Consider the following 54624-nt stretch of genomic DNA (forward strand, 5'->3'; position numbering starts at 1 on the left):
GGGTCCACGTACCCTTCCAGGATGAATTCCGCGTTTGCGGGCACGTCGAGGTCCACGGTCACGCCCTGCACGACCGGGTAGCGCGCGCCCCGTAGGTACCCTGCAAGAGCGAACTCGTCCAGGCCCGGCACGGGTGGCAGTGGCGCCGTCGCCGCGTACACCAGGGCCGGATCACCGCCGAGCGCCACCGCGACCTCTAGGCGCTGCCCGAGCCGCTTGGCCTTCTCCAGGTGCCGCGCGCCCGTTTTATGCCGCTGCCAGTGCATGCCCGTCTCGCGCGGGCCCATGACCTGCATGCGGTACATGCCCATGTTCCGCTCGCCCGTTTCCGGGTCCTTCGTGATCACGAGCGGCAACGTCACGAACGGCCCGCCGTCCAGCGGCCAGCACTTCAGGATCGGGAGTTTCCCGAGATCCACCTCGTCGCCGCGCCACACGACCTCCTGCACCGGCGCGCGCGACACGCGGCGCGGCGGCAGCGACGCCGCGTCCTTGAGTTTCGGGAGGTTGCTGAGCAGCCCCCCCAGTCCACCCCCGGCTTTCAGGTCCATGAGGTTCCGGACGCGCGCCGCGAGCGCGTCGAGGTCCGGCTCGCCCACCGCGAGGGCCATGCGCTCACGCGTCCCCATCAGCCCGATCACGAGCGGGAAGTCGCTGCCTTTCACGTGCTCGAACAGCACGGCCGGGCCGCCACTCTTCACGAGGCGGTCGGCGATCTCCGTGATTTCCAGGTCGCGGTCCACGGGCACGCTCACGCGCACCAGCTCCCCGCGCGCCTCAAGCTGCGCCATAAACGATTGCAGATCCGGGAAGGCCATACCTGCAGTGTCGGGCACGCGCCCGCACGAAATCCAGGGCGGAGCGTCCCCGAACGCGACATACGCCCGGGGGTACGTCCCGGTCCACGCGGGAGCTACATCCCGGTGCAGGTTCGCCGGTTGGGCGGGTCATCGCACGCTGCAGGCATGACCGAACCAACCCTTTCTGCGCATGAGCAGCCGCCCGTGGTGACCCCGGACGCCCCGGCATGGACGTGGCAGACCTTCACACCCGCGCGGGCGCTGCCGGTGCTGGGCGGCGCGGCGGCGCTCGGCGTGCTCGCGCACGCCCTGGTGCGGGGGGGTGGGCCGCTCGGGGTGAACTTCACGCTGCTCGTGTGGGCCGTGCTGGGCACAGCCTTGCTGCTCACGCGGCGCGCCCCGCGCAGCCGCGCCGCGGTGACGCTGCTGGGGGTGGCCGCGGCGTTCGCCGCGTGCGTCGCGTGGCGGGACATGCTGGCGCTCACGGTCCTGAATGTCCTGGCGACGCTGCTGGCGGGCGCGGTAGGCCTGAGGTACCTGCGCGCGCCCGGCCAGGTCTGGACGATGCCGCCGTTCGCGCCCCTGATCGCCGCGGCCCTGCTGTGGACGCACACGCTCGTGCAGGGAGCCGGCCTGCCGGCCCGCACGAACTGGCGGGCCCTGGCCCACCCGGGCCGGGCGCGCGCGTGGGGGCCGCTGCTGCGCGGCGCGCTGCTGGCCCTCCCGCTGCTGCTGGTGTTCGGGGCGTTGCTGGGCAACGCGGACGCGGCGTTCGGAACGCTGCTGGGGCGCCTGCTGCGCTGGAATCTCGGGGCCTTCACGCGCGACGCCCTCGCGTGGGTGGTGTGGGTCTGGGCCTTGACGGGCGTGTTGTACGTGGCGGCACTCGCCCGCACCCCCACCCGCCCTGACCCGGCGACCATGCCGATCGCGCGCCTGGGGGCGACCGAGGTGGGCATCGTGCTCGGGAGCCTCGCGGCGCTGTTCGCAGCGTTCATGGTGGTGCAGGGCGCGTACCTGTTTGGCGGCCCAGCACAGGTGACGGCCCTGACGGGCCTGACGTACGCGGAGTACGCGCGGCGCGGGTTTTTCGAGCTGCTGACGGTAACACTGCTGGGCGTGCCGCTGCTGCTGGCCCTGAGGGGCGCGCTGGGCGCCGACCTCCGGGACCACGGTTGGCCGCGCGCGCTGACGCTGCTCGTGACCGGGCTGCTGGCCGCGCTGCTGGCGTCCGCCTGGACCCGTATGGGGCTGTACGTGCAGGTGTACGGCCTGAGTGAGCTGCGCGTTCTGGCGGGAACGGCGATGGTGTGGGTGGCGGCCCTGCTGGGCCTGCTCGGGTGGAGCGTGGCGCGCGCGCGAACAGAGACCTTCACGGCCCGCGCGGTGTTGGCCGGCTTCGTCGTGCTGCTGGGGCTGAATGGGCTGAACCCGGGCCTGCGGATCGCGCGGGACCTCGGGACGCGCGCGACCATCCTTCCGGCAGCGCGGGCCGTTCAGCTGACCGCGCAGAACCTCGGCGCGGACGCGGCGCCGTACGTCCTGCCGAACCTGATGACGCTGGCGGACGGTCAGTCCGATGTGGCGGCGGCCCTGCGGGAGAGCGTACGTGGCAGCGCCGTGAAGGACTGGCGGTCGTGGAACGCGGCGCGGGCGCACGCCGGACGCCTGGGGGCGCCCTGAGCCCGCCGGGCGGTGTACGCGCCATATGGGGAGGAAGGCGCCCCGTTGATCGGGGCGCCTTCCCGTCAGCTTCAGCCGAGCATCAGGCTGTGCAGTTCTTCCAGCAGGGCTTCGCCCTCGGCCACGGTGCGGGCGACGATCATGATGGTGTCCTGCCCGGCGAGGGTGCCGACGATGTCGTCACGGCGGAGTTTGTCGAGGAAGAAGGCGACGCCGTTCGCGTGGCCTTCGGCGGTTTTGACGACGAGGAGGTTCTCGCCGCGGTCGATGTCGGTGACGAAGGTGCGGAAGAGCCGCGCGAGTTCGTCCATGACGTCGGTTTCGGTGGTGACCTGCGCGAGGGAGTAGCGGTGCTTGCTTTTGCCGATGGGGAGGCGCACGAGGCGCAGTTCGTTGATGTCTCGGCTGACGGTGGCCTGGGTGACACGGACGCCTTCGGCATTGAGGCGTTCGACGAGTTCGGATTGGGTGGAGATGCTTTCGCGCGCGATGATCTCCTGAATGCGCTTCTGACGCTGCTCTTTGCTGAACACAGTACGAATAATTATACGTATAAAGCGAATTTATACAAGCGCGGTCTGCGCGCAGGCCTCACAGGCTACCTGCACCCGCGCCCACACGCAAGAGCCCACCGCCCCAACCGCCACCGAGCCCTTAACCACCCCGAACCGCGAGCGCCGCGTCCAGCAACCGCGACGCCACCTCCCGCTTGCTCACCCGCGGCCACGCCTCGAACGACCCGTCCGCACGCACCAACGTCACCTCATTGTCATCGCCACCAAACGCCGTCCCGACCTTCGTCGGGTAATTCAGCAGGATGAAATCCGCATTCTTGCGCCGCGCCTTCTCCGCCGCACGCGCCACCCCCGCGTCCGTCTCCATCGCGAAACCCACCAGCACCCGCTCGCCCTTCTCCGCGCCCAGCGCCGCCAAAATGTCCGGATTGGGCGTGAACGTCACCGTCACGTCCCCCGGCGTCTTCGGGCGCTTCTCGGTCGCCGGATCCGCCGCGCGGTAATCCGCCACCGCCGCTGTCATCACAACCACGTTCGCGTCCCGCGCGGCCTCCAGCATCGCCGCATGCATCTCCAGCGCGCTCTCCACCCGCACCGTCCGCACGCCCGGCAGGTCCGCCAGACCCACCGGCCCCGTCACCAGCGTCACGTCCGCGCCGCGCGCCCGCGCCACCTCCGCCACCGCGAACCCCATCTTCCCACTCGACGGGTTGCTGATATACCGCACCGGATCCAGGTACTCGCGCGTCGGCCCCGCCGACACCGCCACCCGCACCCCCGCGAGATCCTGCGGCGGCGAGCTGAGCAGCCCCCGCGCCGCCGCCGCGATCTCCTCGGGCTCAGCCATGCGGCCCAGCCCCTCCCCCTCCCCACTCGACCCGAACGCGCCCTCCACCGGCCCGAGGAACCCGTGCCCCCACCGGCGCAGCACCGCCACGTTCGCCTGCGTGGCCGGATGGCGCCACATGCGTTCGTTCATGGCCGGCACCCACAACACCGGCGCGCGCACACTCAAGAGCGTCGCGCTCGCCAGGTCGTCCGCGCGGCCATGCGCGTGCCGACTCAGCAGGTCCGCGCTCGCCCCCACGATCACGGCCACGTCGCACCGCGCGAAGCTCAGGTGCTGCGCCGTCGCGTGCGGCGCGAACCACGTCTCATCCGTGGCAACGTCACTGTCCGCTGCGGTCGCCAGCGACAGCGGCGTCACGAACTGCAGCGCCGCGCGCGTCGCGATCACGCGCGTGCGGAATCCCGCCTCGCGCAGGCGACGCACCGCGGACGGGGCCTTCACGGCGGCCATACTGCCCCCCACGATCACCAACGCGACCGCGGCTTCAGAAGAACGGGAAACGCTCACCCGCGCAGTGTAAAGCGCCCGCACGCCCAACGCGCCGCCCCGCACCACGCTTTCCTGAACCCCACCCGACCGGCCAGCGCCCCCCCGGCGCCCCACCATGAAGAACGCCCCCACCTGCAGGTGGGGGCGGCGTGTTCAGGAACGGTCAGTCGCGTTCGCGTTCGCGTTCGGCGTTCAGCTGCGCCTGCAGCTGCGCCTGACGCTGACGCTGATAATCCTGCTGCATGCGGTCCTCGTCAATGAGGCCCTCGCCGACCTGCAGCTTCCCGCCGGCCAGCTCCCGCATGGCCTGCGTCACGAGGTTCCGGGTTTTCACGCGCACCTCGGGCGCCAGGACGCTCGGCGCGCCCGCGCGCAACTGGATGGCGCGTTTCGCCGTCACGACCGACAGGCGGTACTTGCTGTCCGTGAGTGAAAGCAGCTTGTCGATGTCTTTTTCAGCCATAGGGACCCCTTTCGCGCCCACACCCGCACCCGGCCCGGGACGGGGGACGCTCTCAGCCTCACAGCATACACCACCGCCTGCCCCCAGGGTCCCCACCCGGTCACCTTAAGGCTCCACGGCCTCCAGTGCGCGCGCCGCCACCCACAATGCCAGCAGCGTCAGCACCGGCTGCGCCGCCACCGCGAGCGCTGACACGCGCAGCTCGCAGCCTCCAGGGTGCGCGCACAACTCCGACGGGAGGTTCGCGAACGACACGCTCAGCGCCGGCCCCACCCCCGCCGCGATGGCCGTCCACAGGGCCACGCCCGCCCACAACGCTGCGAACACCACGACGCCCGCCACCCCCCGCAAGCGCGACGCGCGCCCCATCGCGCCCGCCGCCAGCGCCACCGCCGGCGGCACCAGCAAGAACGCCCCCACGATGCCCGCCAGCCGCGCCGCGTCGCCCGGCGCGACGCGCACCTCCGCCAGCGGCGCCGCCAACGCCCCGAACGACCACGCCGCCCACAGCAGCGCGCCCGCCATCACCGCTGCCTCCAGCAGCACCCGCACGTACCGCGCGGCGATCACCACCCCGCCCGGCACGCCCAGCGCGCGCCATAGCAGGAACGTCCCCTGCGCGAACTCCGGCCACAACGCCGCCGTGCCGCCCAGAACCCAGTGCAGCAGCGGCACCGCCCCGAGCGCCGCGACAGCCACCCCCCCGGTCAGCGCGTCCGGCGCGTACCGCGCCACCGCGAACGCTCCCAGCAGCAACAGCAGCACCGTGGCCAGCAGCCCCGGCAAGCGCCCCCACACGTCCCGCCCCACCAGCCGCAGGAACCTCACGCGCGCCCACCCAGGTCCAGCAGCGGCGCGTCCGCCCGCCACCCGGGCAGCCCGGACGACACCACCAGCGCGCCCCGCGCCCCCGCGTCCTCCAGCGCGCCGGCCACGCGCTGCGCCAGCGCCACATCCGTCGCGCCGCGGAACGGGTCATCCAGCACGAATAATGTCGCCTCCCGCGCGAGCGTCAACGCCAGGCCCGCCCGCGCCCGCTCCGCCCACGGCAACCGCCCCACCGGCACGCGCGTCCGCACCCCCAGACTTTCCGCCGTCTCCACCAGCCGCGTCACACCCACCCGCGCCCCCCCAGTCGACACCAGGCCGTTCACGACCCGCACCGCGCGGCTCAACGACCACGCCGGGTCCAGCCCCCCCACGCCCGGCAGGAACGCCACGCGCGAACGCGCCCGCACCGCCGGCACAGTCCCCACCAGCACCCGCCCGCGCGCCGGCACGCTCACGCCAGCCAGCGCCCTCACGCACCGCCCCGGCCCCCACCCCCGACACGCGCAGGAGGCCGCCCGGCATCACCTGCACGTCCACCGCGGGCGTCAGCCGCCACGTCCCGATCCGCACGCGCACGCCGCGCGCGCTCAGCACCGCCCCCGACGCGTCCATGCCCGCGATCATCGCACGTTCCGCGCCGCCTTGCCGCCCGCCCCCCTGGGCGCTAGCATGAGCACCGACGCGCCCCGGCACGGGGCAGCACACGCGCGCGCGCGCCCGGGAGGTGGTCCAAGGTGACAATCGAACAGGAACCGCCCAGTCAGCCTTGCCGCACCCCCCCGACTGCCGGCTGACCCACGCGCGCCCGCCGGCCCCACCGCCCCAGGAGGCCGCCATGCCCTACCACCACGCCCCGCGCGAGGCCCGCACATGCTGACGTACTACCGCAGCATCGGCGGGAAACTCCACGTCATCCAGGATTACACCGATGGCTGCTGGATCAACGTCACCGCCCCCACCCCCGAAGAACTCGCCCGCGTCTCCCGCGAAACCGGCCTGGACCTCGACTACCTGCAGTACCCCCTCGACCCGGACGAACGCTCCCGCTTCGAACGCGAGGACGGCCAGCTCCTCATCATCCTGCAGACCAGCTACCGCCTCGCCGACAACAGCGACATCCCCTACGACACCGTCCCGCTCGGCATTCTGCACACCGACCACTGCGTCGTCACCGTCTGCGCCCAGGAGAACCCCGTCATCCGCGACCTCGTGAGCGGCATGGTGCGCTCCATCAGCACCGCCAAGAAGAACCGCCTGACGCTGCAGGTGTTCCTCCGCAACGCGCAACGCTTCCTGATCGACCTGCGCCACATCAACAAACAGGTGGACCGCACCGAGGACAAGCTGGAAAGCAGCACCCGCAACAAGGAACTGCTGGAACTCCTGAAACTCGAGAAGAGCCTCGTGTACTTCATGACGGCCCTCAAAGCGAACGAACTGATGATGGAACGCGTGAAACGCGACCGCATCTTCGAGATGTACGACGAGGACCAGGAACTCCTCGACGACGTGCTGATCGAGAACCTGCAGGCCATCGAAATGACCGACATCGCCAGCAGCATTCTCACGAGCATGAGCGGCACGTTCGCCAGCGTCATCAGCAACAACGTCAATCAGGTCGTGAAGCTCCTCACCACCACCACGATCCTGGTGGCCATCCCCACCTTGATCACCGGCGTGTTCGGCATGAACGTCCCCATCCCCGGGCAGGACCACCCGTGGAGCTTCGCACTGGCGCTCGGCATTGCGTTCAGCGCGAGCGGCATTCTGGCGTTCCTGTTCTACCGCCTGCGCTGGTTCTGAAGCGCCCACCTGGGGTGTGGCACGTCATTTCCGGGCGTGCCGCAGGGGGCACGCCCAAAAGCGGGGCTGCACCCTGCCCATCAGGACTTCCCTGGAGCAATGTACCCAGGGGCGCGGGTGCCGCGCTGCTCCGTTAACAGGCCGCGGGCGCGCCCGCGACCTTCAGGGCGCCATCACCACCAGCCGCGACGCTTGAAGTAGAGCGCGAGGGCCGCGCCAATCAGCACGAACATCGCCCACGCGAAGGCGTACCCATAGCGCCAGTGCAGTTCCGGCATGAATTCGAAGTTCATGCCCCACACGCCCGCGAGGAACGTCAGCGGCAGGAACACGGTGCTGACGGCTGCGAGGGTCCGCATGACCTCGTTCATGCGTTGGCTCTGCACGCCGGAGTAGATGTTCAGCAGGCCCGTCAGGGCGTCACGGCCGCCTTCCATGCGGCTCGCGACGCGGTTCATGGTGTCCTGCACGTCCCGGAAGCGCACGAGGTCCGCGTCGGGAACGCGGGCGTGGCGGGCCAGCAGGACGCTCGCGTCGCGCGCTTCGTACGCGACGCGGCGCGCGTGCGCGAGACTGCGTTTCAGGTCGAAGACGTCCTGGGCGATGTCCGCGCGGCGTTTCGATCGGGAGAACACGCGCTCCTCGATGACGTCGAAGCGGCTCTCAAGCTCGTCGAGAAACGCGGTGAACGAGTCGGCACCGTGGTCGAGGATCTCGAAGGTGATCTCACCGGGCGTGTTGACGCTTTCGCGGCCGACCATGCGCCAGATCTGGTCGAGGTACGGGAGGCGTTCGCGGCTGAAGGTCAGCAGGGCGTCCGGGTACATGAAGAGGCTGACGCGTTCCGTGAATTCGTCGAGTTCGCGTGGCCGCGCGAGGGACCGGAAGGTGATGAAGTCGCCTTCCGGGTACTGTTCGTAGCGGCTCCACTGGCCGGCCTGTTGCGCGTCCTCGAGGGCGAGGGGGTGCATGGGGAACGTGGCGCGCAGCGCGTCGAGTTCCTCGGGGGTGACGTTGCTGGCGTCCACCCATACGTGCTCGCGCTCGCCTCGCCAGGGGAACTCGCGGCCGTCGAGGGTGGTGGCGCGAATCATGCGCCCTAGCATAGCGGCGGGCGTGGCCGGGCGGGGTGGCGGGTGGCGTATCCTGGGCGGCATGTGGGCGGGGGTTGCGGTCGGGGGGGCGCTGGGCGCGCTGGCGCGGTACGCGCTGACGCTGTGGGCCGCGCGTGTGTGGTCGGCGTTTCCGCTGGGGACGCTGGGCATTAACGTGGTGGGGTCGTTCCTGCTGGGCGTGACGGTGGCGCTCGCGGCGCGCGCGGCGGTGCCGGACGCGTGGCGCGTGGTGTTCGGCACGGGGTTCCTGGGGGCGTTCACGACGTTCAGCACGTTCAGCGTGGATTCGGTGCGCCTGGCGCAGGCTGGGGAGTGGCGCGCGTTCGCGGGGTACCTGGGTGGGCATGTGCTGCTGGGGCTGCTGGCCGCGGCGGCGGGGTTGCTGATCGGGTCGGGGCGGGCCGTGTGAGCCGCAAGCGTCGTGCGGAGGACCGCGCGCCCACGCAGTTTCTGGAGTTGTCGGAGCTGCTGGGGTACGTGGCGCAGGTGCTGCACCAGGGCGTGCCAGGGGGCGTGTGGGTGCGGGCGGAGATCGCGCAGCTGACGGACCGGCGGCACCTGTACCTGGATCTCGTGCAGGCCGACGAGGATGGGCGGGAGCTGGCGAAGGCGCGCGGGACGGTGTGGGCGCGGGAGCGGTTCGCGCTGGAGGGGAAGTTCCGGCGGGCGACGGGCGCGGGCCTGACGGCGGGGTTGCGGGTGCTGCTGATGGTGACGGTGGAGTTCCATGAGCAGTACGGGTTCAGCCTGAATGTCGTGGACGTCGCGCCGGAGTTCACGGTGGGCGACATGGCGCAGCAGCTCGCGCGGTTGCGCGTGGCGCTGGAGGCGGAGGGGCTGTACGGGTTGAACCGGGCGTTGCCGCTGCCGGAGGATTTCACGCGGGTGCTGGTGCTGAGCCCGGCGGGCGCGGCGGGCCTGGGGGACTTCACGCGCGAAGCGGACCGGTTGTCGCGGGCGGGCGTCGTGAACTTCACGTACCTGAGCGCGACGTTCCAGGGACGGGAGGCGTCGGCGAGCCTCACAGCGGCACTCGCGGAGGCGCGGCGGTTGCATGCCGAGGAGGCGTTTGACGCGCTGGTGATCATCCGGGGTGGCGGGGCGAGCACGGACCTCGCGTGGCTCAATGATCTGGCGGTCGCGCGGGCGGTCGCGGCGTTTCCCGCGCCGGTCGTGACGGGATTGGGGCACGCGCGGGACGACACGATTCTGGATGAGGTGGCGCGCGTGCGGTGCGACACGCCCAGCAAGGCGGCGCAGTTCATCACGCGGGTGGTCGTGGAGGCGGCCGGGGCGGCGGAGGCTGCGTACGCGCAGGTGCGCGGGGCGGCGCGGGCCGCCGTGCACGAGGCGAAGCTGTCGGTGTCGGCGTTGAGGGTCCGGGTATTGGGAGCGGCGCGCGCGCGGGTGGAGGCGGACGCGGCGGGCGCGGACGCGCACATGCGGGCGGTGCTGGGCCTGACGCCCGAGCGGACGCTGGCGCGCGGGTACGCGCTCGTGCGGGACGCGGCGGGGCGCGTCGTGCGGGACGCGGCGGGCGCGCGCGCGGGCGCGTTGACGCTCACCTTCCAGGACGGCGAGGTGCGCGTGCGCGTGGACGACGCGCCCTGAGCCGAGCCTTGGTTCGCTCGGGGCGTTACAGTCACGGGGGCGGGGGCGTGCTGGCATGAGGGCCACCCGGCCCCCCGCCTGCATGCGTGTGGGCGGCGCCGTGAGGAGGCCCCATGACGAACCCACCCCCCGGTCGACCGTTCGAGGACCCTGACGAGCAGGAGCGGCGCGCCGTGACCCGCCGGGCGTTTCTGCGCGGCGCGGCGCTGTTCACGGGCACGGCCGCGGCCCTCGGTGGCGGCCTGGAACTGTTGACGCGCCGGCCGGGGGCCGCGCCCGCGCCGAGCGCAGCCCCGCCGCTGGTGGCCGCGCCGCGTGCGCTGGGGCCGTACGATACGGCGGAGCCGCTCACGCCGTACGCGCAGGCCACGACGTACAACAACTACTACGAGTTCGGGCTGGGCAAGGCCGACCCGGCCCGCCTCGCGGGGGGCCTGCGCACGCAACCCTGGACGGTGCTGATCGACGGGGAGGTCCGCGCGCCCCTGCAGGTGGACCTGGACAGGCTGCGGTCATGGTTCACGCCGGAGGACCGCATCTACCGCATGCGCTGCGTCGAGGGGTGGTCCATGGTGATGCCGTGGCAGGGGTTTCCGCTCGCAGCGCTGCTGCGTCGTGCGGAGCCCACGGGTCACGCGCGGTACGTGCAGTTCACGGCGCTGCATGATCCGCAGCAGTTCCCGGGGCAGCGGGGGGACGTTCTGGCGTGGCCGTACGTGGAGGGCCTGCGGCTGGATGAGGCGCTGCATCCGCTGACGCTCCTCGCGGTCGGCTTGAACGGGCGGGCGCTGCCGAATCAGAATGGGGCCCCGTTGCGGCTGGTGGTGCCGTGGAAGTACGGGTTCAAGAGCATCAAGGCGGTGGTGCGCATCACCCTGACGCGGACGCAGCCGCCGACAACGTGGAGTCTGGCGGCGCCGCAGGAGTACGGCTTTTACGCGAACGTGAACCCGGCGGTGCCGCACCCGCGCTGGAGTCAGGCGACGGAGCAGCGCATCGGGGAGTGGGGGCGGCAGCCGACGCTGCCGTTCAACGGGTACGCGCGGGAGGTCGCGGACCTGTACCGCGGTATGGACCTGCGGGTGTTCTTTTGAGCGGGCGGCGGGCACCTGCCCGGTGGGCGGGGCTGGAGCCGGGCGTGGTGGTGGGGGGGCTGGTCCCGCTGGTGGGGTTGCTGCTCGACGCGCGCACAGGCGCGCTGGGCGCGAACCCGGTGCAGCGGGCGCTGCTGCAGACGGGCCTGCTGGCGTTGGCGCTGCTGCTGTTGTCGCTGGCGTGCACGCCGCTGCGGACGCTGAGCGGGTGGACGTGGCCAGCGCGGGTCCGCCGGGCGTTGGGACTGCTGGCGTTCGCGTACGCGGCGCTGCATTTCCTGATCTACCTGTTCGACCATGGGCTGACGCCCGGGGTAGTGCTGGAGGACGTGCTGGAGCGACCGTTCATCACAGTGGGGTTCGTGGCGCTGGTGCTGCTGATCCCGCTGGCGGTCACGAGCACGCCACGCATGGTGCGGCGGCTGGGGTTCGTGCGCTGGCAGCGCCTGCACCGCGCGGTGTATGCCGCGGCGGCGCTGGGCGCGCTGCATTACTGGTGGGGGGTGAAGAAGGACCACACGGGTCCGCTGGTGGCGGCGCTGGCGCTGGCGGCGCTGCTGGTCGCGCGGTGGGTGCGCGCGCCGCGCCGTCGGTCCTGAGTGAGGGCAGCGGGCGGGGGCCGGGATTGCCTCCCGGCCCCCGCCCGCTGCGGGCACGCGCTTACTTCAGGAGGTCCTGCAGGGTGGTGGTCACGACGGCGCCGTCCCGGACGTAGCGGACGGTCACCTGGTCGCCGGGCGTCAGGTCGGCGTCGGGGCCGTCCTGCAAACTGCCCCAGGCGCTCGCGGCGCGTGCACCGTCCAGATCCACGAGGCCGCGCACCTGACCTTCGATGCGCGCGAACGGGTTCTGGGCCGTCAGGGTGTCGCCGCTCAGGACGATGTTCTTGAGGCCGCGGACGTCCAGGCTGACTTGCGCGTTGTGCTTGGGCAGGGTCACGTCCGCGTTGACGCTGACCGCGCTGGGCGTGAACGTGAGGGTGTTGGGGTCGCAGCGGTTGGTGGTGGTGCCGTTCAGGGCGACGTTCAGTTTCGCGCGGGCGTTGTGTTGCGTGCCGCGCAGGCTGGCGTCCACGGCGAAGGTGACGCCGCTGTTCGCCCAGGCGTACTGGACGTTGAGGCGCGCGGCGGGCTCGCTTTCGCGGCCGGCCCAGGCGTTGAGCGTGAGGGCGTCCGGGCCGGTGCTGCTGAGGCACGCGCCGGGCGCGAGCGTGAAGTCGGCGTGCGCGAGGCGCTGGAGGTCGCGCCCGGTGCCGCGCGTGACGTTCAGGCGGGCGCGTGTGGGCAGTTCCACGCTGTAGGTGCCCTGCTCGCCGATCAGGGTGAGGCTGGTGGTGGGCGCGCCGCTCACGCGCCACTCGATGGTGGCGGTCGTGCCGGTGCTGTCGTCGATGTACACGAGGCCGTCGGTGGGGGTGGCGGTGCGGGTGATCTGGCCGTTTGCGGCGCGGCGGGTGGTGCCGGTGGGCAGGGGCACGTTTGGCGTGACGCTCACGCTGGTGGCGTGGGTGGGGGTGCGTCCGGCAGCGAGCGCAGCGGCGAGGGTGCGGCCGAGCGCCTGGGGATTCAGGCTCTGCGGCTGGCTCGGGAAGGCGCTGCCGGTCAGGCTGAAGGCGGCGAAGGCCGCGAGGGTGTCAGCGTCGAGGTTCGCGGGGCTGAGGACCGCGAGGAGGTCGGCGTTGACGTCGGCGGTGATGGCGGGGGCGTTGCGGGTATCGACGGCGCTGGTGGCGATGGGCGCGGCAGGCTCCGTGAAGTTGCCGGTGGTGGGGGGCGGGGTGGTGCCCGTGGGGGTCGTGCAGGCGGCCAGCAGGGCGGGGAGCAGCAGGCCAGGTGCGGTCCGTTTGAAGGTCATGGTTTGATTAAAGCGTTGCGCATCCGGTGCTCACAAGTCAGTTCCCACCTGCACTCAGCGAAGATGAGCAGCGCACGTGGTTGAAGCGGGGTGTGACTAGTGCCGCAGCCGCCGTGATGGGCGGCGGTTCTGTGCGGGAGTCACTGCTCTACACTGCGGGCATGAGTGAGTACCGGGAAGCGTACGCCACGCTGGCGCGGGTGGCGCGGGCCCTGGAGGACGGCGAAGCCGACCTGGACCGGGTGCTGCCGCTGGTGGAGGAGGCGCGCGCCGCATACGGCGTGGTCCGCGCGCGCATCGAGGCGGTCCGCGCGGCCCTCGGCGACGACTGGGAGGACGAGGAGGGCAGCGCGGCGGAAGCAGACGACCTGGACGACGAGGACGACTAGGGCTGGCGTGCGCCGGGCTGGGCGGGTATATTGAGGGGTCACTGGTCCGCGTGGTGTGCGGACTTGCGGAGGTCGAGTCAGGAACGCCCCTTGTGGGCAGCGTGTACCGCGAGGACACGCGAGTCGAGAACGGTACAACATCACGTGCGCGGCGCCCTCGAGTGGGCGTCAGGGTGGTGTTTGGTCCGTTCCGAGCTGGTGACGGGCCGCCTTCGCCGTTGGGCTTGAGAGACGCTTAAGCCCGTGATACAGTGGTGCGCTGATGACCCGCCTCGGCGGGACTGTGCCGCGAGCGCACGCCGGGCTCACGCCCGTGCGCGAGGCAGGGAGGAAAAAGCATGTTTGCGATCATTACGAGCGGTGGGAAACAGTACCGCGTGCAGGAAGGCGACGTCATCCGCGTCGAGAGCCTCAAGGGCCAGGCGGGCGACAAAGTCGAACTCAAGCCCCTGCTGGTGGGCGGCGACCAGACGCTGACCGGCGACGACGCCGCGAAGTTCACGGTCAACGCGGAAGTTGTCGAACACGGCAAGTTCAAGAAGATCTACGTCCGCAAGTACAAGAGCGGCATCCAGTACCGCCGCCGCACCGGTCACCGCCAGCAGTTCACGGCGATCAAGATCACCGGCATTCAAGGGTAAGGTGAATTGAAATGGCTCACAAGAAGGGCGTAGGCTCCTCGAAGAACGGTCGCGACAGCAACCCCAAGTACCTCGGCGTGAAGAAGTTCGGCGGTGAGCGCGTGCTCGCCGGGAACATCCTGGTGCGCCAGCGCGGCACGAAGTTCAAGGCCGGCGCGAACGTCGGCATGGGCCGCGACCACACCCTGTTCGCCCTGACGGACGGCGTCGTGGTGTTCGCGAACAAAGGCAGCAAGGGCCGCTTCATCAGCGTGCAGCTGCCGGTCGAAGCCGCCGCTGACTGATTTCAGCGTCGTCGTGCCAGCCTCGTCGCCCTGGGGTGCGCCCCGCGCGAGGCTGGTTTTTTCATGTCCCCGCGGGCGGGGACGAAGGAGGCGTCATGGCATTTCGTGACGTGCTGGACATTGAAGTGATCGCCGGGAACGGCGGGGACGGAAGCATGAGCTTCCACCGCGCCAAGTACATGGAGAAGGGCGGCCCGGACGGCGGGCACGGCGGACGCGGCGGCAGCATCGTGCTGCGCGCCATCGAAGGCGTCGAAAGCCTGGAGCGCCTCGTCGGCAAACGCAAGTTCAAGGCCGAGAACGGCGCGTACGGCGAGGGTCGCCTGCGTCAGGGTTCCGACGGCGCCGACCTCGTCATCGACGTGCCCGTGGGCACCACCGCGTTCGACGCGGACAGCGGCAAGATCCTCGCCGACCTCGTGCAGGTCGGCCAGACGAAAGTCATTGCCAGCGGCGGCTACGGCGGGCGCGGCAACAGCGTGTTCGCCAGCAGCACCCGCCAGGCGCCGCGATTCGCGGAACTCGGCACGCGCGGCGAACGCCGGCGCGTCCGCCTGGAACTGCGCCTGATCGCGGACGTTGGCCTCGTCGGCTACCCGAACGCCGGGAAGAGCAGTCTGCTCGCGGCGCTCAGCAACGCCAACCCGGCCATCGCGGACTACCCGTTCACGACCCTCTCCCCCATCCTGGGCGTGGTGCAGGAAGACGACCGCGACCGCCGCTTCACGATGGCGGACATCCCCGGCATCATCGAGGGCGCCAGCGAAGGCAAGGGCCTCGGGCTGGAGTTCCTGCGGCACATCAGCCGCACGCGCCTGCTGGTGTACGTGCTCGCCGCGGACCGCGACCCGATCGGGGAACTGCAGCAACTGCAGGCGGAGTTGCGGTCGTACGACCCGTCGCTGCTGGAGAACGCCGCGCTTGTCGCGCTGAACAAACTCGACCTGATTGACGAGGACATCGCCGCGATGATCGAGGAGGAGCTCACGCAGTTCGGCCTGCCGGTGCTGCGCGTGAGCGCCCGTGAACGTCAGCACATCGAGACGCTGCGCGACACCATCTTTGAACTGCTGCCCTCGCGTGACGCCTGGGCGGAACGCAACGCCCTCGCCGAGGACGTCGACGAGGTGCGCATCGAGCCGCTGCAGGTCACGCTCCGCATCGACCCGCCCGAAAAGGGCAGCACCGAGCCGGAACGCGTACTGGTCGTCACGGGCGGCGGGTTCGAGGAGAAGATCGACCGCTTCTCACGTCACCTTGAGGACGCGGCCGAGTATCTGTCCGGCGTGTTCCGCCGTCAGGGCCTGAACACCGCACTGAAGCGTGCTGGCGCGCGCGAAGGTGACACCGTGGAGATCGGCGCGTTCCGCTTCGAGTACTTCGACGACCAATCGTGAAGGTCGTGCGGCGTGCGCCGTTGCGGGCGTATACTGAAGGGGTGTTGCGGTCTGCGGGTCGCGAAGTGAGCATGGTGCACGGCGCGCGAGTCTCTTCTACCCCTGAAGTCCTGCCCGCTCCGGACCTGACCGTATGGCAGGACCGCGTGCGGTTGATGGTCAAACCCCGCCGGTTCGAACACGTGCTGCGCGTCGCGCGGCTCGCGTTCGACATTGCCCTCGCGAACGGCCTCGACGCCGAACGCGCGTACATTGCCGGCATCCTGCACGACATCGCGCGGGACCTGCCGGACGCGGAACTGCTGAAGCTCGCGCCGCCCGAGTGCGACATCGACGCGCGTCATCCGCTCGCGCTGCATGGCCGCGCAGCGCGGACGTTGCTGGAACGCTGGGGTTTCGCGGACGGCACCGTGCTGGAAGCTGTCGAGGACCACACGACCGGCCCGCGTCCGCACAACGGCGTGAGCAAGGCCGTGTACATCGCGGACGTGTCCGAACCGGGCCGCGGCGTCAACGACGACATCCGCGAACTCGCCATGACCGACCTGGACGCCGCACTGCGGCGCGCCATCCACAGCAAGGTCACGTACCTGCAGGGACGCGGCATCGCCGTGCACCCCCGCACGCTGCGCGTGCACGAGGCGCTGCTGTGACGCCGAACCCGCCAAAGCGCGCCATCCCGCGCCCGCCTGCCCAGACGTTCTACGCGGAGCGCACGGTGCCGGCGTGGCGCGCGTGGCAGCTCAGCAGCCTGCTGGTGTGCGCCACGGCGCTCGGCGGGTTCTGGGCGCTGACCGGCACGGGCGGCGAGGCGCGCAGCGTCGCCATGACCACGCCGGGCGCCCCGCCGCACTTCACGCTGCTGGTCGCCGGGCGCGACATCGTGTACTGCTACTACCGCACGCCCTGCAAGGACCAGAACCAGCGCACGGGCCTGTGGCAGCCGCCGAACACCGACACGCTGATGCTGATGAAGGTGGACGGCACGCGCGTGGACGTCCTGTCCATCCCGCGCGACACGAACGTCGGCGAGTTCAACCCCGCGCTGGGCGTGTCCGCGCAGAAGATCAACTCCTTTTACTTCCGTGAGGGCCCCAGCGGGCTCGCGCGCGCCGTCGAAACCGTCACGGGCGAACACGTGGACGCCTACGCCATCGTCCGCACCGACTTCGTGGAGCGCGTCGTGGACGCCCTCGGCGGCCTGGACGTCACCGTGCCGGACGTGCCCAGCTACGGCGATCCCAAACGCCGCGGCATTCACTTCGACGACAACGCCGCGAACCTGCACGTGCACCTCGACCCGGGCGCGCACCACCTGGACGGCCAGGCGGCCGTGGCCTTCCTGCGCATGCGCAAAGGCTTCGGTGACGATTACGGCCGCATGGACCACCAGAAGCAGGCCATCAGCCAGCTCGCCTCGAAACTCAAGACGCCTGCGGGCCTCGCGGCGCTCCCCACCATCCTCGGCGGGCTGCAGGACGGCGTGGAAACCAACGTGGACCCCACGCTGCTGCAGCAGGTGCAGCCGTACCTGAGCAGCTTCAAGCTTGCGTTCGCGACGCTGCCCACCAATGAGATTCCCGGCGTCAGCAACCTCGCCCCGGACCGCGCCGCGCTCGCGCGCATCTGGGGTGTGCCCGCCGACACCAACGTCCAGAACGCCCGCGTGCACCTGGTGGACGCGAGCGGCGCGAACCTGGGCGGGCCGCTCGCCCGGCTGCTGCGCGCCAGCGGCTACACCGTCCGCACCGTCGAAACCGCCCCGCTCAGCCGCGAGAACAGCCAAGTGTTCACGCTCGACGCCGTTGGCGCTGCCGAACGCCTCGCCGACCAGCTGGGCCTGCCCCGCCTGCAGGGCCTGCGCTTTCCCGTGCAGAGCGGCGAGATCGGCGTGTACCTCGGGCAGGACGCGCAGAGCGCCTACCCGGAACTCGCGCGCATCAACGCCATCCAACCCTAACGACACTGGAGCACCCCATGAACGAACCGACCACCCAAGAACTGCAGCAGCTGCGCGTCATCGTGGACGCCGCCCGCGAACGCCGCGCCGAGGACGTCGTCGTCCTGGACCTCACGCAGGTCAGCAGCACCCTCGACTACTTCGTGATCTGCACCGCCACGGCGGGCCTGCAGCTTAACGCCGTGCAGCAGAACATCCGCGATCAGGCCGTCGAGGCGGGCCTGCCGCACCCGACCGTGGAAGGCCCTAGCGAACGCTGGCTGCTGCTCGCCTTCGGCGGGAACATCATCGTGCACGTCATGACCCGCGAAGCCCGCGAGTACTACGACCTCGAAGGGCTCTGGAACGACGCGCGCGTCCTCGACTTCCCTGAAGTGCCGCAGGCCTGACCTGCCCCTCACCGCGCGCCGGCCCCCTGGGGGCCGGCGCGCGGCTTGACGCTGCGCCGGGGGGCGCCCGGCATAATGACCGGGGAACGCCCCCACCGAGGAGATTTCATGTTGCAGATGGTTCGAGGGCAACGCGCCCGCCTTCAAGACCTGCTGACCGGCACGCGCCTGCTCATCGGCGTACGCGTCGCCGGGCCCGCTCGCGAGTACGACGTGACCGTGTTCGGCCTGGACGAGCACAGCCGCATTCAGGATGACCGGTATACCGTCTTCTACAACCAGAAGCGCAGCCCGGAAGGGGCCATCGAGCAGCTCGGGCCCGCCAATGGGGACGCGCAGCGGTTCCTGGTGGACCTCGCGCGTCTGCCGGGGGCGGTGCGGCGCCTGAGCGTCGCGGCCACCACCGATGAGGGCACCTTCGGGCAGGTGTCGAGCGGGCACCTGCGCCTCATGACGCCGGACGGGCAGGAGGTCGCGCGGTACGAGTTCCACGGGGCGGACTTCAGCACGGAACGCGCCGTGACGCTCGGCGAGGTGTACTTCAAGGACGTGTGGCGCGTCGCCGCGACCGGTCAGGGGTTCAGTGGGGGCCTGCGCGCGCTCGTCGAATCGCTGGGCGGGGAAGTGAAGGACGCCCCGCCGACGCCCCCGGTGTCCGCGCCCGTTTCCCCGCCCAGCCCCCCGCCTACTGCGCCCGCTGCACCCGCCCCGCCTGCGTCGAGCGTGAACCTCACGAAGGTCACGCTCGATAAACAGGGTGAACGCGCCAGCATCAACCTGCGTAAGAGCGGCACGCCGCAGCCCATCCACGTGAACCTCAACTGGGACCAGCAGGCCACCCGCAGCGGCCTGTTCGGGATGCGGACCAGCCGCAGCGCCGACCTGGACCTCGGCTGCATGTACGTGCTGAAAGACGGGAACGGCGGGGTGGTGCAGGCGCTCGGGAACCATTTCGGCAGTGAACGCCTCCCGCCGTACATCGTGCTCGACAAGGATGACCGCAGTGGGAGTAGTGCAGACGGCGAGAACCTGTACATCGTCCGCCCGGACCTGATTCAGCAGGTCCTGCTGTTCGCCTTCATTTACGACGGTACGAACGATTTCACGGACGTGAACGGCCGCTTGCAGCTCAAGGACGCGAGTGGGAACGAGGTGGCGGTGCGCCTGAACAACCCGGACGTGCGGCGGACGTTCTGCGCGATCGCCATGCTGGAGAACGTGGGGGGGCGCATCGAGATCACTAAGGAGGAGCGGTACTTCCACGGGCACGCCGAAGCGGACGCCCATTACGGGTTCGGGTTTCGTTGGGCGCCGGGCAGCAAGTGACCTTGACGTCCCCGCATCTCTGAATGAAACCTTAAAGGTTGCCTCACCTCTTTTTTAAAAAGGCATGAGGGACTACTCTAAAGACATTCTGACGGCGCGTGGGGTTCGCCCTCCCCGCTCGCCCATCTTTCCCCGGAGGACCGCCATGCCCATCCGCCTGCCCCACATCGCACTCAGCGCCCTGTCCGCCGCTCTGCTCATCGGTTGCTCTCAGCCCACCAGCGCCCCCACCGCCGCGCGGTACGCGGCGGTCGCCACCGTTCAACTCCAGCCGGGCGACACCCGCGCGAGCCTCCGTGCGCGCCTGCACGGCGACGTGCTCAGCTGGCCCGATTGTCAGCCGGGCCAGGCTGACTGCACCGCTACCGTCGGCCTGAGCGACACCGACGCCCTCACCCCCCAGGGCCAGGGCACACTCCGCGCCCTGGCCGGCACGGGCCTCGGCATCGAACCGAACCGCGACGTATTCAGCGGCGGCGGCACCCTGACGGCCGTGCTCACCAGCGTCACCACCTGGGCGGGCGGCAGCGTCAAGACCTGGAGCGGCGGCAGCGTCAAAACCTGGAGCGGCGGCACCTACACGCCCCTGCCCCAGAACACCGGCCTGTGGGGCACCCTGGGCCTGCAGAGCGCGCAGCAGCAGGCGCCCAAACTGGGCGCGGGCGTGACCGTGGCCGTCATCGACACGGGCCTCGACGTCAACCACCCTGCCTTCGCCGGCGCGCTCAGCGCCCCCGGCACCTGGCGTGACTTCGTGGACGGCGACGCCCTCCCGCAGGAAGAAGGCGTTCTGGGCGTCGGCGCGTACGGGCACGGCACGAACGTCGCCGGCATCGTCCTGCAGGTCGCGCCGCAGGCGACCATCATGCCGCTGCGCGTCCTCGCGCCCGACGGCTCCGGCGACGTGAGCAGCGTCGTGCAGGCCATCGACTGGGCGGTCGCCAAGGGCGCGAACGTCATCAACCTCAGCCTCGGCAGCGACGAGCGCTCCAAAGCCGTTCAGGACGCCATCAACCGCGCGAGCACCCGCAACGTCCTGGTCGTCTGCTCCGCCGGCAACCAGAATGAGCAGCGCCTCACCTACCCCGCCTACGACGCGGCCGGCATCGGCGGCGAACGCACCGTGAGCGTCGGCAGCGTGGACGCGCAGGACCGCAAATCCAGCTTCTCGAACTACAGTGACCGCTTGGAAGTCGTCGCTCCCGGCGAGAACGTGTACGCGCCCGCTCCGGGCAACGCGATGGCCGCGTGGAGCGGCACGTCCATGGCGGCGCCCATGGTGTCCGGCGGGCTCGCCCTCGCCCTCGCCGAAGGCAGCCTGAACCCCAGGGACCTCGCAGCGAACATCATCGACAAAGCGGACGACATCTACAAGCTCAACCCGAGCTACAAGGGCATGCTGGGCCGCAAGGGCCGCCTCGATCTGGCCGCCTTCATTGACGCCGCTCTGCATTAACCCCCCGCCTCAGCCCTGAGGGGGCGCGAAGCGGCGCCCCCGGACCGGACGGAACCTTTGAAGCTGCTGTTGAACCGACACGATCAAGGGGCGGCGCGCGGCTCCAGCCGCGAGGCACCGTGGCAACACCACGCCACGCAGGCGCGTGCCCTGCTGTCCGAAGATGCCCCGCAGGCGCTGGCTCATGCCCGCGCCTGCACTCAACTGGCAGAGCAGCTCGGGGAGCGAGCGTTGCAGGCGCGCAGCGCGCTGCTGCTCGGGCAGGCGCACCTGGCGGGCGCGTCCCTCGCCGAGGCGCTCACGGCCCTGGAGCAGGCCGTGACCCTGGCCAGCCCCGATCAGCCGGCCCTGCAGGCCGAAGCGGAAGCGGAAATGGGCAAGGCGCGCCTGCTGATGGGCGACCTCGAACAGGCGCGCGCCGACCTCGAACGGGCGCGCGGGCGTCTTCCCGTAACCGGCGACGCCGACACCCTGCGGGCCTTCGTGCTCAACCAGCTGGCCGGCGTGCTGTACACCCAGGGGGCCATGACCGAGGCGCTGCATACCCTGGAGCAGGCCCTGCCGCTGTGGGAGCGCCTGGGGGACCTGCGCGGGCTGGCCAACGGGCTGACGAACGTCGGCAACATCAACATCGACCTCGGGGAGTACCACGCGGCCGCCGAGGGGCTCGCGCGGGCGTACCGCATCTATCAGGTGGACCTGCAGGACCTCAACGGCGAAGCGAAAGTCCTGCTGAGCCTCGCGGACATGCACCAGCGGCAGGGCAACGTGGACGAGGCCATCCGCATCAACCAGGACGCCCTGACGGCCACCGAGCACGGCGGCAACCTGCTGCTGCGCGCCACGACGACGCTGAACCTGGGCAGCAACCTCCTGACGGCCGGGCGCCACGCGGAGGCCGCGCCGCACCTGGCCGAGGCGCTCCGCCTGAGCCGCCACATCGGGTACCGCGAGGGGGAACTCTTCACGCTGGACAGCCTCGGTACGCTGCACGAGCAGGAAGGCGACGTGGACGCGGCGCGCACCGCGCACGAAGCGGCGCTGAGCCTCGCGCTGGAGATCGGCCATGCCGCCGGAGAGCTGAACGCCACGCGGCAACTGGGGCGGCTGGACCTCCTGGCCGGGCAGGTGGACACGGCGCGCGCCCACCTGGAGCGCAGCCTGCACCTCGCCGAGGAGATGCAGGCGCCACGCGAGCAGGCCGAAGCGCACCAGCTGCTCGCGGAGGTGCTCGAACGCACGGGCGCGCTCGCGGAGGCCATCACGCACCTGCGGGCGTCCCACCGCATCGAACGGGAGCTGTTCAACGAGGAGCGGGACCGGCAGACGCGGGAACTGACGGTCCGGTTCGACGTGCAGCGCGCGCGGCACGAAGCGGACGTGTACCGCCTGCGCACCGAAGCGGAGCAGCAGGCGCGCGCGACCGCCGAAGCGCTGGTGCAGGAGCGCACAGCGGACCTGGAACGCGCGCAGTACGAGATTGTCACGCGGCTGGCGATGGCGGCGGAGTACCGGGACGACACGACGGGCGAGCACACGTGGCGGGTGGGGCGGGCCGCGGCGAGTATCGCGCGGGCGCTCGGGTGGGCGCCGGAACGCGCGGAGCTGCTGGGCATCGCGGCGCGCCTGCATGACGTCGGCAAGATCGGCATTCCCGACGCGGTGCTGCTGAAACGCGACCGCCTGACGAAAGCGGAATTCGCGCAGATGCAGCTGCATCCCCTGATCGGCGCGCAGATCCTGTCGGGCAGCCAGTCGCCGCTGCTGCAGCTCGCGGAGGAAGTGGCGCTCTCGCACCATGAACGCTGGGACGGCGGCGGGTACCCGCGGGGCCTCGCGGGCGACGAGATTCCACTGTCCGGGCGGATCGTGGCGGTCGCGGACGTCTTTGACGCGTTGATGCAGGTGCGGCCCTACAAGCGGGCATGGAGCGTGGACGAGGCGCTCGCCGAGTTGCAGGCGCAGTCCGGGCAGCACTTCGACCCGGCAGTGGTGGCGGTCGCGTCTGAGGCGCTGCGGACACTGAGCGCAGAAGAGGAGGCGTTCCGCGCGTCCGGGGGCGCGCGCCGCCCGGACATGCCGGGGCGGGCGTGGCCGGCGCCACCCGAGCTGGAGGCCTTGCTGCAGGAGCGGCGCCTGGTGGTCGACGTGGCGCGGCGTGAAGCGGCGGTCGCGGCGGCGCGGGGCGCCGAGGGGCAGGCGGACGCGCTCACGGGGCTCGGGGACCGCGCGGCGTTCGAGCTGGACGCGCACCGGCTGCTGATGGTGGAGGGGCAGGGCGTGCTGGTGTCCCTGGCGCTCGAAGGCCTCAAGGACGTGAACCACCAGCTGGGGCAGGTGCGCGGGGACCTGCTGCTCCGGACGTTCGCGGAGGCCGCCGAGGCGGAGTTCGGGCCGCGTGGGCGCGTGTACCGCGTGGGCGGCGACGCGTTCGCGGTGCTGCTGCCGGGCACCCTGCCTGAAGGTGCGGCGCAGGCGCGGGTGGCGGCGCTCGCGGCGCGCGTGTGCGTGGGGGACTTCGCGCGCGCGCAGGTGAAGGTGGGCGTGGTGCCGTTCCCGGAGGACGCCGCGTCGCCGGAGGCGTTGCTGCATCTGGGGCGCGCGCGGCGCGAGGACACGGCGCGCGCTGCGGAGTAGGGGGTCAGGCGGGGTCGCGGGTCAGATCCCGGATGGCGTGGTACAGCGGCTTCAGGCGACCGTACATGCGGCGGTACACGCGGTGGTACAGGCCGTCGTACAGCTCGGCGGTGTCCGCGCTGGGGGTGAAGGTGCGTCCGGGGCGGGTCATGGCGCGGGCCGCGTCGGTGTGGGTGGCGTGCAGGCCCACGCCGACGGCAGCGTTGATGGCGGCGCCCAGGCCGGACGCCTCGTATACGTGCGGGCGCGCGACCGGCATGCCGAACACGTCCGCGGTGATCTGCAGCGCGCCGTCGCTCTGGGCGCCGCCGCCGGCGACACGCAGCTCCCGGATGGGCGTGCCGGTGCGGCGCTGCAGCTGGTCACGGCCGTCGCGCAGGGCGTAGGCGAGGCCCTCGATGATGGCGCGGTACAGGTGCGCGCGGGTGTGCGCGTCGCCGAAGCCGATGATGGCCCCCTTGGCTTCCGGGCCGGGCTCGCGGATGCCGGGCGTCCAGTACGGCTGGAGCGTGAGGCCGAGGCTGCCGGGCGGGGCCGCGCGGAGCAGGTCGTCGAAGAGGCTTTCGGCGTCCACGCCGCGTTCGTGCGCGAGGCGCCGCTCGGCGTGGCCGAATTCCTGCTTGAACCAGCTGACCATCCAGTAGCCGCGGAACATCTGCACTTCGAGGGTGTACGCGCCGGGCGTGGCGGCGGGGTAGGCGGGCAGGAACGGGCGCGGTTCGCGGTAGCGGGGGCTGGTGACGCTGATGGTGGCGGTGGTGCCGTAACTGAGGCAGCCGGTGCCGGGGTGCGTGCCGCCACTGCCGAGCACCTCGCAGGCCTTGTCGGCGGCGGCGGCGATGACGGGCGTACCGGCGCGCAGGCCCGTGTGGGCGCCGGCAGCGCGCGTGACGGCGCCCAGGACCCCGCCGGGGAGCACGAGGCGCGGGAGGTGCGCGGCGTTGAAGGGCGCGAGGCGCCACTTCCAGTCGTGGGGCGCCGCCCAGGTCTGGCGGCGGTAGTCGAAGGGGAGGTATCCGACCTGCGCGCCGACCGAGTCGGCGTACTCGCCGGTCAGCTGGTGCGTGAGGTACCCGCTGAGCAGCAGGTACTTGTGCGTGCGGGCCCACACGTCCGGCTGGTGGTGCGCGATCCAGTTCGCTTCGGTTTCGGCCTGCAGGGCGCGGATGGTGCCGTGCAGGCCGGCGGCGCGGGCCAGCAGGCCGAAGGGCCCACCGGGCGGGCGGAGCCCTTCGGTGCGGCGCTGGTCGAGCCACAAGATGGCGGGGCGCAGCGGGCGGCCGTCCGCGCCGACGTTCACGACGGTGCCGCGCTGGGCGGTGACGCTGACGGCCGCGACGGCGTCCGGGGCGTGCCCACGCTGCCAGAGGGCGCGGCAGGCCTGCCCGGCGGCGTCCCAGTACACGTCCGGGTGCTGCTCGGCCCAGCCGGGGTGCGCGGCGACGTACGGCGTGAACGGCACGCGGGCTTTGTCGACGAGGGTGCCGTCCGGGGTGAACAGCAGCGCGCGCAGGCTCTGGGTGCCGTTGTCGAGGGCGAGCAGCAGGGGCGTCATGCGCGGGCGTGCTGGGCGCGGGCGAGCGCGAGGCGCCAGTCGGGGACGTCGTTCTCGTCGGGGACGCTGTAGGCGGCCCTGATCAGGGCCTCGTAGGCGCGTTCCTCGGCGTTCCAGCGTTCGCTGCTCCAGCCCAGCGCGTCGCGGGTGACGTCGCGGACGCGGGGGAGCAGCGCGAGGCTGCTGGTGCCGAGCGTGAAGCCGACGCGCGCGCGGCGCAGCAGCAGGTCCGACAGGCCGCGCACGTCCTCGTGGCGGGCGGCGTGGCGCACTTCCGCCCAGAGGGTATGCGTGCCGGGCATGGGGTGCAGGTCGCCGGGCTGGGCGCCGCGCAGCAGCTCGACGGCGTCCGGGCCGTACGTGCCGGCGAGGCGGCGGCGCTGCGCGACACTGAGCGTGCCCGGCAGCGCCGCTTCGTCGACGGGGTCGAAGAAGGGCGTGTCGGGGAGGTGCAGGGGCAGGCCGAGGCGGCGCGTGGCGACGCGCAGGGCAGCGTGCGCGGTGGCGCGGAAGGTCGTGAGCTTCCCGCCGGTGACGCTCAGCAGGCCGCGTTCCTCGCGGATGAGGGTGTCGCGCGCCTCGCGGCTGGGGTCGGCGTGGCCGTGGCCGATGACGGGGCGCACGCCGGCCCACGCGGCGGTCGCGTCGCGCAGGGTGAGGCCGAGCGTGGGGAACGCGTGCGTGACGCCGGCCATCAGGTAGCTGGTTTCCTGCGGGGTGATGCGGGGGTCGTCGGTGAGGGCGGTGAGGTGGTCGAGGTCGGTGGTGCCGACGAGGACGTGACCCTGCCAGGGGGAGACGAAGACATTGCGGCCGTCGAGCGGGTGCTGGAAGGCGATGGCCTGGGAGGCGGGGAAGCGCGTCTGCGGGAACACGAGGTGACTGCCGCGCAGGGGGCGCAGGGCGGGCGGGCAGCCGAGCTCACCGCGCAGGGCGTCGGTGTGCGCGCCGGTGGCGTTGATGACGATGCGGGCGCGCACGAGGTGCTCGTCGCCGGTTTCGGCGTCGCGGACGCTCGCGCCGCGCACTTCGCCGCGGTTCAGGTGGAGTTTGGTGACGGGGGCGTAGTTGAGGGCGAGGGCGCCGTCGCGGGTGGCGTCGCGCAGGACGCGCAGGACGAGGCGGGCGTCGTCGGTGGCGGCGTCGGCGTAGCGGAAGCCGCCGGTGAGGCCGGCGCGGCGCAGGTGCGGGGCGAGCAGCGCGAAGTCCGGCGCGGCGTGGTACTGGTGGCTGCGGCGGCGGGCGAGCAGGTCGTACAGGGTGAGGCCGGCGGCGTACAGGGGGCGGCGCTCCGGGTGGTCGTCGTAGACGGCCATGAGGAAGCCGAGCGGTTCGATCAGGCCGGGCGCTTCGCGCAGCAGGCGTTCGCGTTCGCGGACGCTGTCGAGCGTGACCCTGAATTGCGCGTGCTGGAGGTAGCGGAGGCCGCCGTGGACCATTTTGCTGGAGCGGCTGCTGCTGCCCCAGGCGTAGTCGCGCGCCTCGACGAGCGCGGCGTGCAGGCCCGCGCGGGTGGCTTCGCGCAGCAGGCCCGCGCCGGTGATGCCGCCGCCGACAATCAGAAGGTCAAAGGTCTGACCCCTCAGGGCCGAAAAACGCGCGTCGCGGTCAAGCATGGTCGCCTTCCAGCAGCACACCGGGGTTCATCAGGCCGTCCGGGTCGAAGGTGCGCGTGAGGGCGTGCAGGGCGCTCATGCCGAGCGCGCCCTTCTCGGCGGGGAGGTACGGGGCGTGGTCACGGCCGACGCCGTGCTGGTGGCTGATGGTGGCGCCCTCGCGCACCAGCGCTTCGCTCGCGGCGCCCTTCAGGGCCGACCAGCGGCGCAGGGTCGCGGCGGCGTCCTCAGCCAGGCGGAAGACGTACGTGGTGTAGATGCTGCAGCCGCTCGGGTACACGTGCGACAGGTGCGTGTAGGCGTGCACGCGTTCGCCGTAGGCGTCCAGGCCGCGCCGCAGGGCGTGCTCGACGGCGTTCAGGGTGCGGTCCACGCGGTCCCAGGTGGTGGCCGTTTCGAGGGTGTCGACGGCGTACCCGGCGTCCCAGAGGCTGTTGCGCAGGTACGGGGCGGCGAAGCGGCCTTTGTGCCAGGCGCGCCCGAGTGGCGTGTAGACGCGCACGCCCTGGTGCGCGGCGATGACGCGGGCGGCGGTGTGCGCGGCGTGCTGCACGGTGTCGCGCGGGCCGGTGAGGCCGTACAGGAGCAGGCACTTGTCGCTGCGGACGCCGCGGGTGGCGAGGTACGTTTCGAGCGCGCGGGTGGCGCGTGGGTGCCCGGCGAGCGTGAGGGTGGTGTGCGTTTCCGTGGGGGTGCTGAGGCGCAGCATGCTGAGGGGCGCGCCGGACTGGGCGAGCGCGCGGGTGGCGTCGTGGGCGCTCGCCCAGTCCGGGAAGAAGGCCGCCTCGAACCGTTCGGTGTCGGGCAGGGGGTGCACGCGCACGGTGACGTCCGTGAGAATGCCCAGGCGGCCTTCGCTGCCGAGCACCAGCTGCCGCAGGTCCGGACCTGCGGCGGAGGCGGGGTACGGGGGGAGCGTGAGGGGACCACGCGGGGTGATGAGGGTCCCGCCGGCGAACATCGCCTCGATGCGGCCGTAGCGGAGGCTCTGCTGGCCGCTGGAGCGCGTGGCGACCCAGCCGCCGAGGGTGCTGTACTCAAAGGACTGCGGGAAGTGCCCAAGGGTGTACCCTTGGGCGCGCAGGGCCGCTTCGAGGTCGGGGCCGCGGACGCCCGCGCCGAACGTGGCGAGGCGGCTGGCCTCGTCGAGGGTCAGCAGGGCGCTGAGGCGTTCCAGGCTGATGGTGAGGACGGGCCGCGCGCCCGCAGCGGGGTTGACGTGCCCGGCGACGCTGGTGCCGCCGCCGTACGGGACGACGGTGGCGGCGTGCGTGTGGGCGTACTGCAGCAGGGTCTGTACGTCCTCGGGGCGTTCGGGGTGGGCGACGCCGTCCGGGAAGACCAGGCCCTCGCCGCTGCGCAGGGCGATCAGGTCGGGCAGGCTCTGACCACGCGCGTAGCGGACGCGGGTATCGGCGTCTCGCTGCACGAGGGGGTGCTCGGGCAGGCGGCTGGCGGGGACGCGCGCGGTGACTTCGTGGAGGGTGGCGTCGCGCGGGGGATGGCCGGGGCCGAGCAGCTGGTGCAGGAAGGTGCGGGCGGCGTCGGGGACGGGGGGGTGGGTGGCGTGGTCGCCCCAGCCGTTCCAGCGCTTCATGGGGTGGCCTCGGGAGGGGCGGCGGGGGCGTTCTGGGCGTGCCACAACTGCATGCTGCGGGTCAGGACGTCGCGCATGGCGTGGGCGGCGGCGGGGCCGTCGTGGTCAAGGGCGGCGGCGCGCAGGCGGCCGTACAGTTCGGTGGAGAGGTCGCGCGCTTCGGGCGAGGCGAAGTAGTGGGCGCCGGCGGTGGCGTACACGCCGGCGAAGCCGTTGAGGATCAGTGGGTAGATGACGTTGCCGCTGAGGTGCACGAGGGTTTTGTGCAGGGCCCAGTCGTAGGCGGCGTAGGCGTCGGGGGCGCTGCTGGGCAGGGTGCTGAGCAGGTCGGCGACCCAGTCGGGGGCGCGGCGCACGGCGGCTTCGGTGTAGGCGGGCGCGAGGACGGCGCGGACTTCGAGGAGCTGGGGGATGAGCGCTTCGATCTGGCCGTGCTGGGCGATGCGGCCGAGGATGGCGAGGCCGCCTTCGGTGAGGTAGTCGTTGACGCGGGTGGGTTTGCCGTGCTGGATGCGGAGCCAGCCGTCGCGGGAGAGACGCTGGAGGGCTTCGCGGAGGGTGGGGCGGGTGACGCCGAGCTGGGTGGCGAGGTCGCGTTCGGCGGGGAGGTCGGCGCCGGCGGGGTAGGTGCCGCTGAGGATCAGGTGCAGGAGGTGGGTTTCGGCGTGTTCGGCGGGTTTGATGGGGGGGGTATGCATGGAGCTCCTTGTGCGGAGAACTGGTCAGACCAGTATGGGGGGTGGGGGGGCTGGCGTCAACGCAGGGCGGAGGCCACTGGTCTGATCATTGTGCCGCGTTTGTTCGTTTGACCTGAACTGATTCGATCTCAACCCACCGTGGCTGTGAAGTTTTACACAGAGTTGAAAGAGAATTCCAAGAACTATACGGACGAAGCAAAAAATTTCTCGTCGTCCGTTTCCAAGGCCGCCCCGCCCTGGCAGACCGCCCTCTGCCCGAAAGGACCGCACATGAAACCCCTGCTGCTCAGCTTCACCCTGGCCCTCAGCCTCGCCGCCTGCACCCAGACGACCACCCCCAGCGCCCTGCACGGGCAGGCGACAAGCGCGACAGCGACCTTCAGCACCAGCAGCAGCTGGGACGGCGGCTTCAACGGCGTCATCACGCTCAGCAACCCCACCAGCACGCCCCTTACCACCTGGACCCTGAAGTTCAAATTCAACGGCGCCGCCAGCACCACCAGCGTCTGGGGCGCCGGCGGCAGCGTCACCACTGCCAGCGACGGCACCGTCACCATCACCCCCAACACCTGGGGCGGCAGCACCATCCCCGCGAACGGCAGCGTCACCGTGAACTACGGCGGCAGCGGCACGTACAGCGGCGTGAACACCTGCACCCTCAACGGCGCCCCCTGCAGCGGCGGCACCACCCCCACCCCGGGCGGGGACACCACCGCGCCCACCGTCAGCCTGAGCGCCACCCCCAGCACCCTCACCAGTGCCGGAAACGTGACCCTCACGGCCACCGCCGCAGACAACGTGGGGGTCAGCAAGGTGGAGTTCTACCGCGGGACGACGCTGCTGGCCACCGACACCAGCAGCCCGTACAGCGCCACGGACGCATTCAGCAGCAGCGCCCAGAACGGCAGCTACAGCTACACCGCCAAAGCCTACGACGCCGCCGGCAACACCCGAACCTCCGCCGCCGCCCCCGTCACCGTCAACCTCACCCCCACCACCCCACCCACCAGCGGGGCCCTGCCGAAACACGCCCTGTTCGGGTACTGGCACAACTTCGACAACGGCAGCGGCTACATCCGCATGAAAGACGTCAACCCAGCGTGGGACGTCATCGACCTCGCCTTCGCGGAGAACAGACCCGGCGGCGCCGAAGGCGAGGTGGCGTTCACGCTGTGCACCACGCAAGGCTGCGGCGCGAACGCCGAAAGCGAAGCCGACTTCATCGCCGGCATCCGCGCGCAACAGGCCAAAGGCAAGAAGGTCCTTATCAGCCTCGGCGGCGCGAACGCGCACATCCAGCTCAACACCACCGCCGCGCGCGACAACTTCGTGCGCACCATGGGCGACATCATCGCCCGCTACGGCCTGAACGGCCTCGACATCGACCTCGAAGGGGGCTCCCTCGCCCTGAACCCCGGCGACACCGACCTGAACCACCCCACCACGCCCGCCATCGTGAACCTGATCGCCGCCGTGAAAAGCCTCAAGGCGCGGTTCGGCGCGAACTTCCTGCTCACCATGGCGCCCGAAACGGCGTACGTGCAGGGCGGCCTGTCCAGCTACGGCGGCATCTGGGGCGCGTACCTGCCGCTCATCCACAACCTCCGCGCGGAACTCACGACGCTGCACGTGCAGCACTACAACACCGGCTCGCTGGTCGGCACGGACGGGCGCACGTACACACCCGGCACCGTGGACTTCCACGTCGCCATGACGGACATGCTGCTCACGGGCTTCAACCTGGGCGGCGACCCGAACAAGCGCTTCCCGGGCCTCCGCGCCGATCAGGTCGCCATCGGCCTGCCGTCCGGGACGCGCTCCGCGAGCAGCGGGTACACGGCGCCCGCCGACGTGCAACGCGCCGTGACCTGCCTGACCAGCGGCGCGAACTGCAACACGTACCGCCCGGGCAGCACGTACCCGGCGCTGCGCGGGTTGATGACGTGGTCCATCAACTGGGACCGCGCGGACGGCCTGAACTTCTCCGGCGCACACCGCGCCTTCCTGAACAACCTCCCCTGACCTGACACATGGGCCGTGGGCGGCACCCGGGGTGCCGCCCACGGCCCATGTGTGGAGGGCTCGAACGCCGCGCGGATCCTAAACGGGCGTAGGGGAAACCCGAGGGCTGGACTGAGAGCGGCCTAAGCAGAATTTAATCTGGCATCAGACTGTGTTCATAACCTTGACCTGATCTTAGAAAATCCTGTCCAGGACACGGTTCCCACTGACTTTTCGGGCGGCGCGGCCGAGAATGTAACCACGGCAAATTTTTGCCACAGGGGGAACTTCATGACCGCACACGCACAACCACACCTCACCGTGGTGGAACGCCAGGTCTACCGTGGCCCGAACATCTACGGCTACCGGCCCATGCTGCGTTTCCAACTTGACCTCGGGGCCCTCGAGGCGCACCCCAGCAACACCCTCCCAGGGTTCACGGAGCGCCTCGTCGCGCTGCTCCCCACCCTGCACAACCACGGCTGCTCGTACCGCGAGCCGGGCGGGTTCATCCGCCGCCTCGAAGACGGCACCTGGATCGGCCACATCACCGAGCACGTCGCGCTGGAGCTTCAGACCCTGGCGGGCACCCGCGTCACGTACGGCAAGACGCGCAGCGTGCCCGGCCAGCCCGGCGTGTACAACATCGTGTACCGCTACCTCGAGGAACGCGTCGGGCTGCTCGCGGGCGTCACCGCGCTGCGCCTCGTGAACAGCCTGCTGCCCGAACACCTCCGCGGCCTGAGTAGCCTCACGCGCCTCCTGCCGGACGACGTGACCCTCCCCTACGACCTGGACGCCCCATTCGACCTGGAACGCGAACTGGGCGAGTTGCGCCGCATCGCCAAACGCTACGCGCTCGGGCCGACCACGCGCGCGCTCGTGCAGGAAACCGAACGCCGCGGCATTCCCACCATCCGCCTGGACGACAACAGCCTGGTGCAGCTGGGGTACGGCCGGTACAGCCGCCGCATCCGCGCGAGCATCACCGGGAACACGTCGTACATCGCCACCGAAACGGCCAGTGACAAGGCGCTCACGAAGACGCTGCTGGACCGCGCGGGCCTGCCGGTGCCGCGCGGCGCGGTCGTCCGCACCGCCGAGGAGGCCGTGCGCGCCGCGAAACGCGTCGGCTACCCGGTCGTGACGAAGCCGCTCGACGGGAACCACGGGCGCGGCGTCAGCATGGACCTCATGACGCCCGAGCAGGTGGAAGGCGGCTTTGAGGAGGCGCGGCAGCACAGCCGCAACGTGGTGGTGGAGCAGCAGTACCGCGGCAACGACCACCGCGTCCTCGTCGTGAACGGGCATGTCGTCGCCGTGGCGGAGCGCGTCCCGGCGCACGTGGTGGGGGACGGGACGCGCACGATCCGCGCCCTCGTGGACGCCGTGAACGAGGACCCGCGCCGCGGTGACGGGCACGAGAACGTCATGACGCGCATCAAGATCGACGAGCACGTCCTCCGGCTGCTAGAGCGCGCCGGTCGCACGCCAGACACCGTCCCCGCGGCGGGCGAGACGGTATTCCTGCGCGACACCGCCAACATGTCCACCGGCGGCACCGCCGTCGACCGCACGGACGTCATCCACCCCTACAACCGCACCGTCGCGCGCCGCGCCGCGCAGGTGATCGGTCTGGACGTCGCCGGCATTGACTTCATTACGCCGGACATCAGCAAACCCGTGCACGAAACGGGCGGCGGAATCGTGGAGGTGAACGCCGCGCCGGGCTTCCGCATGCATCTGCAGCCCAGCGAAGGCAAACCCCGCAACGTCGCCGGGCCGGTCCTCGACATGCTGTTCCCCAAAGACACCCCGTGCCGCATTCCGGTGATCGCCATCACCGGCACGAACGGAAAGAGCACCACCTCGCGCATGGTCGCGCACATCCTGAAACACGCCGGGAAGGTCGTGGGCCTCACCACCTCGAACGGCATCTACGTGGACGGTGAACTCATCATGGGCGGCGACACCACCGGCCCGAAAAGCGCGAAGGTCATCCTCAGCGACCCGAACGTCGAGGTGGCCGTGCTCGAAACGGCGCGCGGCGGCATCCTCCGCGAGGGCCTGGGCTTCGACCGGGCGGACGTGGGCGCCGTCCTGAACATCCAGCCGGACCACCTGGGCATGAAGGGCATCGAGACCGTCGAGGACCTCGCGTACGTGAAATCGCTCGTGGTGGAGGTCGTCACGGACACCGGCACCAGCGTCCTGAACGCCGACGATCCCCTCACCGTGAACATGCAGCGCAAGGCGGGCGGCAGCATCACGTTCTTCTCCATGCAGGACAGCAACGCCTGCAGCGAGCACCTGCAGCGCCACATCGACGAAGGCGGCACCGCCGTCGTCCGCGAAGCGACGCTGCTCGGCGACGAACTGGTCCTGTACCGCGCCGGGCACCGCTACCCCGTGATCCGCGCGCGCGAGATTCCCGCGACGCTCGGCGGGTACGCGCGGGTGAACATCGCCAACGCCCTCGCCGCCATCGGCGTCGCTGTCGGCGCCGGCGTGGAGCTGCCGGTGATCCGCGCGGCGCTCGGGAGCTTCAGCACGTCGTTCGAGCAGAGCCCCGGACGCCTGAACCTCTACGAAGGCCACCCGTTCCGCGTGCTCCTCGACTACGCCCACAACCCCGACGGCCTGCGCCCCCTCGCGGAACTCGTGCCGTTCCTGCGGCCCGCCAAGGGCCGCGTGATCGGCGTGTTCGGTGTCGCCGGGGATCGCCGCGACGTGGACATCCGCGAAATGGGCGCCATCCTCGCGGGCATGTTCGACCTGCTGATCCTCCGCGAGGACACCGACCGGCGCGGCCGCGCCCCCGGCGAAGGCGCGGAACTCACCCGCGAGGGCGCCCTCGCCGCCGGCATGAACCCCGAGCAGATCCAGGTGATCCTCCACGAGCCCGACGCCATCGACGCGGCCCTGCGCGCCGGACAGGCCGGGGACCTCGTCGTGATCCTCCCCAACGACGTGGAGGACGCGTGGGCGCAGATTCACGCGTTCGACAGCACGCCCGCCCGCACCGCCGCGCTCGAGGCCGCGCATGACTGACGCGCGCGCCGCCGCACCCCACGCCGAATGGATGATCGTGGTGCACGGCGGCGCGAAGACCATCCAGCCGCACGAGGAGCCCGCGAACCGCGAGGGGTGCCTGCGGGCCCTCGCCGCCGGCCGCGCCGTGCTCGCCGCGAACGGCCGCGCCGTGGACGCCGTGACCGCCGCCATTCAGGTGCTGGAAGCCGAGTCGGCCTTCCACGCCGGGCCGGGCGGCGCGCCCAGCGCGGGCGACGGGGAACTCGGCGCGGCCCTGATGGACGGCGAGACGCTGCAGGTCGGCGCAGTCGCGGCCCTGCGCGGCATGCCGCACCCGATTCTGGTGGCGCGCGCGCTGCTGCCGGAACCGGAGAACCTGCTCGTCGGGGCAGTCGCGGCGCGCTTCGCCGCGCAGCGCGGCGTACCCCTCAGGGACGCGCCCGCCGCGGCCCGCGACGCGGTCGGCTGCGTCGCGCGCGATGCGCGCGGGCACCTCGCGGCGGGCACGTCCACCGGCGGCCCCGACGGGCAGTGCGGGGACTCGCCCGTGCCCGGCGGCGGGTTCCTCGCGGACGACACGCGCGGCGCGGCCGCGCTGTCCGGAAACGGGGCGCGCATTGACCGCGTCACGCTCGCCCGCCGCGCCGTCGCGGGCCTGCGTGAACATCAGCCGGACGGCGCTGTGCACGACGCCCTGCGCACCATGCAGGTGCACGCAGGCGGCGGGGCGGGCATCATCCTGTTGGACCCGGACGGCCGCCTCGGCTGGGGGCACACCAGCAGCCATTTCGCGTGCGCGTGGCAGTCCGCGCGTGACGCGCATCCCACCGTCCACCTGCGACGAGCGGCGCCCCCGGTGGGCGCCGATAAAGGAGATTGAATGCCTACCCGGAAATCAGGCGGGCCGCGTGGCGGCACCCTCATCATCATCGGCGGTCACGAGGACAAGGAAGGCGAGAAGGTCATTCTGCAGGAGGTCGCGCAGCGCGTCGGCCAGGGCGCGCTCGTGGTCGCCACGGTCGCGTCGCACGAGCCCGAAGGGTACTTCGAGGCGTACCAGAAAGCGTTCGCGGACCTCGGGGTGACGCGCACGTCCGAGCTGTACGTGAACGACCGTGCCGAAACGCTCGATGAGCAGAAACTGCAGCAGCTGGCCGACGCGTCTGGCGTGTTCTTCAGCGGCGGCGACCAACTGCGCATCACCAGCCAGATCGGCGATACGCCCATGGAGCGGCGCATCCGCGAGATCTACGCGGCCGGCGGGGTGGTGTGCGGCACGTCCGCGGGCGCGTCGGTGATGTGTGAGACGATGCTGGTGCAGGGGCGCGGCGGCGAGTCGCACCGCGTGGGCGGGCTGCGCATGGCGCCCGGCCTGGGCCTGATCCGCAACGTCATCATCGATCAGCACTTCGCGGAGCGGGGGCGCATGGGGCGCCTGCTGGGCGCCGTCGCGCAGAACCCGCGCGTGCTCGGCATCGGCATTGACGAGGACACCGCCATCGTGGTGGAGGGCGAGCAGTTCAAGGTAGTGGGTAGCGGCGCGGTGTACGTCGTGGACGGCGCGGGCGTGACGCGCTCGAACGTCGCGGAGGCCAGCCAGGATGACGTGCTGTCCATTTTTGACGCGCGCCTGCACGTGCTGAACAGCGGGGAGCGTTTCGACCTGACCGAGCGGCGACCTCTCGCGGCGGCGGCCATTGAGGAGAGCGTGGCGCTCAGCGAGCAGGCGAGCGAAGCGCGGTAGGGCTCAAGGGGCAGCGGGGCGGGGAGTGCACTCCCCGCCCCGCTGCGTTGCCGGGTTCAGGCGGCCTGCGGGCGCCGGGCGCGCAGCAGGGTGGCGCCGATGAGTTCGTTCGCGCGGACGAGGGGCTGCCAGCTGCCTTCGATGAGGGCGTCGGTGCCGTGGTCATGGGTGCGCAGGTCGAGGGTGCCGAGGTCGGGGTGCAGCGCGGTGAGGAGCGCGCGCGGGTCGGTGCTGTGCTGGCGCAGCATTCGGGCGAGCGTGGCGAGGTTGATGTGGAGGGTGCCGGTGCGGTCGAGGCGCGCGAGGGGCGCTTCGGTGTCGTCGGGGAGGCGGACGTACAGTTGGCCGCGGTCGCAGCCGATGATGGCGATGTTTTCGCCGAGGGCGGTGAAGCGGTACGTGTCGGTGGGCCACCCCTGCGCCGTGAGGAAGGTGGCGAGCTGCGTGAAGGTGTGCCGGAACGACGGGTTCATGAAGACACTATAAAGGCTGGGACTTTCAGAATTCTGACGAAATATACACAGGCCAAAGGGGGGATTCAGAGAGATTGATAGGTTAAACAGATATTTGTTTTCCATTTGTAATGCTCATTCAGGGCAAACCCGCCCTCCACCTCAAAACGCACTTGGATGAGACGAATATTTTTGCGAGAACGAGCAACACTATTCACCGCGATCTCCCCTGACCACACCACCCACCCTGCGCCGCTACAATCGCTTCGGGTCGACCTGTGCTGTTGACCTGACGTGCCCAGACGGACGCGTCCACGGAGGACAACCCATGACCACCACCACAGACGCGCCCGCGCGCGGCTTCGACCGCCGCTACGACGTGCAGGGCCTCGACGCCATCGACGTCGCCGTGCTCGACACCTTCCCCGCCATCCGCGAGGACGACACCAGCCACTACCCCGGCGAACCCATCGAAATCGTCATCAGCACCGACGAATTCAGCCCCGTCTGCCCGTGGAGCGGCCTGCCCGACTTCGGGAAACTCGAGATCCGCTACGTCCCCCGCGACACCTGCGTCGAACTCAAAAGCCTGAAGTACTACCTCACCAGCTACCGCTTCGTCGGCATCTACCACGAGCACGCCACCCGCCGCGTCCTCGCGGACCTCGTGCGCCTCCTCGACCCCCACCGCATGACCATCACCGCGGACTACGGCGTGCGCGGCGGCATCAACACCATCTGCACCGCGCAGTACACCGCGCCCGCCCGCTGATGCCCTGGCAGCTCAGCACCGAGTTCACCTTCGACAGCGCGCACACCATCACCGGCTACGACGGCCCCTGCGGCCGCCTGCACGGCCACACGTACCGCGTGCGCCTGCAGCTCCAGAGTGACCGGCTGCGCCCCAGCGCGCACGTGCGCCGCGCCATCATGGTCGCCGACTTCCGCACCCTCAAGTGGGCCAAAAAGGACGTCAGCCAGGGCGGCCTGGACCACGCATACCTCAATGACCTCCCCGACCTCGGCGACGACACCACCGCCGAAGTGATCGCCGCGTACCTCCACCGGGAAACCCTGCGCCGCCTCCGCGACGCCCTTGAACCCGGCGACGACGGCGCGGACCTACAGCTGCGCGTGACCCTGTGGGAAACGCCGGACTCCGCCTGCGAGTACTGGGAATGAAGTACCCCGTGTACGAGCGGTTCTACACCTGGCAGGGCGAAGGCGTCCACCTGGGCCGCGCCGCGTACTTCGTGCGACTGTACGGCTGCCCCCAGGCCTGCCCGTGGTGCGACAGCGCCGGCACCTGGCACCGGGACTACCGCCCGGACGGCGTGACGCTCATGACAGCCCACGAGATCGCCCAGGCGGTCGCCGCGGAAAGCCCCGACGGCGCGGTCGTCGTCATCACCGGCGGCGAACCGATCCTGTTTGACCTGACCGCCCTCGTGGACGCCCTCCACGCCCTCGGGCGGCGCGTGCACCTCGAAACGAGCGGCATCGCGCCCCTGCGCGGACACCTCGACTGGGTGACGCTCAGCCCCAAACCGTTCGGCACGCCACCCCTGCCTGAAGTCGTGCAGCGCGCGCACGAGGTGAAAATCATCGTGCACGACCCGAGCGACATCGACGCGGGCCTCGCCACGCTGGACGGCCTCCCGGACGACGCCGTCATCTGGCTGCATCCCGAATGGAGCCGCGCGCGCGAGCGCGACCCGGCAGTGCTGAACGCCATCACCGAAACGGTCAAGGCCAGCCCGCGCCTGCGCGCCGGCTACCAGATGCACAAGCTCTACCGCGCCGACGACCTCGACGCGCGCAGCGTCAAAACCCTCATCCCGCTCGGCGGGAACCCAACCCTGGGGTACTAACCATGCACAAAGCCGTTGTCCTCCTGTCCGGCGGGCTCGACTCCAGCACCACCCTCGCCATCGCCCAGCAGGACGGGTACGCCGTCACGGCGCTCTCCTTCCGGTACGGCCAGCGGCACACGGTCGAACTGGAACGCGCCGCGCACATCGCCGCGCACTTCGGCGCGGACCACCGCGTCATCGACATCAACATCGGCAGTTTCGGCGGCAGCGCCCTCACCGACGATCGCATTGACGTCCCGGTGGACGCCACCCCAGACGGCGTCATCCCACCCACGTACGTTCCGGGCCGCAACACCGTCTTCATCGCGGTGGCGCTCAGCCTCGCCGAAGCCATCGAGGCGGAGCGCCTCTACCTCGGCATCACCGCCGTGGACTACAGCGGCTACCCCGACTGCCGCCCCGAGTACCTCGACGCCTACCAGCGCCTCGCGGACCTCGCCACCAAAGCGGGCCTGGAAGGGCGCGGGGCGAAACTCGTCGCGCCGCTCCTGACCCTCACGAAACTGGACATCGTGCGCGCCGCCCTCGACCTGGGCGTCCCCGTAAACGTCACGTGGAGCTGCTACCAGGGCGGCACGCAGCCGTGCGGCGTGTGCGACTCCTGCCGCATCCGCGACCGCGCCCTCATCGACGCGGGCCGCGCGGACCTCGCCACGCCCCACGCCCAGGCGCACCTGAACCACCACGCCTGAACGCACCACCCAAAGGGCGAGGCGCGTGCGCCTCGCCCCCCTTCATGGTCCGGTCAGACGGACGCCGCACCCCGACGCATCAGCCGCCAGCCGCCCACCATCATCGCGGCGCCCCACACCAGAAACCCGAGGTCGTACGCCAGCCGGTACGGGCCGGGCCGGACGTGGTGAATGCCGAGCAATTGATGGTTCACGGTGCCCTCCACGACGTTGAACAGCCCGAACCCGAACAGCAGCGTCCCCACGAACGCCGCCGTCGACCACGCCACGTGCGTGCCGCGCAGGCCCGCCCACAGCAACGCCAGCCCCAGCAGCGTCAACACGTACGTGCCCACGTGGAACAGGCCGTCCGCGAGCGTGTTCAGTTTCAGGTTCTGCAACGTGTCCGGCACGACCGTCTCGCTGATCACGTGATGCCACTGCAGCACCTGATGCAGCACGACCCCGTCGAAGAACCCACCCAGGCCCACGCCGAGCAGCACCCCACCCCAGCGCCACTGCTGTCCTCCCTGCCCCATGCCCTCCCCCTTCCGGACGCCGCGCGCTCCACGCCCCACCCCTGGCAGGCCGGGCGGCCCACCGCGTTCAGTTGACGGGAACGTCCGCGGCGCCCGGATGACCGGCGCTTTAACGTGACTTTGAGCTTTTCACCCTTCCCCGGTGAGTTCACTGAAGGGCACTTCAGCCCAAGCACCGGAAAACCCCGCGCTGCCCCTGCACCCTGGAAAGGGGCGCACAAGGCGCTCTGCACCACATACGCCCGAACGGGCACCTGAGCGCTGGAGTGGTCACTGGGGCGCGGAGCGCCCTGCGGGAGGAACACCATGTCAAGAGCACTGTCGGTCCTGTCCATTTCCGCCCTGCTGGCCCTGGGGTGGACGGTCCACGCCCAGCAGGGCACGCCGTCCACGCCGGACGGAACGACCACGGCGCCCCAACCGGGCGGCACCCCCACGGGAACTGGCGGGTCCACCAGCACCGGTGGAAGCACCATGGGGCCCTCCAACAGCCCGAACACGAACCGCGGGACGAACGCTGGCATGACGGAAGTGTCCTGCGTCAATGCCATGAACGGCACCTCCGGCAGCGCGACCACGTCGGCGCAGCCCGGCACCAGCACCGCTCCTGGAACGGCCGGAGGCGCGGCGGGCACCACGACGGGCGGCAGCTCGGGCAGTGTGACCGGCGGCACTGGCGGTCCTGCGACGGGCAGCACCACGGCTGGAGGCTCGACCGGCGGGACCAACGCGAGTGGCCCGGGGACCACCACGGGCGGCACCTCCGGCACGGCAGGCGGCACGGGTGGCACAGGCACCCCTGGCAGCACCGGAGGGACCGGTAGCACCACGAGCGGCACCACCAGCAGCGCATCGGGCACGACCGGAAGCGCGGGCGGGAGCACGACTGGCACCGCGCGCGCGAACACCCTCGCCAACCTGAACACCAACGACGTGTGCTTCCTCGACAAAGCCGCGCGCAGCAACCTGTTCGAGATTCGCAGCTCACAGCTCGCGCTGCAATCCAGCAACGCGAACGTCAAGAAGATCGCCACCCAGCTCATCAGCGATCACACCCGCGCCACCACGCAACTCGCCCAGCTCGTCGCGCGGTTCGGTGCGCGCCTGCCCGCCCAGCCGAGCGCCGCCCAGCAGACGATGCTCAAGACCCTCCAGGGCCAGAAAGGCGCGACGTTCGACGCGACGTACCTCGCGCAACAGGTCGCTGCGCACACCGAAGCCATTAATATGTTCCGCCAGTACAGCCAGCAAGCGCGCGACGCGAGCATCCGGCAGTTCGCCGCGCAGCAACTCCCGGCCCTGCAGGCGCACCTGCGGCAGGTGCAGCAGGCGCAAAGCCAACTCGGCAAGAAGTAACCTCAACCAGCAGCAGGGGCGCAGTGGGCACGTGCCCGCTGCGCCCCTGCTGCTCGGCGTTCAGGCGTGCTGCCCGGCGGTGGGCACGCCCGGAGGCTGCTCCAGGCTCGCGCCGTCCGCCCACTCGCGCAGCATCTCGCACGCGGCGCTCAGCGTCACGTTGAGTGGCGGCGGTAGGGTGACGCTCAGGGCGCGCAGGGTCCGCACCGACACGTCCAGCTGCGCCGGGTGGCCCCACGCGCGGTACGCATCGTCGAGGGCGCGCAGGAGTCGCAGGTGCTGCGCGCGCCCATCGGGGGGCGCAGCGCCTGCCCGCGCACGTCCGTGAGGACGCCCTGAACGGCGCGCGCGGGCCGTCCACGCAGCAGTCATGGGAGCGGAACCGTGATGGTCACGGGCGGGAGGGGCAGCGGCGTCGTCAGCGACAGCTTGATGATGATCTTGTCGCCGTCCGTGGTGTTCGTGGGGGGCGGCGGGGGCGGGGTGGGGGTTGTGTTGTCCGCGAACGCCACCGAGCTGGCCAGCATGATCAGAACACCATAGATGTAACGCATACGCTCCTCCTATTTCCCTGGGTTTCGCTGTTTGGCGCGCTCGTGGGCGCCTGGATGTGAAGGTACGGCGCGACCGGAGAAAAAACGGGAAATGTCACCGAGCGGGCGGGGAAACCCCCGCGCCGGGGGGGGCGCGCGAATTCACGATTTTCTCTCGGCGCGCGGCGGGCGAACTTCGTAAGCTGTGGGTATGTTGTGGCTGCTGATCGTCGTCGTTGTCGTCGTGGGTGCGCTGCTCGCGGCGCGGCATTTCGCTGCGGGAGCGGCTCGTCGTCGCGACCAGCCGGCGCCGCCCCCCCAGGCGGCCCCGCCGGCCGTGCGCGTGATGCCGACCCCCACGACCGTCACGACGGTCGCGCCGCCCGCCCCGCGTCCCGCGGACGACGAGGAGGAAACCCGCGTCGAGGTGGACGCCGCGACGCTCGCGGCGGCGCGCACGGCCGTGCGCAAGGACGTACCGGACGAGGTGCTGCAGGACGCCCTGCAGGACGCGTCGCCGGCGCAGCTCGCGCAGCTGTTCGCGGCGGTGCCGACCAGCGTCATGGCCGCCGCTATGGGGCAGGAGGCCGCGCCGAGCACTGTGGACGCCCGCCCGGAGGACCTCGCGCAGCTGCGCGGAGCAGGGGACGCCGTGGACGAACTGGAGATCTGGAACTTCGGGGACAGCAAGTAAGAGTCTCTGCAGGGCGGCGGCGCGGACGCGCCGCCGCCCTCGCCTATGCGGACGCGCTCAGCCCGAAGCGGCGCTGCACGTCCGCGCCGGGCGCCGTGCCGTACTCCGCGTGCAGCATGCGGGCGTACGTGCGGTACGCGCCGCTCAGGCCCGCGCGGTCCCCGGCGTGTTCAAGCGCCCCCAGCAGCGCGAGGTGCGCGCCTTTATGCAGCGGATCCAGACTGACGAGGCGCTCGCCGACGCGCACGGCCCCGCCCGGGTCGTCCGCCCGCACGGCCTCCAGCAACCGCAGGCCCGCCAGCAGCGCCGCCTCGTGCAGGCGGGCGCGTTCGGCCTCCACCCACTCGCCCTCAGCGGCCGGCAGGAACGGCCCACTGTACGCGTCAAAGGCGGCGCGGAGGGCGTCCGCGTCCACGGTGACGTGCAGTTCCGGCGCGAGGCGGTACTCGCCCTGCTCGAACGGCAGCGGGTTGAACGGCAGGGGGCCCTGCAGGGCCGCGCGGAGCTTGCGGGCCGTGACCTTGAAGTACCCGACGTGCCGCGCCTCCCCTGACCCGTCCCACAGGGCGTCCACCACCTGATGCCGGCGGAACGGGCCGTGCAGCGCCAGGTATACGAGCAGCTCCCCGGTTTTCGCGAACGGCAGGTGCACGGGCGCGCCGTCCAGCGTGACGCCCATTCGCCCGAGGGTGGTGACGTGCAGGTGCGCGCGGCGCGTGAGGACCTGCGTGTGCCCGTCCGGGTAGGGCGCGGCGCCGAACGCGGCGAGCAGCGGCGTGAGCAGCGTGCGGTCCCCACCGAGGCGCGCGGGCGGCAACGCCGCAATGAAGGTGGCGAGGGTGTCATGTTCGGCACTCGTGAGGGCGCCTGCGTGCAGGCGCGTGGCGGCGCGGTACAGGTGCCAGCGGTCCGCGTCCCGGGTGCCGTTCGCGCCCGGCAGCGCTGCCCAGCTACCCAGCGTGCCGCGCGCCCTGGCCGTGATCACGGCGCTGCTGTGGCTCGCGGGGTTCGCGGCACCGGAGGCGCTGCGGGCGGTCCTGCTGATCCTGCCCCTGCCGGCGCTGGCGGTCCTCGCGACGCTGGACAGCACGCCCGGCTCGGCGGCGCTGCGCGTCACGGGCGGCGCGGCGCGGACCCTGACGTGGCGGGGACCGGTCGGGTTCGCGCTGCTGGCCGCGCCTGCGAGCAGCGCCGTGCTGCGGGACCTGCTGAGCGGGCAGGTGGGGAGCGCCGCCGCGCTGCTCGGCGCGTACGCGTTCATGGCGGCGCTCGCACTGACGCTCGGCGCGCTCGGCACGGCCCCGGTGACCATTGAGGGCCCCGCGCTGCTGCTGTGGTACGTGGGTCCGCTCAGCGGCCTGCCCGCCCTGAACTACGCGAGTGCGGCGCTGCTGCCGTTCACGCTCGTCATCACGGTGGCCCTGGCGGGTGTGCTCGGCTTCGTGCACGGCCGCGCCGCGCGTGCCCCGCTGCCCTGGGGGCGCGCGTGACGGCCGCGCTGCAGTTGCCGGCGCCGCTGCTGCCCGCGCCGAGCGCGGCGAGCACGCTCCGGCTGAAGTTCCTTGGCGGGGAGCGGGCCGTGCTGGACGGCGCGCCCGTGAAGCTCCGCCGGCGGTTCTGCGAGATTCTGGTGATTCTGGCGACGCACCCGAGCGGCATGAGCGGCGGGCAGCTGTGCAGCGCGCTGTACGGCGACTGGGTGGAAACGCAGAACCAGGCGGTGGAGGTGCACCGCCTCTCGAAGCTGGTGGCCATTCAGCGCAAGCCGTACCGGGTCGTGCCGGGCGTGAGCGCGGACCTCCTGGATGTGAGCGCGCTGCTCGCGGAGGGTCGGGTGCTGGAGGCCGTGCAGCTGTACCGGGGGAGCTGCTGCCGCACGCGGACGCGCCGGTCGTGAGCGAGTACCGCGAGTACCTGCACGAGAGCGTGCGCAACGCGACGCGCCTCAGCCCTGACCTCGCGCCGCTGTGGGCGTTCACGGCGCGGTTCACGGACGACCTGGAGTTGTGGGAGGAATTGCACCTGCGTCTGCCGGAACGGGACGTGCGGCGCAGTTTGGTGGAGGCGCGTATGAAGATTCTGCGCCGCAAGTTCGGGGCGTGAGCGCGGCCCGCGAACCCAGCGGGTGAGCGCGAGCAGGCCGCTGTAGGGGCGTGCGCACACGCCGGGTGGGCGTGGTGAGGGCCGAGCGGCCCCCCCACACCCGCCCTTTAGGTTGTGTTCGCAGAGCCGAAGCGGCACAGGAGAAACCTGTTAGGTTGACTCTTGACTGCTGATGGACCACCTATGATTCTGCCTGTCCTGAAGGCGCGCACGCAGGCTCAGCATGACCGCGTGGAAGCCTTGATACCGCTGATGGCCGACCCCCTCCCCCCCGGGCAGTACGCGTGGACGCTCGCCCGCCTGTACGGTCTGTATGTGCCGCTTGACGCGGCCCTGCTGCGCGTCCGCCTGCCGGACAGCTTCGAGTACGGCGCGCGCCGCAAGCTGGACGCCCTGCACGCGGACCTCACGGCGCTTGGCGTGCCGCCCGGGACGCTGCCGCTCGCGCCCGCTCCGGCGTGGTCATCCACGGCGCACGCGCTGGGCGCCCTGTACGTGCTGGAGGGCGCGACGCTCGGCGGGCAGCTGATCTCGCGGCACCTGGGGCGGCAGTTGGGGCTGAGCGCGGCGCGCGGCGCGGCGTTCTTCGCCAGTTACGGTCCGGACCTCGGGCGGATGTGGCGCGCGTTCGGCGCGGCGCTGGAAGCGCACGTGGCCGCCCACGGTGGTCACGAGGACGTCGTGCGCGGCGCCGAGCAGACGTTTGGCGCGTTCGAGGCGTGGCTGAGCGCCCCGCCGCGCGCCCTGGAGCGGCCCGCATGACCGGCGGCGACGACTTCCTGACGCCCGCGCACCTGGGCGGCCCGCCGGTGGACACCGACAACTGCGCGCGCGAACCCATCCACATTCCGGGCGCGGTGCAGCCGCACGGCGCGCTGCTGGTCCTGCGCGCCGACGACGAGCGGGCCGTGCAGGTCAGCGCCAACAGCGAGGCGTTCGTGGGCGTGGCGCCGGACGCGCTGCTGGGACAGCACCTCGCGGACCTCGTGGGCGACCAGGGCGCCGCGGCGCTGCGCGCCGCGTTCGCGCAGGCCGGGCCGTCCGCGATGACGCTCACCTTCCGCAACGGGCGCACGTACGACGTGACGGCGCGGCGTGACGGCGAGTTGCTGCTCATGGAGCTCGAGCCGCCGGACGTGCGGGCCGGCACGCCCGCGCTGTACCACGCCATCCGCGACGCGCTGGGCGCGCTGGAGCACGCCCCGGACCTGCACGCGCTGCTGGACGTGGCGGCGCAGCGCGTGCGCGCCCTGACCGGCCTGGACCGCGTGATGATCTACCGCTTCGCGGCGGACGACAGCGGCGAGGTCGTCGCGGAGGCGCGCGCGCCGCACCTGCACGCGTTCCTGGGGCACCGTTTCCCCGAGTCGGACATTCCCCGGCAGGCGCGGGCGTTGTACGTGCAGCACCTGCTACGCTTCACGGCGGACGCGGGCGGCGGGCAGGTGCCGCTCGTGCCGGCCCTGAATCCGGTGACGAACGCGCCGCTGCAGATGGGCGCGCTCGTGCTGCGCGCCACGTCCCCGGTGCACCTGCAGTACCTGCGCAATATGGGCGTCATTGCGAGCATGTCGGTGTCGATCGTGCAGGACGGGCGCCTGTGGGGCCTGATCGCCTGCCATCACGGGGCGGCGCACGTCGTGCCGCAGGCGACGCGGGACGCGTGCGAGTTTCTGGGCCGCGTGCTGTCGCTGCAGATCACCGCGAAGCGCGACGCGGCCGTGAACGCGCGCCGCGCGGCGCTGGGCGCGCAGCACGCGCGCCTCGTGACGGCCGTGACCGGCACGCTCACGCCGCTGGACGCCCTGACGCGCGCGGACCTGAACCTGCCGGGCTTCCTGGATACGGCGGGCGCGGCTGTGCGCATGGACGGCGGCACGCGCACGCTGGGCGTCACGCCGTCCGACGAGGACCTGGAGCATCTGGTGGCGTGGTTGCGCGCGCAGGGCACACCGAGCGTCTGCACGGACGCCCTCGCGCGCACGTACCCGCCTGGCGCGCTGTTCATGGAGCGCGCGAGCGGCGTGCTGGGCGTGAGCATTTCCGGCAACTGGGACGAGTACCTGTTGTGGTTCCGCCCGGAGATCCCCGCGACGATCACGTGGGGCGGCGACCCGCACAAGGCCGTGCAGGTCAGTGATGACGGCACGGCGCGCCTCACGCCGCGCGCGTCGTTCTCGTCGTACGTGGAGGCGGTGCGCGGCGTCGCGCAGCCGTGGCAGGCCGGGGACCTGGACGCGGCGCTGGACCTGCGGGGCGCGCTGCTGGAGGTGCAGGGCGCGCGCCTCGCGGCGCTGCAGGACCTGAACGCGCGGCTGGAACGCGCCAACCGGGAGCTGGAGGGCCGCAACGCGGAGTTGCGGCGGTTCGCGTTCGTGACGGCGCATGACCTGCAGGAGCCGCTGCGGATCCTCACGAATTTCCTGGAGCTGTTCAGCGCGCGGTACACCGATCAGCTCGACGGGGGGGCCGACAAGCTGATCGGCTTCGCGATGGGCGAGGCGGGGCGTCTGCGCGAACTGATCCGCGACCTGTACGCGTACACGGAGATCAGCGCGGGCGGCGACGAGGCCGTGCGCGACCTGGCGCTGGGGGACACCCTGAACGCGGCCCTGCGGGGCCTCCAGGCGAAGGTCGAGGCCACGCACGCGGAAGTCACGCACGAGCCGCTGCCGGTGGTGCGCGGCAACCCGGCGCGGCTGGAGCAGGTGCTGCACCACCTGCTCGACAACGCCCTGAAGTTCAGCGGGCCGGTGCCGCCGCGCGTGCACGTGCGGGCGGAACGCGACGGCGACATGGTGCGCGTGCAGGTCCGCGACGAGGGCCTGGGCATCGCGCCTGAGTACCACGCGAAGATCTTCGAGGTGTTCCAGCGCCTGAACCGCCTGGAGGCGTACAGCGGGAACGGCGTGGGCCTCGCGATTGCGCGCCGCATCGTGGAGCGTCACGGCGGCACGCTGCAGGTGGCGTCTCAGGTTGGGGCGGGCGCGACGTTCACGTTCACGGTGCCGGCGGGGTCCGGAGCGTGAGCGCCACGCTGCAGGTTCTGCTGGTCGAGGACAACCCGGCAGACGTGTTCCTGACGGAAGTGGCCGTGGAGGAGGCGGGCGTGGCGTTCACGCTGCAGGTCGCGCGGGACGGGGAGGAGGCGCTCGACGCGGTTGCGCAGGGCCTCCCGGACCTGATTCTGCTGGACCTGAACCTGCCGCGGAAGAACGGCTTTGAGGTGCTGGAGGCCGTGAAGGGCCACCCGGAGTGGCGGCGCATTCCGGTGGTGGTCCTGACGACGTCCGCGGCGGCGAGTGACGTGCGCCGCGCGTACGACCTGCACGCGAACGCGTACACCACCAAGCCGCCGGGACTGCCGGAGTTCATTGACTTCGTGCAGCTGCTGGAGCGGTACTGGGGGCGCGCGACGCGGCGCGCGGGCGGCGGCTGAGGCGCGGCGCTCAGCGTTCGTGCACGAGCGCGAGCGCGGCGTACGGCAGGTGCGCGGCGACATGCACGGGCACGCCGTGCGCGTCCGCGAGGGCGTGCAGGTGCGCGGTATCGGGCGTGAGGGCGCGCAGCACGAGCGCGGCGGGGCGGCGGCGCAGGAACACGCGGGTGGCCTCGCCGATGCTGGGTTTGACCTTGTGCGGGTCGCGCGCGCCGAAGGCGCGGGCGAGGTCGAGCGCGGTCTGCACGGGCGCGTGCGGGGCCGCGCCGGGCGGGGAGCCGGGCGGCGTGGTCTGCACGAGGGCGTCGAGGGCGTCGACGTACGCGCGCGTGCGGTCGAACGGCGCGAGGTGCGTGAGGCGCGTGGCGGCGTGCGCGTCGCCGTGCAGGTACGTGCGGGACAGCAGGCCGCTGACGGTGGCGTTCAGCGCGGCGTGCGGCAGCAGGTAGTCGTCGTGCGTGGCGGTGAACGTGGCGACGCCTGCCGGGTCGCTGAGCACCGCGAGGCGCGGGGCCACGGCGTGCCCGGCGAGGCTGCGCTGCAGTTCCTGGGTGATGCTGCCTTTGCCAGTCCAGCCGTCCACGAACACGACGCTCCCGGCGGGGCGATGGGCGGTGGCGCGCGCGAGGGCGGGCAGGTCGAGGCCGACGCCGCGGATGACGCTGAGGGTGGCGTGCGTGACGTCCGCGCCGCGCCGCGTGAGTTCGCGGTGCAGGACCGCGCCGACGGGCGTGCCGGCGCGCGCGAGGGACACCAGGGTGAGGGTGCCGCCCAGCTCGGCGTGCAGCGTGTCCGCGAGGCGGCGCACGTCCCCGGCGACGCGCGTGCCGTTGCGGGCCAGGGCGTCCTCGAAGGTGCGTTCCTGCAGGGCACTGGGGGGCGTTTCGGGCGTCAGGAAGTGCCCGTAGCTCTCGCCAGCGGCGATGCGCGCCTCCTTTTCGTGCAGGGTGACTTCCGGGGCAGGGCGGTCGGCGATCAGGACGGTCACGTCGCCGGGCGCGTAGGTGCTCTCAACGTTGTTCAAGGGGGGTGTCCAGCAGGGCGCGCATGATCTGGCTGTCGCGGGGTGTGACGGCGAAGTCGAGGAGGTTCATGAACGGCGCGTCCGCGAGCGAGTCGCCGAGGCCGACCGTGAAGACCGGCTCGTCGTCCTGGCGTTCCTGCTCGAGGACGTACTGCACGGCCGCTTCCTTGGTGATGTCCGGGTGGATCAGCGTGAGGTTGTTGCCGTTGGCGAAGTACCGCAGGTTGATGCGGGCGTCCGCGAGCCATTCCTGCCAGGCGCTCGCCATGCGGTCGAGGCTGTGCTGCAGGGCGTACGGGTGCTTCACGACGACCATCATGGGCAGGCCGTTCGTTTCGTGCAGGCGCACGGTGCAGTCGAGCTGTTCGAGCATGCTGATGTGCTCGGCGGCCTGCGCGGCGAAGCGCAGCTGCTGGTCGGTGCCTTCGAGCACTTCGGTGATGACGCTGTCCCAGATGCGGTCGCGGGTGCCGCCGGGGCGCAGGACGGTCGCGCCGTGGTTCAGGATCGCCCACGAGGGGAAGTCCAGGGTGACGCGCGCGTAGGCGTCCTCGTCGCGGCCGGTCACGGGGATGACCGTGGCGTCCTGCAGGAGGTGCGTGAGCAGGTGCACCTGGTGGGCGGTCATGAAGCTGTGCGGCTCGCCGTCGCGGTCCACGGTGGCGGCCTGAGCGCGCAGCGCCTCGGGGAGTTTACGGGCGGTCTGGAACAGGGTGTCGTCAAGGTCGGTGAAGGCCAGGATGCGCATGGGGCTCTCCGTTCAGGCGAGTTGGAGGGGGGTGGCGTTCAGGGCGTGCACGAGGGCGGGGTCGGGGGCGGCGTACCCCTCGTACGCGAGGACGATGTGGTCGTACGCGCCGTCCGGGACGTTGTAGACGTAGTTGGGAATGTCGTCGGCGTAGTTGTCCCGGAAGGTGCGTTTGTGCCCGATGGCCCCCCACGGCAGGATGGGGCTGCGGGTGGTGGCGCTGGCCCGCACCTGCAGGTCCGGGCGCTGGTGTTCCACGTGAAACGCCAGAAGGATCGGCAGGTACTGAAACTCGCCGGTGCCCAGCACCAGCAGCCGGGTGCTCCTGGGCAGCGCCTTCAGTTGGGTCAGGGCGCGCCCGAAGCGGGCGTCCGGGGTGAGCGGCGCCGTGCCGTAACGGGGCCCCACCTCGGCCAGCAGGGCAGTCTTGTCGCCGCCGTCGCCCACCACGGCGGGCAGGGCGGGCGGCGCCCAGTCTGCGGCGGGCGTGAAGGTGTACGCGCCGCGCAGCAGACTGACGCTCTCCACCGGGCGCTCCAGCACCCCGCCGATGCGGGCGCGGTCGCCGCACCAGTCCGTCAGGCTCACCAGCACCACGCGCTCCACCCCCGGGTTGAGGTCCAGGTACGCGCGCCCGAGGTTCGTGAGGGTCGTGCCGGTGGACAGCTCGTCGTCAATGAGCACGAGCGTCCGGGCGCCCGCGAAGTGCGCCGCGCCCACCTCGGCGTGGGGGGTGTGAATCAGGTGCGCCGTCGCGTGCGAGTGCGGCTCCTCGAACCGCACCGCCACCGGGTGCCGCGTGGCGTACCGTGTGGAGTGCAGGAACGTCCAGTCCAACCGCCCCGTGCGCGCCGCGTAGGCGCGCGCGACGCCCTCGCCCAGCGCGGTCGCTGTTTCCGCCAGGCCCACGAACAGCACCGGACCTGGCAGGTCCGGCGGCAGCTGCCCGGCGAGCGTGGTCCAGCTGTCCGCGATCACGCGCGGCGATACCGGCAGGTGCTTGCCGAGCACGCGGCTCACGAACAGGAAGCCGCGGCGGGGGTTCTCGCGCAGGCCGAACCCCAGCAGGTCCGGCCACGGCTGCGCGCTGCGCTCCACCTGCAGGCCCAGCGTGCCGCTCGGCAGCCGCTCCGCGTGCGCGGTGACGTTCATGCGGGCACCTCCACGGCCTGCACGACCTCCACGCCTTTCACCTCGCGGACGCGCAGGCCCGTGCGGGGCGCCGGGAAGTCTGCCGGGCCGCGCACGCCCCGCGCGAGGTCCGCCGCCCACTCCGCGTAATTCACGCCCGCCATCAGGCTGTAGCGCAGCCCCCCGGACGCCCGCGCGTTGATTTCCAGCATGTTCGCGCGCCCCGCCCCGTCGTCCTTCGTCTGGAAGTTGAAGATGCCGCTCAGGCCGTACGTGCGCGCGATCTGCCGCGCGGCCTCCACGAGGTCCGGGCGGTCCTCCAGCACCTGCACGTCCCCCGCGCCCTTGCGCCGCACGACGGCGGCGGCAAGTTCGCCGCGCCACGCCACGCAGTCCACGGACCGCTCCGGCCCTTCGAGCGTGTGCATCAGCAGCATGGTCGGCAGGTCCGGCTGCGCGAACAGGCGCCGCGCCTCCGCCGTGCTCATCTGGTACAGGTTCCCTTCCAGGAAGGCGCGCAGGTCGTCGCCGTCCGTGAGCACCCGGAAGCCGCTCGCGTAGATGCCGCGCGCGGGTTTTACGCACAGGCGCGTGCGGCCCGGCACGAACGCCGGGTCCGCGCGCAGGGCCGCGAGCGCCCCCTCGAACGCCGCTGCGTCCCGGAAGGTCGTCCACGCCGGAATCGGCAGGAGGTCCGCGTCCCACCCGGCCAGGAACTGGTCCTTGTGGTCGAGGAGCGTCAGGGTGTCCGCGTCGGCGGGCACGATCAGGTGCACGCCGCGCGCCTCGAACTCCGCGGCGCGGCGCGCCACGCTTTTGGGTTCCTTGCCGACCAGGAACGCGTCCACGCGCAGGCGCGCGCAGGTGTCCAGCAGCCAGTCCACGTACGCGTCCCCCAGCAGGCCGCGCGGCTCGGTGAGCGCCTCGTGCGCAGCGTGCAGCATGGGGTGTTCCGGGTCGGAGTGGCTGGCGAGCGTCACGTAACGCCCGCCCGCGTTCACGGCCTTGATCTGCGCGGTCGTCACGGCGAAATTCTTGTTGAAGTACAGGCGGGGCAGCACGGCACGCATGATCTCACAGTGCGCCCGCACCCGCCGTCATTCTGCGGCGGCGCGCTTGACGTGAAGTCAACTTCACGTGCCACCCTGGGAGCATGAACGACACGCCGCTGCTTACGCTCGACACCATCGCCTCGTACCTGCGCGCCCGCGACGTGCGCCTCGACGTGGAGGAACACCCGGACCGGCGCTTCATCCGCATGGGCTGGACGTTCGACATGGGCGAAGCGGCCGTGCTGATCAGCCTGCAGGACGGCACGAACAACACCAGCCGCCTGGAAATCACCTGCATCACGCAAAAGACGTACGCGGACCGGCCGGCCGAGGTCGTCGCGTTCCTGAACGCCCGCAACCGCGAACGCGCCTTCGGCCGCACCCTCGACGCGAACGGCAACGTCTGGCTGGAGTACCTGGGCATGTACCCCACCCTGATGGAACTCCCGCAGGACACCTTCGACACGCTGTTCGGCGCGGTGCTGATGCACTTCCAGGAGGACTACGCCGCGCTGGAAGGCCCGCGCCGCACCGTCCAGGCCTGAGGCATGTCGGACGCCGCGAACGTCATCGTGCGCACCGCCGCGCAGGTGGAGCAGCTCACCCGAGAGTTCCGCGAGCGGCTGCGCACCGACCCGGCGTTCGCGGAGGTCGTCGCGGTCCTGTGCGGCACGCCCGAGCGCCTGCAGGTGTTCACGGACGCGCCCGGCGTCAGCATGGCAGCGTTCGCGGCGCTGCTGGGCGTCCCCGCCTCCACGGTGCGGCACTACCAGCGGCTCGGGCTGATCACGCCGTACCAGGTGAACGGCAAGTTCCGCTTCGCGTTTCATAACCTCGTGCAGGCCGAGTCGGTGCGGCAGTGGCGGGACCTGGGCCTCAGCCTAGAGGACATTCAGGCGCAGCGCGCGCAGGAGCGCCTGGGCGGCCAGACCGCCACCCTCAACACCCTGACGACCGGCCGCGTGAGCGTGTTCGTGACCGGCAAGGCCGTCACGGTCGCGCCGTTGCAGGACGCTGGGAGCGCGCCGCCCCTGAACGCCCTGGACCCCCGCGCCGTGTGGGCACCCACCCCGCCGGAGCACCTGCACGTACCGCTGCACGGCGTGTTCCGCGACGCGCCCGAACCGGACTGGCCGCTGGACGTGGAGCGCCTGCGCGCCGAGGTCCGCGCGGCCCGCCTGCGCCTCGAAGAACGCCTGCGCACCCTGGAGGCGCAGCTGCAACGCGCGCGGGCGCTGGAAGACGCCCTCTCCCCCACCCGGCCATAACGCGCCTGCCGCCCCGGTCAGAGTTGGGGGCGGCGGGTTCAGGTTACGCGGGTGCGGACCGTTCGGGTTCAGTGGTGCGCTTCAGCGCGCGGATCTGCTGCAGCAGGTGCGCCACTTCCGCGCGGTGCTCGGCGGCGGTCTTGCGGCCCTCGTACAGGTCGAGGGTGGACGCGGCGAGCTGGGCCTTGATGTGCCGCAGCTGTTGCTGCCGGTCCGCGCCCCTTACCAGATCGTCCACGAGCTCTGCCCGTGCTTCCGGACGGCGTTGTAGAAGGTGTCCGCCCAGCTGTTGCAGTGCCAGCGCAGCAGGGCGGACCGGCCATCGCAGATGCCTTTCATGTTGCGCAGGAACGCCGCGTCGATCTCCTGGCGGAGCGCCTCGTGGTTCACGGTGTCCCGCTGGCCACTGGCCACCTGCGCTTCGTTGGCGATGCGGCCGACGTTGCGGTACGCGAAGTCGTGCGCTTCGCAGGCTTCCCGGAAGGTCCCGGCGTACAGGGCGGTCTGGCCGAAGGTCAGGAGGCTGGTGTACCAGGGCGCGGAGCAACCGTCGTTACTCCAGTCGAGGTTGGCGTACGGGGTGCTGCTGGCCGGGCCGCCCGGGGTGCCGGCGTTCTGCGCGCGTTCCTGCTGGAAGGCGTCGAGGGGACCGCGGCTGATGTTCACGGCGTACGCGGCGCGCGCCGAGATGCTGGTGACCTGATCGAGCGTCCAGTAGCGGAAGTACGAGGTGCCGCCCGTGTCGCCGCCGGGGCATTCGAACATGGTCGCGTCGCAGATGGGCTCGTCGGGCAGCAGGTACTGCGCGTTCAGGCTGGACGCCGTGTCGGCGGGGGCGGCGGGCGTGGCGGTGCCGCAGGCGGTGAGCAGGGCGAGCATCATCACGGGGGCGAAATGGGGGGGGCGCATGGGACTCCTTGGGTGAGGTGCGGGGCCCACGCCGGGGCGGCGTGGGCTCGGGGGTTACCAGCTGATGGTGCCGTCGGCTTTGTTCACGGTGAAGCGGTACACCTCGCTGGAGTGGCAGCCGGTGCAGCTTTTCGGGGTGGGGTCGTAAATGGACTGGCCGTTGCCGCTCACGGCGAGGTCGATGCTGCGGCGGTAGCTGCCGAACACGCCGCTGCTGCGTTTGGCGATGCTGCTGATCTTGATGACCGTATCGCCGGCGGCGTTCAGGTGCGGGGTGGCGTCGAAGCTGCCGTTGCCGCCCATGGTGCCGATCAGGGTTTCCGCGCCGCTGTACGGGTCGATGCGGTAGATTTCGGCGCTGCCGTACATGTCCGTGAAGTTCAGGGTGACGTTGCTGTACGGCGTGCTGCTGTTGCCGCCGGTGGGCTGGCCGGCCTTCCAGCAGCCGAGCTGGCGTTTCCATTCGGCCACCTGGGTTTCCCACGGGTCGCGGCGGATCAGGGGGAGTTTGATGCCGACGTCGGCGCGCACGCCGCCGTCCACGCACACCTGCGCCTGCGCGCCCTGCCCGATCACCGCGGAGGCGGTCGCTTTGCCTTCCGCGAAGGCCTTGACGTGGGCGTACACCTGCGCGAGGCCGTCCGTGCCGGGCGCGCGGTAGAACGCGAGGATGCCTTTGGCGCCGAGGTACACGTTCGCCTGGGCGCTGCCGTTGGCGCTGCCGTTCTGGGAGAGGGGCGTGCCGCCGCGTTCGTTGATGGTCTCCCAGCCGTTGCCGCTGTCCTTGTCGTACTTCACGCCGTACTTCGCGTTGAACGATTGGGTGACCTCGTAGTGCAGGGTGGCGTTCAGTTGCCCGTCCGTGCCGAAGGTCGGCACGAGCATGGGCGTGATCACGACGGGCACCGGGCCGATGTTGAACGTGATGGGGTTGAAGACGACCTGCCACTGCGTGAGGTCCTTCTTGATGGGACCCCAGTTGTAGCTGCCTTTCCCGTCG

General features: G+C 71.3%; 58 protein-coding genes (2 of these 58 only partly in view). 34 read left to right on the forward strand and 24 right to left on the reverse strand.

All coding sequences use genetic code 11. The features are described 5' to 3' along the window. On the reverse strand, positions 1-818 hold the 5' portion of the coding sequence (locus tag DEIMA_RS15545) for a menaquinone biosynthesis decarboxylase (RefSeq protein ID WP_013558235.1). The gene continues 1018 nt to the left of window position 1, outside the view; only the first 818 of its 1836 coding nucleotides appear in the window; its start codon is at positions 816-818; its stop codon lies beyond the left edge, outside the window. Positions 819-965: 147 nt separating this feature from the next. On the opposite strand from DEIMA_RS15545, the gene DEIMA_RS17100 reads away from it, so the two are divergent. Further along, the gene (locus DEIMA_RS17100; protein WP_013558236.1) at positions 966-2483 is read left to right on the forward strand and encodes a DUF4153 domain-containing protein; all 1518 of its coding nucleotides are present in this window, start codon (positions 966-968) and stop codon (positions 2481-2483) included. A 71-nt stretch (positions 2484-2554) separates the two neighbouring features. Here the strand turns inward: DEIMA_RS17100 and argR are convergent, their stop codons facing one another. From argR to DEIMA_RS17105, 5 genes are all read right to left on the reverse strand, one after another. Continuing rightward, positions 2555-3016 (reverse strand): arginine repressor, encoded by a 462-nt coding sequence (gene argR / locus DEIMA_RS15555; RefSeq protein WP_013558237.1) that lies wholly within the window; start codon positions 3014-3016, stop codon positions 2555-2557. Positions 3017-3137: 121 nt separating this feature from the next. Continuing rightward, the gene (coaBC, locus tag DEIMA_RS15560; RefSeq protein ID WP_013558238.1) at positions 3138-4319 is read right to left on the reverse strand and encodes a bifunctional phosphopantothenoylcysteine decarboxylase/phosphopantothenate--cysteine ligase CoaBC; all 1182 of its coding nucleotides are present in this window, start codon (positions 4317-4319) and stop codon (positions 3138-3140) included. A 181-nt stretch (positions 4320-4500) separates the two neighbouring features. Beyond that, a complete protein-coding gene (gene rpoZ, locus DEIMA_RS15565) occupies positions 4501-4800 on the reverse strand; it encodes a DNA-directed RNA polymerase subunit omega (RefSeq protein ID WP_013558239.1) in 300 nt (99 codons plus the stop codon). Between the two features lie 105 nt (positions 4801-4905). Next, positions 4906-5628, reverse strand: coding sequence for a hypothetical protein (locus tag DEIMA_RS15570; RefSeq protein WP_013558240.1), 723 nt, complete (start codon positions 5626-5628; stop codon positions 4906-4908). Next, a complete protein-coding gene (locus DEIMA_RS17105) occupies positions 5625-6104 on the reverse strand; it encodes a P-loop NTPase family protein (RefSeq protein ID WP_052303328.1) in 480 nt (159 codons plus the stop codon). Before DEIMA_RS17105 ends, DEIMA_RS15570 begins: the two co-directional genes overlap by 4 nt. Before the next feature lie 397 nt (positions 6105-6501). Here DEIMA_RS17105 and DEIMA_RS15580 point away from each other — a divergent pair, with 397 nt between their 5' ends. Beyond that, positions 6502-7434: a magnesium transporter CorA family protein gene (locus DEIMA_RS15580; RefSeq protein ID WP_013558242.1), complete on the forward strand. Its 933-nt coding sequence runs from the start codon at positions 6502-6504 to the stop codon at positions 7432-7434. A gap of 173 nt (positions 7435-7607) precedes the next feature. Here the strand turns inward: DEIMA_RS15580 and DEIMA_RS15585 are convergent, their stop codons facing one another. Further along, positions 7608-8528, reverse strand: a complete 921-nt coding sequence (locus DEIMA_RS15585; RefSeq protein ID WP_013558243.1) for a magnesium transporter CorA family protein — start codon at positions 8526-8528, stop codon at positions 7608-7610. Here DEIMA_RS15585 and crcB point away from each other — a divergent pair. The 4 genes from crcB (at position 8527) to DEIMA_RS15605 (ending at position 11853) form a co-directional block, all read left to right on the forward strand. After that, entirely contained in the window at positions 8527-8958 is a 432-nt protein-coding gene (gene crcB, locus DEIMA_RS15590) for a fluoride efflux transporter CrcB (protein ID WP_245528333.1), read from the forward strand. The genes DEIMA_RS15585 and crcB overlap by 2 nt on opposite strands. Continuing rightward, the gene (gene xseA, locus DEIMA_RS15595; RefSeq protein WP_013558245.1) at positions 8955-10160 is read left to right on the forward strand and encodes an exodeoxyribonuclease VII large subunit; all 1206 of its coding nucleotides are present in this window, start codon (positions 8955-8957) and stop codon (positions 10158-10160) included. Before crcB ends, xseA begins: the two co-directional genes overlap by 4 nt. A 113-nt stretch (positions 10161-10273) precedes the next feature. Next, positions 10274-11254, forward strand: a complete 981-nt coding sequence (msrP, locus tag DEIMA_RS15600; RefSeq protein ID WP_013558246.1) for a protein-methionine-sulfoxide reductase catalytic subunit MsrP — start codon at positions 10274-10276, stop codon at positions 11252-11254. Positions 11255-11298: 44 nt separating this feature from the next. Continuing rightward, complete coding sequence (locus DEIMA_RS15605) at positions 11299-11853, forward strand: protein-methionine-sulfoxide reductase heme-binding subunit MsrQ (RefSeq protein ID WP_013558247.1); 555 nt, start codon at positions 11299-11301, stop codon at positions 11851-11853. 61 nt (positions 11854-11914) lie between these two features. Here the strand turns inward: DEIMA_RS15605 and DEIMA_RS15610 are convergent, their stop codons facing one another. Next, positions 11915-13108, reverse strand: a complete 1194-nt coding sequence (locus DEIMA_RS15610) for a hypothetical protein (RefSeq protein WP_013558248.1) — start codon at positions 13106-13108, stop codon at positions 11915-11917. 161 nt (positions 13109-13269) lie between these two features. Between DEIMA_RS15610 and xseB the strand changes: the two genes are divergently transcribed. The 10 genes from xseB to DEIMA_RS17460 all read left to right on the forward strand — a co-directional run bounded on the left by xseB (position 13270) and on the right by DEIMA_RS17460 (position 23587). Continuing rightward, the gene (gene xseB, locus DEIMA_RS15615; protein ID WP_043816849.1) at positions 13270-13497 is read left to right on the forward strand and encodes an exodeoxyribonuclease VII small subunit; all 228 of its coding nucleotides are present in this window, start codon (positions 13270-13272) and stop codon (positions 13495-13497) included. Between the two features lie 338 nt (positions 13498-13835). Beyond that, on the forward strand, positions 13836-14138 hold the full coding sequence (gene rplU, locus DEIMA_RS15620; protein WP_013558250.1) for a 50S ribosomal protein L21: 303 nt from the start codon (positions 13836-13838) through the stop codon (positions 14136-14138). 11 nt (positions 14139-14149) lie between these two features. Further along, a complete protein-coding gene (gene rpmA / locus DEIMA_RS15625; protein WP_013558251.1) occupies positions 14150-14422 on the forward strand; it encodes a 50S ribosomal protein L27 in 273 nt (90 codons plus the stop codon). A gap of 95 nt (positions 14423-14517) precedes the next feature. Continuing rightward, positions 14518-15819, forward strand: a complete 1302-nt coding sequence (gene obgE, locus DEIMA_RS15630) for a GTPase ObgE (protein WP_013558252.1) — start codon at positions 14518-14520, stop codon at positions 15817-15819. A 155-nt stretch (positions 15820-15974) separates the two neighbouring features. Continuing rightward, a complete protein-coding gene (yqeK, locus tag DEIMA_RS15635; RefSeq protein WP_169311968.1) occupies positions 15975-16472 on the forward strand; it encodes a bis(5'-nucleosyl)-tetraphosphatase (symmetrical) YqeK in 498 nt (165 codons plus the stop codon). Continuing rightward, positions 16469-17779 carry an LCP family protein gene (locus DEIMA_RS15640; RefSeq protein ID WP_013558254.1) on the forward strand — a complete coding sequence of 437 codons (1311 nt, stop codon included), beginning with the start codon at positions 16469-16471 and terminating at the stop codon, positions 17777-17779. The genes yqeK and DEIMA_RS15640 overlap by 4 nt, the downstream gene beginning before the upstream one ends. 17 nt (positions 17780-17796) lie before the next feature. Next, positions 17797-18168: a ribosome silencing factor gene (rsfS, locus tag DEIMA_RS15645; protein WP_013558255.1), complete on the forward strand. Its 372-nt coding sequence runs from the start codon at positions 17797-17799 to the stop codon at positions 18166-18168. A 108-nt stretch (positions 18169-18276) separates the two neighbouring features. Further along, on the forward strand, positions 18277-19494 hold the full coding sequence (locus DEIMA_RS15650) for a TerD family protein (RefSeq protein WP_013558256.1): 1218 nt from the start codon (positions 18277-18279) through the stop codon (positions 19492-19494). A gap of 145 nt (positions 19495-19639) precedes the next feature. Beyond that, entirely contained in the window at positions 19640-20950 is a 1311-nt protein-coding gene (locus tag DEIMA_RS15655; protein ID WP_013558257.1) for a S8 family serine peptidase, read from the forward strand. Between the two features lie 69 nt (positions 20951-21019). Next, positions 21020-23587 carry an HD domain-containing phosphohydrolase gene (locus DEIMA_RS17460; RefSeq protein WP_148234984.1) on the forward strand — a complete coding sequence of 856 codons (2568 nt, stop codon included), beginning with the start codon at positions 21020-21022 and terminating at the stop codon, positions 23585-23587. Between the two features lie 4 nt (positions 23588-23591). On the opposite strand, the gene DEIMA_RS15665 is transcribed toward DEIMA_RS17460, so the two are convergent. The 4 genes from DEIMA_RS15665 to fadR are packed head-to-tail and all read right to left on the reverse strand — an operon-like array spanning position 23592 to position 29053. Further along, the gene (locus DEIMA_RS15665) at positions 23592-25142 is read right to left on the reverse strand and encodes an FGGY-family carbohydrate kinase (RefSeq protein WP_013558259.1); all 1551 of its coding nucleotides are present in this window, start codon (positions 25140-25142) and stop codon (positions 23592-23594) included. After that, positions 25139-26758: a glycerol-3-phosphate dehydrogenase/oxidase gene (locus DEIMA_RS15670; protein ID WP_013558260.1), complete on the reverse strand. Its 1620-nt coding sequence runs from the start codon at positions 26756-26758 to the stop codon at positions 25139-25141. The genes DEIMA_RS15665 and DEIMA_RS15670 overlap by 4 nt, the downstream gene beginning before the upstream one ends. Continuing rightward, on the reverse strand, positions 26751-28355 hold the full coding sequence (locus DEIMA_RS15675; protein ID WP_013558261.1) for an FAD-binding oxidoreductase: 1605 nt from the start codon (positions 28353-28355) through the stop codon (positions 26751-26753). The genes DEIMA_RS15670 and DEIMA_RS15675 overlap by 8 nt, the downstream gene beginning before the upstream one ends. Then, on the reverse strand, positions 28352-29053 hold the full coding sequence (gene fadR, locus DEIMA_RS15680; RefSeq protein ID WP_013558262.1) for a fatty acid metabolism transcriptional regulator FadR: 702 nt from the start codon (positions 29051-29053) through the stop codon (positions 28352-28354). Before fadR ends, DEIMA_RS15675 begins: the two co-directional genes overlap by 4 nt. A gap of 270 nt (positions 29054-29323) precedes the next feature. On the opposite strand from fadR, the gene DEIMA_RS15685 reads away from it, so the two are divergent. From DEIMA_RS15685 to DEIMA_RS15700, 4 genes are all read left to right on the forward strand, one after another. Next, the gene (locus tag DEIMA_RS15685) at positions 29324-31075 is read left to right on the forward strand and encodes a chitinase (protein ID WP_013558263.1); all 1752 of its coding nucleotides are present in this window, start codon (positions 29324-29326) and stop codon (positions 31073-31075) included. Between the two features lie 270 nt (positions 31076-31345). Beyond that, positions 31346-34105 carry a cyanophycin synthetase gene (gene cphA, locus DEIMA_RS15690; RefSeq protein ID WP_013558264.1) on the forward strand — a complete coding sequence of 920 codons (2760 nt, stop codon included), beginning with the start codon at positions 31346-31348 and terminating at the stop codon, positions 34103-34105. Then, entirely contained in the window at positions 34098-34967 is an 870-nt protein-coding gene (locus DEIMA_RS15695) for an isoaspartyl peptidase/L-asparaginase family protein (protein WP_013558265.1), read from the forward strand. Before cphA ends, DEIMA_RS15695 begins: the two co-directional genes overlap by 8 nt. Further along, complete coding sequence (locus DEIMA_RS15700; RefSeq protein ID WP_013558266.1) at positions 34968-35831, forward strand: cyanophycinase; 864 nt, start codon at positions 34968-34970, stop codon at positions 35829-35831. Positions 35832-35887: 56 nt separating this feature from the next. Here the strand turns inward: DEIMA_RS15700 and DEIMA_RS15705 are convergent, their stop codons facing one another. Next, the gene (locus DEIMA_RS15705) at positions 35888-36304 is read right to left on the reverse strand and encodes a hypothetical protein (RefSeq protein ID WP_043816852.1); all 417 of its coding nucleotides are present in this window, start codon (positions 36302-36304) and stop codon (positions 35888-35890) included. 307 nt (positions 36305-36611) lie between these two features. Here DEIMA_RS15705 and queF point away from each other — a divergent pair, with 307 nt between their 5' ends. The 4 genes from queF to queC are packed head-to-tail and all read left to right on the forward strand — an operon-like array spanning position 36612 to position 38849. Continuing rightward, positions 36612-37055 (forward strand): preQ(1) synthase, encoded by a 444-nt coding sequence (gene queF, locus DEIMA_RS15710; RefSeq protein WP_013558268.1) that lies wholly within the window; start codon positions 36612-36614, stop codon positions 37053-37055. Then, positions 37055-37465, forward strand: coding sequence for a 6-pyruvoyl trahydropterin synthase family protein (locus DEIMA_RS15715; RefSeq protein WP_013558269.1), 411 nt, complete (start codon positions 37055-37057; stop codon positions 37463-37465). The genes queF and DEIMA_RS15715 overlap by 1 nt, the downstream gene beginning before the upstream one ends. Next, positions 37462-38154 (forward strand): 7-carboxy-7-deazaguanine synthase QueE, encoded by a 693-nt coding sequence (locus DEIMA_RS15720; protein ID WP_013558270.1) that lies wholly within the window; start codon positions 37462-37464, stop codon positions 38152-38154. The genes DEIMA_RS15715 and DEIMA_RS15720 overlap by 4 nt, the downstream gene beginning before the upstream one ends. 2 nt (positions 38155-38156) lie before the next feature. Next, a complete protein-coding gene (gene queC, locus DEIMA_RS15725; protein WP_013558271.1) occupies positions 38157-38849 on the forward strand; it encodes a 7-cyano-7-deazaguanine synthase QueC in 693 nt (230 codons plus the stop codon). Between the two features lie 53 nt (positions 38850-38902). On the opposite strand, the gene DEIMA_RS15730 is transcribed toward queC, so the two are convergent. Next, positions 38903-39367, reverse strand: a complete 465-nt coding sequence (locus DEIMA_RS15730) for a DUF2243 domain-containing protein (RefSeq protein WP_013558272.1) — start codon at positions 39365-39367, stop codon at positions 38903-38905. A gap of 306 nt (positions 39368-39673) precedes the next feature. Here DEIMA_RS15730 and DEIMA_RS15735 point away from each other — a divergent pair, with 306 nt between their 5' ends. Continuing rightward, positions 39674-40723 (forward strand): DUF4142 domain-containing protein, encoded by a 1050-nt coding sequence (locus tag DEIMA_RS15735; protein ID WP_013558273.1) that lies wholly within the window; start codon positions 39674-39676, stop codon positions 40721-40723. A 60-nt stretch (positions 40724-40783) separates the two neighbouring features. Here the strand turns inward: DEIMA_RS15735 and DEIMA_RS15740 are convergent, their stop codons facing one another. Both DEIMA_RS15740 and DEIMA_RS18375 read right to left on the reverse strand, forming a co-directional pair. Beyond that, positions 40784-41095, reverse strand: a complete 312-nt coding sequence (locus tag DEIMA_RS15740; RefSeq protein WP_013558274.1) for a hypothetical protein — start codon at positions 41093-41095, stop codon at positions 40784-40786. Then, on the reverse strand, positions 41092-41250 hold the full coding sequence (locus DEIMA_RS18375; RefSeq protein WP_169311950.1) for a hypothetical protein: 159 nt from the start codon (positions 41248-41250) through the stop codon (positions 41092-41094). The genes DEIMA_RS15740 and DEIMA_RS18375 overlap by 4 nt, the downstream gene beginning before the upstream one ends. A gap of 217 nt (positions 41251-41467) precedes the next feature. On the opposite strand from DEIMA_RS18375, the gene DEIMA_RS18760 reads away from it, so the two are divergent. Continuing rightward, complete coding sequence (locus DEIMA_RS18760; protein ID WP_013558276.1) at positions 41468-41950, forward strand: hypothetical protein; 483 nt, start codon at positions 41468-41470, stop codon at positions 41948-41950. A 43-nt stretch (positions 41951-41993) separates the two neighbouring features. On the opposite strand, the gene DEIMA_RS15750 is transcribed toward DEIMA_RS18760, so the two are convergent. Further along, the gene (locus DEIMA_RS15750; RefSeq protein ID WP_043816854.1) at positions 41994-42935 is read right to left on the reverse strand and encodes an AfsR/SARP family transcriptional regulator; all 942 of its coding nucleotides are present in this window, start codon (positions 42933-42935) and stop codon (positions 41994-41996) included. Between DEIMA_RS15750 and DEIMA_RS18385 the strand changes: the two genes are divergently transcribed. The 6 genes from DEIMA_RS18385 to DEIMA_RS15775 all read left to right on the forward strand — a co-directional run bounded on the left by DEIMA_RS18385 (position 42910) and on the right by DEIMA_RS15775 (position 47492). Continuing rightward, positions 42910-43440, forward strand: coding sequence for a hypothetical protein (locus DEIMA_RS18385; RefSeq protein ID WP_043816855.1), 531 nt, complete (start codon positions 42910-42912; stop codon positions 43438-43440). The two genes, DEIMA_RS15750 and DEIMA_RS18385, sit on opposite strands and share 26 nt — an antisense overlap. Further along, entirely contained in the window at positions 43437-43847 is a 411-nt protein-coding gene (locus DEIMA_RS15760; protein ID WP_052303330.1) for a helix-turn-helix domain-containing protein, read from the forward strand. The genes DEIMA_RS18385 and DEIMA_RS15760 overlap by 4 nt, the downstream gene beginning before the upstream one ends. Then, positions 43844-44053, forward strand: coding sequence for a hypothetical protein (locus tag DEIMA_RS17110; RefSeq protein WP_052303331.1), 210 nt, complete (start codon positions 43844-43846; stop codon positions 44051-44053). The genes DEIMA_RS15760 and DEIMA_RS17110 overlap by 4 nt, the downstream gene beginning before the upstream one ends. A 183-nt stretch (positions 44054-44236) precedes the next feature. Beyond that, positions 44237-44815 (forward strand): biliverdin-producing heme oxygenase, encoded by a 579-nt coding sequence (locus DEIMA_RS15765; RefSeq protein WP_013558278.1) that lies wholly within the window; start codon positions 44237-44239, stop codon positions 44813-44815. Then, complete coding sequence (locus tag DEIMA_RS15770; RefSeq protein WP_013558279.1) at positions 44812-47082, forward strand: ATP-binding protein; 2271 nt, start codon at positions 44812-44814, stop codon at positions 47080-47082. Before DEIMA_RS15765 ends, DEIMA_RS15770 begins: the two co-directional genes overlap by 4 nt. Further along, a complete protein-coding gene (locus tag DEIMA_RS15775) occupies positions 47079-47492 on the forward strand; it encodes a response regulator (protein ID WP_013558280.1) in 414 nt (137 codons plus the stop codon). Before DEIMA_RS15770 ends, DEIMA_RS15775 begins: the two co-directional genes overlap by 4 nt. Before the next feature lie 10 nt (positions 47493-47502). Here the strand turns inward: DEIMA_RS15775 and DEIMA_RS15780 are convergent, their stop codons facing one another. From DEIMA_RS15780 to DEIMA_RS15795, 4 genes are read right to left on the reverse strand one after another with little or no spacing between them, the layout of a single operon-like run. After that, a complete protein-coding gene (locus DEIMA_RS15780) occupies positions 47503-48516 on the reverse strand; it encodes a cysteine protease StiP family protein (protein ID WP_013558281.1) in 1014 nt (337 codons plus the stop codon). Further along, positions 48503-49264, reverse strand: coding sequence for an HAD family hydrolase (locus tag DEIMA_RS15785; RefSeq protein WP_013558282.1), 762 nt, complete (start codon positions 49262-49264; stop codon positions 48503-48505). Before DEIMA_RS15785 ends, DEIMA_RS15780 begins: the two co-directional genes overlap by 14 nt. A gap of 12 nt (positions 49265-49276) precedes the next feature. Next, positions 49277-50416 (reverse strand): phosphoribosyltransferase domain-containing protein, encoded by a 1140-nt coding sequence (locus DEIMA_RS15790; RefSeq protein WP_013558283.1) that lies wholly within the window; start codon positions 50414-50416, stop codon positions 49277-49279. After that, positions 50413-51465, reverse strand: a complete 1053-nt coding sequence (locus DEIMA_RS15795) for an ATP-grasp domain-containing protein (protein WP_013558284.1) — start codon at positions 51463-51465, stop codon at positions 50413-50415. Before DEIMA_RS15795 ends, DEIMA_RS15790 begins: the two co-directional genes overlap by 4 nt. Before the next feature lie 83 nt (positions 51466-51548). On the opposite strand from DEIMA_RS15795, the gene DEIMA_RS15800 reads away from it, so the two are divergent. Both DEIMA_RS15800 and DEIMA_RS15805 read left to right on the forward strand, forming a co-directional pair. Beyond that, positions 51549-51992: a YbjN domain-containing protein gene (locus DEIMA_RS15800; RefSeq protein ID WP_013558285.1), complete on the forward strand. Its 444-nt coding sequence runs from the start codon at positions 51549-51551 to the stop codon at positions 51990-51992. 3 nt (positions 51993-51995) lie between these two features. Continuing rightward, complete coding sequence (locus DEIMA_RS15805; protein ID WP_013558286.1) at positions 51996-52715, forward strand: MerR family transcriptional regulator; 720 nt, start codon at positions 51996-51998, stop codon at positions 52713-52715. A gap of 43 nt (positions 52716-52758) precedes the next feature. Here DEIMA_RS15805 and DEIMA_RS15810 read toward each other — a convergent pair whose 3' ends face one another. The 3 genes in view from DEIMA_RS15810 to DEIMA_RS17120 are tightly spaced (at most 54 nt apart) and all read right to left on the reverse strand, a layout consistent with a single transcriptional unit that may run on beyond the window. Next, complete coding sequence (locus DEIMA_RS15810) at positions 52759-52953, reverse strand: hypothetical protein (RefSeq protein ID WP_013558287.1); 195 nt, start codon at positions 52951-52953, stop codon at positions 52759-52761. Beyond that, entirely contained in the window at positions 52938-53624 is a 687-nt protein-coding gene (locus tag DEIMA_RS17115; RefSeq protein ID WP_013558288.1) for a phospholipase A(2), read from the reverse strand. Before DEIMA_RS17115 ends, DEIMA_RS15810 begins: the two co-directional genes overlap by 16 nt. Before the next feature lie 54 nt (positions 53625-53678). Beyond that, on the reverse strand, positions 53679-54624 hold the 3' end of the coding sequence (locus DEIMA_RS17120; RefSeq protein WP_013558289.1) for a hypothetical protein. The gene runs 1235 nt beyond the window's last position; the window shows 946 of its 2181 coding nt (coding positions 1236-2181); its start codon lies beyond the right edge, outside the window; the stop codon is at positions 53679-53681.

This window comes from Deinococcus maricopensis DSM 21211, from assembly GCF_000186385.1.
Lineage (GTDB): Bacteria > Deinococcota > Deinococci > Deinococcales > Deinococcaceae > Deinococcus_B > Deinococcus_B maricopensis.

What these genes read in the sequence shown, in the direction of transcription:
- DEIMA_RS15695 (WP_013558265.1), top strand. Translation starts at nt 34,098, where the DNA reads ATGACTGACGCGCGCGCCGCCGCACCCCACGCCGAATGGATGATCGTG.
- DEIMA_RS15705 (WP_043816852.1), bottom strand. Translation starts at nt 36,304, where the DNA reads ATGAACCCGTCGTTCCGGCACACCTTCACGCAGCTCGCCACCTTCCTC.
- DEIMA_RS15670 (WP_013558260.1), bottom strand. Translation starts at nt 26,758, where the DNA reads ATGCTTGACCGCGACGCGCGTTTTTCGGCCCTGAGGGGTCAGACCTTT.
- DEIMA_RS15790 (WP_013558283.1), bottom strand. Translation starts at nt 50,416, where the DNA reads ATGAACGTCACCGCGCACGCGGAGCGGCTGCCGAGCGGCACGCTGGGC.
- rpoZ (WP_013558239.1), bottom strand. Translation starts at nt 4,800, where the DNA reads ATGGCTGAAAAAGACATCGACAAGCTGCTTTCACTCACGGACAGCAAG.
- DEIMA_RS15715 (WP_013558269.1), top strand. Translation starts at nt 37,055, where the DNA reads ATGCCCTGGCAGCTCAGCACCGAGTTCACCTTCGACAGCGCGCACACC.
- DEIMA_RS15650 (WP_013558256.1), top strand. Translation starts at nt 18,277, where the DNA reads ATGTTGCAGATGGTTCGAGGGCAACGCGCCCGCCTTCAAGACCTGCTG.
- queF (WP_013558268.1), top strand. Translation starts at nt 36,612, where the DNA reads ATGACCACCACCACAGACGCGCCCGCGCGCGGCTTCGACCGCCGCTAC.
- rpmA (WP_013558251.1), top strand. Translation starts at nt 14,150, where the DNA reads ATGGCTCACAAGAAGGGCGTAGGCTCCTCGAAGAACGGTCGCGACAGC.
- msrP (WP_013558246.1), top strand. Translation starts at nt 10,274, where the DNA reads ATGACGAACCCACCCCCCGGTCGACCGTTCGAGGACCCTGACGAGCAG.
- crcB (WP_245528333.1), top strand. Translation starts at nt 8,527, where the DNA reads ATGCGCCCTAGCATAGCGGCGGGCGTGGCCGGGCGGGGTGGCGGGTGG.
- DEIMA_RS15580 (WP_013558242.1), top strand. Translation starts at nt 6,502, where the DNA reads ATGCTGACGTACTACCGCAGCATCGGCGGGAAACTCCACGTCATCCAG.
- cphA (WP_013558264.1), top strand. Translation starts at nt 31,346, where the DNA reads ATGACCGCACACGCACAACCACACCTCACCGTGGTGGAACGCCAGGTC.
- DEIMA_RS15685 (WP_013558263.1), top strand. Translation starts at nt 29,324, where the DNA reads ATGAAACCCCTGCTGCTCAGCTTCACCCTGGCCCTCAGCCTCGCCGCC.
- DEIMA_RS15770 (WP_013558279.1), top strand. Translation starts at nt 44,812, where the DNA reads ATGACCGGCGGCGACGACTTCCTGACGCCCGCGCACCTGGGCGGCCCG.
- queC (WP_013558271.1), top strand. Translation starts at nt 38,157, where the DNA reads ATGCACAAAGCCGTTGTCCTCCTGTCCGGCGGGCTCGACTCCAGCACC.
- rsfS (WP_013558255.1), top strand. Translation starts at nt 17,797, where the DNA reads ATGAACGAACCGACCACCCAAGAACTGCAGCAGCTGCGCGTCATCGTG.
- fadR (WP_013558262.1), bottom strand. Translation starts at nt 29,053, where the DNA reads ATGCATACCCCCCCCATCAAACCCGCCGAACACGCCGAAACCCACCTC.
- DEIMA_RS15655 (WP_013558257.1), top strand. Translation starts at nt 19,640, where the DNA reads ATGCCCATCCGCCTGCCCCACATCGCACTCAGCGCCCTGTCCGCCGCT.
- DEIMA_RS15730 (WP_013558272.1), bottom strand. Translation starts at nt 39,367, where the DNA reads ATGGGGCAGGGAGGACAGCAGTGGCGCTGGGGTGGGGTGCTGCTCGGC.
- DEIMA_RS17100 (WP_013558236.1), top strand. Translation starts at nt 966, where the DNA reads ATGACCGAACCAACCCTTTCTGCGCATGAGCAGCCGCCCGTGGTGACC.
- DEIMA_RS15735 (WP_013558273.1), top strand. Translation starts at nt 39,674, where the DNA reads ATGTCAAGAGCACTGTCGGTCCTGTCCATTTCCGCCCTGCTGGCCCTG.
- yqeK (WP_169311968.1), top strand. Translation starts at nt 15,975, where the DNA reads ATGGTCAAACCCCGCCGGTTCGAACACGTGCTGCGCGTCGCGCGGCTC.
- DEIMA_RS15720 (WP_013558270.1), top strand. Translation starts at nt 37,462, where the DNA reads ATGAAGTACCCCGTGTACGAGCGGTTCTACACCTGGCAGGGCGAAGGC.
- DEIMA_RS18760 (WP_013558276.1), top strand. Translation starts at nt 41,468, where the DNA reads ATGTTGTGGCTGCTGATCGTCGTCGTTGTCGTCGTGGGTGCGCTGCTC.
- DEIMA_RS15800 (WP_013558285.1), top strand. Translation starts at nt 51,549, where the DNA reads ATGAACGACACGCCGCTGCTTACGCTCGACACCATCGCCTCGTACCTG.
- DEIMA_RS15585 (WP_013558243.1), bottom strand. Translation starts at nt 8,528, where the DNA reads ATGATTCGCGCCACCACCCTCGACGGCCGCGAGTTCCCCTGGCGAGGC.
- xseB (WP_043816849.1), top strand. Translation starts at nt 13,270, where the DNA reads ATGAGTGAGTACCGGGAAGCGTACGCCACGCTGGCGCGGGTGGCGCGG.
- DEIMA_RS15700 (WP_013558266.1), top strand. Translation starts at nt 34,968, where the DNA reads ATGCCTACCCGGAAATCAGGCGGGCCGCGTGGCGGCACCCTCATCATC.
- DEIMA_RS15765 (WP_013558278.1), top strand. Translation starts at nt 44,237, where the DNA reads ATGATTCTGCCTGTCCTGAAGGCGCGCACGCAGGCTCAGCATGACCGC.
- DEIMA_RS17115 (WP_013558288.1), bottom strand. Translation starts at nt 53,624, where the DNA reads ATGCGCCCCCCCCATTTCGCCCCCGTGATGATGCTCGCCCTGCTCACC.
- DEIMA_RS15675 (WP_013558261.1), bottom strand. Translation starts at nt 28,355, where the DNA reads ATGAAGCGCTGGAACGGCTGGGGCGACCACGCCACCCACCCCCCCGTC.
- DEIMA_RS15665 (WP_013558259.1), bottom strand. Translation starts at nt 25,142, where the DNA reads ATGACGCCCCTGCTGCTCGCCCTCGACAACGGCACCCAGAGCCTGCGC.
- obgE (WP_013558252.1), top strand. Translation starts at nt 14,518, where the DNA reads ATGGCATTTCGTGACGTGCTGGACATTGAAGTGATCGCCGGGAACGGC.
- DEIMA_RS15805 (WP_013558286.1), top strand. Translation starts at nt 51,996, where the DNA reads ATGTCGGACGCCGCGAACGTCATCGTGCGCACCGCCGCGCAGGTGGAG.
- DEIMA_RS15795 (WP_013558284.1), bottom strand. Translation starts at nt 51,465, where the DNA reads ATGCGTGCCGTGCTGCCCCGCCTGTACTTCAACAAGAATTTCGCCGTG.
- rplU (WP_013558250.1), top strand. Translation starts at nt 13,836, where the DNA reads ATGTTTGCGATCATTACGAGCGGTGGGAAACAGTACCGCGTGCAGGAA.
- DEIMA_RS15785 (WP_013558282.1), bottom strand. Translation starts at nt 49,264, where the DNA reads ATGCGCATCCTGGCCTTCACCGACCTTGACGACACCCTGTTCCAGACC.
- DEIMA_RS18375 (WP_169311950.1), bottom strand. Translation starts at nt 41,250, where the DNA reads ATGCTGGCCAGCTCGGTGGCGTTCGCGGACAACACAACCCCCACCCCG.
- DEIMA_RS15740 (WP_013558274.1), bottom strand. Translation starts at nt 41,095, where the DNA reads ATGACTGCTGCGTGGACGGCCCGCGCGCGCCGTTCAGGGCGTCCTCAC.
- DEIMA_RS15610 (WP_013558248.1), bottom strand. Translation starts at nt 13,108, where the DNA reads ATGACCTTCAAACGGACCGCACCTGGCCTGCTGCTCCCCGCCCTGCTG.